This window comes from Acinetobacter sedimenti (assembly GCF_022601685.1).
GTDB lineage: Bacteria > Pseudomonadota > Gammaproteobacteria > Pseudomonadales > Moraxellaceae > Acinetobacter > Acinetobacter sedimenti.
In genome coordinates this window covers 1-57,671 of sequence record NZ_JAKUML010000006.1, presented here as the reverse complement: position 1 = coordinate 57,671, position 57,671 = coordinate 1, and the positions used below count along the sequence as shown (strand labels likewise).

The following is a 57,671-nucleotide window of genomic DNA, read 5'->3' as shown; positions in this document are numbered from 1 at the left end:
TTCAGCAGGATCAAGTGAGGTATCTTGGGCACGGTTAAATAATCGAAGTGCTTGAATGGCGGCGTGGGATTTGAGTTGTGGCATTTCATCACGGAGCAGGGCACCGTGAATGTCATCCAACGCTTCATCTAAAATTTCAAGCACTTGAGGATGTTTGATCTGTTCACGATGTGCGCCGAGCGCAGCAATATAGCTGAGCAAAGTATGATTTAAACTGAGCAATTTAAACGCCTGTTGTTTCTGATTTTGATCAATATCTGGTTCTGTGGCGAGCGTTGAAATGGTTGAGGCGAGATCGGCATCCATAATGTGCGCACGACGACGCACAATCCGATAATCCAAACCATGATTACGCCCTTCGTGATATTGCTTCACGACTTCGGTCAGGTAGTTGCACTGACTGTTGAAGGCTTTATTAATCACCAATGGTAAACGACGGAATTGCCAATCTGGCCAAATAAACATCACACCAAGCCATGCGATAAAACAGCCGACAAAGGTATAAATCGCACGAGGTATTGCAGCATTGAGTTCAGGATCGGCGAGGTGAAAGTTGATCAAAGCAAGCAGGGTGATAAACATGGTTGCTTGCGCATATTGCTGTGCTCGGAGTTGTAAAAAGAACACACCACTCAACACCATGATAAAGAGTTGTCCCTCAATCGACGGCACAAAATGAATGACAAATGTCCCGATGGTAATTCCCGCAAGTGTTCCGATAATTCGTAACCTCAGACGGCGCTTGGTGGCATTAAAGTTCGGTTGACTGACGAATAGCACAGTCAAAAGAATCCAATAGCCGTATTCAAAATCAAAAACTTGCACCAATATGTGGGAAATTAACAACAAAATGGATAAGCGAGTGGCATGACGAAACAAGCTCGATTCAGGACTTAGATTTTGTTTCATGCGTTGCCAAATATCTTGCCAACCACGTAGCCCATCATCTCGGAGTAAATTCTCTTTGCTTGCGTCGTCTTGTGATTTGCGATTCAGTGCTTGGTCGGATTCAAGGTTATGTAGTTGTGCATCGATTTCTTTGAGATTATCACTCAAACCACGTAAGGCATTGATCCATAGGTCAATATCTGCATCATTCGCCAAGAGATGATTTGTAGGTTTTTGTGCAAGCTCACCATTTTCCCCAGGTTTTGATTGATCTGCCAACTCATCTTGTAAATGTTGTATCGAACGCTCTAAATTTTTAAACGCATATGCAAAGCGTGGGTTATGCACATAAGGCTGACGGTTGGCAACTGCATTCGCCAAGTCCTGACATGCTTTGCCTTGTAGAGTTAAAATCCGTTGAAAACGAAACAGTACATCACGATGCGAAAAGACTTTCGCCAATTTTTGATAGTCGATATGTGCAGAATCGGCACGTTCATGAATGTCTTGAATGATAAAGTAATATTGCAGACTACGACGTGTATCTTTACGCCCACGATCGCCTTTGAGCCGTGTAACCAATGCCACACGTGTTTCATTAAATTTGCCGACGACTTTGGAGTTGGCAAGGGATAAATCAATCATCGACTGTTGATAGCTTTTTGGAGTCATATCAACGTCGAACAAATTCGATTTTACAAAGAGAAAATTTCCCACCAATTGATAGCATTGCACCAACTGATCTTGCACAAGACGCACAGGAAAAATCAAAAAACTGATCGAAGAAAGTAACCCATACCACACAGCACCTGTGACCAACAGGGCAGGTTGTTGCCACCATTCTGAGAAAATATCCACGCCGAGCATGGTATAGACTGAGATGACCAAACAACCATAACTAATCGTGGCATAACGCTTACCCAATGAACCCAGTAAAATCAAGCTAAAACAAGAAACAATGAGCGCAAAACCAAACAGTATAGGATGTGGGAAAAGTAGCTCTACTGCCGAAGCTGTGACAAAAAATCCAAAATAGGTAAAAAACAAATTACGCAGATGGATCGAAAAGCGATCGTCAATATCACTCAGTGCTGCAGCGATCACGCCTAAAGTCAGTGGAATGGTGAGTAACTGCTGACCAAGCAAATAGGGGATAAACGCTGTCCCTGCAAAAGCAATCAACATACGCACTGCATACATCAATGTGGTGTTATAACTGATTCGTTTGATGGAGTTAATCGTATTCACAGATTCTTCAGGATGAGGTTGATAAAGTTTAAATGTGCTTGATTGCTATGGCTTAATAATTATATGCCAAATTGATGTGGGGCATTGCAAAATACCGAAAATCTTGAAATATTTTAATAGTCTTAGATTAGCATTTGAATAGAAAATTAAAGCGCATTAGAAGTAGAAGGGTATGTCAAAAAAGTATTATTGGATGATCTTCATCGTGGTTGGTTATTTGCTATGGATTTGGGTATTTAAGCCCAATCCAAATTTGGCAGATATGCCGACCAGTTCTGCGGTGAGCTCAAGTGCTGAAGTGCAACAGGTCGATGGCTATACCATTACCGCTTTAGAGCACTTTGAGGGGGAGTTTCGTATTCTCAGTCGTGAAAATTATTTGCTCGGACGAGATGCGAAGTTTAGTCCAGTAGACTTTGCTGTGGGTTGGGGAAAAATGGCAGACCCTCAAATCTATAAGCAAATCGAGATTAGCCAAAGTGGTCGATGGTATCGTTGGCGTACACAATCCGCTCCGCCGATTCCAGTACGTGAAATCGAAACCAGTAGTAGTAATATTCATATCATTCCTGCCAATGCTTCGATTGGTCGGCAGTTAGATAAAGTCAAAGCGGATGATAAAGTATTTCTCAGCGGTGATTTGGTTGAGATCAAAGGCGATGATGGTTGGACGTGGAAAAGTTCATTGAGCCGTGAAGATACGGGCGATGGGGCATGTGAGCTGTTGCGATTAGATCACGTAATGATTTTGAATGAATAAAGCTTTGTTAAAACGAATGTCGTTAAAATTAGCTTCGACCAAATGATGGTGTATTCAACCGTTCTTCTTAGATATTAGGCGTATACTAATCACGGTTTTGAATCAGTGAGATGGTCTATGACAACGGCAACAGAAAACACAGTACAATATTCATTCAAATGGATTGCTTTACTGGGTTTGCTGACGGCACTGGGTCCTTTGTCGATCGACATGTATATGCCTGCTTTGCCTGAGATGGCGACAGAGTTTGGCACCACCACGATTCGTATTTCCAATTCCATTCCTGCGTATTTCTTTGGACTGGCGATCGGTCAGTTGATCTATGGCAGTCTAAGCGATCGGATTGGTCGCAAGAAGCCCTTATATATTGGCTTAATTATTTATTGCATCGGTTCGATTTTATGTGTTTTTGCCCATAGTGAGTGGGCGTTGATTTGTGCCCGAGTCTTACAAGCTTTGGGTGGCTGTGTCGGTGTGGTGATGGCACGTGCGGCGATTCGAGATAGCTTCGATGTGCGTACTTCTGCGCAGGCGCTTGCACATATGGCGATGATTTTAGGCATTGCACCTATCATTGCGCCCTTAGTGGGTTCTGTGCTGATTCAGTTTTTTAGTTGGCATTCGATTTTTATTCTATTGGCAATCGTTGGGCTCATTTCATTATGTTGTGTGCATTATTTTTTCCATGAAACTTTAGCAGTCGAACGCAGATTGAACCTCAGCTTTAAGCAAGTATTTATCTTGTATGGCAATATCCTCTCGGATCGAAGCTTTCGCACGCCTATGCTTGCGATGGCATTTTTTTCAGGCATGATGTTTTGTTATTTGACCTCTGCATCTGCGCTATTGATGGAAGATTTAGGTTTTAATCAACATCAGTTTGCACTGGCTTTTGGTTTGAATGCCTTTGGTATCATGCTGTTTTCGTTTACCAATAGCAAAGTTGTTAAAAAAGTGGGACCACTACCGTTACTTCATCTCGGTGGGACTTTGCAGTTGATCGGTGCGATTATTTTGCTGATAGATGCTTTTGCGGTGAATGTTGGGACGATGTGGATTTTAGTGGGTTTGTTTATGGTGGTGTCAGGTGTTGGTTTAACAGGACCTAATGCAACGGCACTTGCACTTTCAGAACAGCAAAATCGAGCAGGGACAGCAAGTGCATTGATGGGAAGTTTACAATTTGCGATCGGTTTGTTTGCAGGGGTTATATTAACCATTTTCACAGGTTCTGTATTACAAAACATGGCAGTGACCATGTTGATTTTTGCAGTGCTTGGATTGATTTGTGTTTATGTCCTGCGAATCCGTGCGAAAAAGACGAAGCTGGCTTAAAAGGGTAAATCCCATTTCCCATTTAACTTGTCATAAAAATTTGTGAAGCTGAATGAAACGAACGATACCAGATAAAATAGTGCGAGGGACAAAGGCTTTATTGGGCATAAAGGCTTTGGTTTCATCACAGACGATTTATCAAAAGACGTTACATGTGAAATCCAATCGGCAGTTTATTTTGGAGGTCGAATTTGAGTCTTATATGTCATACGATATGTTGTGTTTGCGAACGATATATCAGCAAGGCATGAGTAGAAAGTCTAAAGCTTACACATGGACGGTGGCAGATTTTAAACATCCACAAGAGTGGTTAGAGATTACCAGTAAAATTCTACAGGCAAGTCATCATTATTCTGCGACTCATTCTCAGAATTTATCAAGTTTGGAAGTCAGAGGCTGGTGGTCGCAAGCGTGGGATAAGTTATTGCAAGAGAAACATCTTCGTACATTACCAAATTTGGCACAACAAACTAAACCATTTCCACAACAGTTGTCCGCAGAGCTAAAGCAACGTAAATCAGGAGTGTGGGTAACGCTACGCTATCAACGCAGTAAAGGTCGTGCGACGCTATATCAAGAGATGCCGATTGAAGCAGTACAAGCTTTGCATGATCACTTATTGAAGTCTGCTATTGTCTAAGATAAACATAAAAGCAAACTAGAGAGGTGTCCACGACATACCTCTCTATTTTTTATGGATTCAAAATTAACCTAAGAAAACAGTAAACTCCTCGGCAGGAACACGAGGTGTAATAAACGTATTTACAATATGATCAGGATCGGCATAACCAAGTGCCACTGTACATACCAATTCCTCATCATCAGGCGCATTCAATACATCAAGTACAATTGGGTGGAAATGATTCCATGCTGCTTGTGGGCAAGTATCTAAACCACGTGCTTTTGCTGCCACCATGACATTTTGAATCATCATGGAAATGTCCATTTTTGAGCCAATGCCCATTGCTTTATTTACAGTGAAATATAAGGCAACAGGCGCATCAAAAAGTTGATAATTACGCAGTTGTTGCGTCGCCATCTTTTCTTTTTCACCTTTTTGAATCCCGAGCAAACCGTACAGCCCCCAGCCATTTTCACGACGACGGTCGATGTAAGGTGAAATCCACGTTTCAGGGTAATAGGCAAAGGTTTCGTGATATTGATTTGCCATCTCAGGGCTTTCATAAATCTCAAGTTGTGCTGCGACCACACGATCAATCATCTCTTGGCGTTTTGTACCAGTCACCACATAGACTTTCCATGGCTGTGTATTTGTCCCTGACGGTGCACGACAAGCAACTTGTAAGATGTCTTTAATGGTGGAGGCATCCACGGCTTGATCCAAAAATGCACGTACAGAGTGGCGAGAGGTGATGGCATGATCAACGATGGCAACATGTTCAGTATTCATAAAAGTCCCTGTTTTGGTTGTCAGTTCTACTCAGAATTGAAGTGTAAAGATGAATGATCTTAGTGATTCAAATTAACAGTAGTCAACCAGTTGTGATATGGCAGAACAGCCAAAAAATATCAAATAAAGCCCACAAGTTAGTAAAAAGAATTTTGTCTTTCGACCAAAGTCTAAAGAAGAGTTATTCAATCATGCAGTAAGGAAGAAAATTTTAAAAATGTAATATTTTGATTTTTATTAATATTTTATTTTTTGAAAAAATAAATAATTGAGCTACTGATTTAGACTTTTGGCTAACGCTACTCACATCGTTATGAACAAATTATTACAATGCAGATCTTGCCAGTAAAAATTTATTTCAACGCATAGGGATAGGCGAGATGCTTGAGCGAATCAGTATTGGTATTGCTGAGCACATCTAAGTTGATTAAGGAGTAAAGAATGAGTCCGAAAATGAGTTTAGGAAAAGCACTAAAATTAAGTAGTTTAACTTTGGCATTAGGCGCAATGTCCTCAATGAGCTTTGCTGCAGACAGCGATGAGATCGCACAACTTCGTGCAGAGATTCAAGAGCTTCGTAGTCTGGTTCAGCAGCAAGGTCAACAGCTCGCTGCACAGCGTTCCGCTCCGCCAGTTGCACCACCAGCTCATGTACAACATCATGCCCATTCTGCGCCACCGCCAGCAATAAAAGTGGATACTCAAGATTTAAAAATCACGACAAGTAAAGGTGCAGAAGTAGATTTATATGGTTTCATCCGTGGTGATGCGAACTACATCATCGAAGGTGCGGATGATGACTTCAATAGTACAGCAAGTAGCGATGGCGCAACAAAAGACAAGCTTCGTGCGACAGCTAAAGTGACTCGTTTCGGATTGGACTTTAGCTCACCGATTGCAGGGCAAAAAGTCGGTGGTAAAGTGGAAGTAGACTTTGCGAGTAGTGATGAAAATCTACGCATTCGCCATGCGTACTTAACATTCAATGAGTGGTTATTTGGTCAAACCACGTCGAACTTTTTAAGCAACCATGCACCAGAGATGATCGACTTTGATACCAACATCGGTGGCGGTACGGCACGTATTCCACAAGTGCGCTATAGCCATAACCTCGCGCCTGCAACACAAATCGTCTTGGCAGCCGAAGAGGGCAATAGCTCGGCAACAGATGCAACTGCAAAATATAAATTGCCTGTATTGACTGCAAAGTTGAATCAAGGTTTTGCAGAAGGCAAAGGTAAGGTCAGCGTTCGTGCTTTGGCTGAGCGTTACGAAGCAGAGGGCAATAATGATTCAGATGAAACCGCTTGGGGCGTTGCTGCGGGTGCAAGCTTTCAAGTGACTGATCCATTGAAATTAACCGCTGATGTTTCGCATGTGGAAGGCAACAGCAACTATCTGTACGGTTCAAACTCAGCTTTTGCAGTCAATGCTGATGGTGATTTGGCGCAAAATGAGTTTAATGCGTTCCAAGTTGGTGCAACCTATAAAATCTTGCCAAATCTACGCTCGACAATCGCTTATGGTGCGATATTTGCTGACGATGACAGTGAATACGCAATATTGAATCCTACTGGGAACAAAGAAGTTGAACAGGCTTGGATTAACTTTATCTATTCACCTGTGAAACCTGTTGATCTTGGTATTGAATATATCAATGGTAAACGTGAAACTTTCGAACCAAATGCAAATGGCGAAAAGACGTTTAAAGACAATCGTGTGGGTGTGATGGCTCGATACAACTTCTAATTGTGGTAGATGAATTCTAATTAAGTTTTCGAAACAAAGAAAAGCCCTTCAATCGAAGGGCTTCTTTAAGTCTTAGAAAAATATTAAAACAGCAATTATTCTAAAAATTTAACCGTAATGCCTTTTTTCACACGTTTCGCTAAATCTTGTGCATCCCAGTTGGTCAAACGAATACAGCCGTGAGATGCAGTTTTTGAGATGAGTGATGGGTTCGGCGTACCGTGAATACCAAATGATGGTTTAGATAAACCAATCCACATATTGCCCACTGGATTGTTTGGGCCTGGTGGCAATGACAGAGGCTTCATGTTGTTGCCTTGAACAAAGTTTTTCGGACTGTAGCCATACCATGGATTTGGTGCAATATTTTTTACGGTATGTGTACCTGTTGGTGATGGCGTATCACTACTACCAATCGTTGCAGGGAACGACGCAATCATCTTATTTTTGCTGTTAAAGAGATACAGTTGTTTTGCACCTTTATGCGCAATAATCAGATGAATATCTTCAGGTAAGTTGTTGCGAATATTTGCTACGATGATTTTCTCACCTGCTTTTTTGAAGCTTACGTCTGGATTGATTTGTTGTAAAAAGTTCTCATCCATATGAAAGCGTTCGCCAAGCATTTCCGTCACGCGCGTATAGTACAAACCTTTCATTTTGGCTTGTAGTGCATAGTTCGATGGAATGGATTTGGCATAAGGACCTTTCAAGTCATCTTCTGTGATGGTGTATTCCACAAATACAGGTTCAGATTGACCTGCATTTAAGCTATCCCAAGTCTGTTGATCCATCTTGCCTGTAGCATCGAGGTTGTTCATGGTTTGATAGGTTGAAATCGCCTTCAGGGTATTCATCCCTGTTGCACCATCAATCGCACCTGGAGAAGCATGCTTACGATTCAGTAAAACTTGGATTTTTGCAAAAACAGGTAGACGACCTTTCTCAATACCATCAACCCAACCAGTTTGATTTAGACCATCTAACGTCCATTTGGCATTTTTTACTGCTTCCGCTTCAGCTGTATCTGCAATTGGTGATGAGCCTGCTGTACTATTTTCAATTTCATCCTGTGTAGGATCGGCAAAACCACTGCCTGATGCCACAGTGTTATCACTATTTGATGACGCATCTTGCTCTGCAGGAACTGGGCTATTCGCTTGAGTAGTTGTTGGAACAGGTAAGCTTTGTTGCTGAATACCTTGTTGCTGGATGCCTTGTTGTGTGGTTCCTTGTGGAGCAGTCGCTTGTTGAGTCGCTGCTTTTTGTGCTGTATTCGCCGTATTTTGAACAGCGTTTAATTCGATTTGTGCACTTTCTGAGCGCTGACGAAGTTCAGTCGCACCTTGCGCTTTAGATAGACGATAAGATTGGATTGGCACTTCCGTTGCAGGTGTCGGCTTTAAGGTTTGACTTGCAGTATTCTCTGCATGGATGTTGGGGCTAAAAGCGCAGACAAGTCCAATACTCAAACTTAAACTGAGTTTATTGTAGGGTTTACTAGGTGCAAACATGCAATTGTCCTAAGAAAATGTTGTTATCTGCCTAATTATAAAAGAAAGTTTATGTTTTCACGTAATGGTTTTGTAGTCTAAGTTACAACTTTTAAGGAAATGTATGCACGAAGTTGCATGTTTTTATATTTTAAAAACATATATTTAAGAATGTTGTGGATGATGAAGTGGATGTATTCTCAGTATTTAAATTTGTCTAAATTGTGTGCGGACAGTTTGATTGCGTTAGCGCATTGCATTTTTAAAGAAGAAATCATGAATAGAGTGGACGAGTTTGCTATCATGAGCGACAAATTTTTTGCGAATGATGACAGCCCATGACCGCTTTAAAAAATGACCGATTTTTACGCGCACTCCTTCGTCAGCCTGTAGATACCACGCCAGTATGGATGATGCGTCAAGCAGGGCGCTATTTGCCAGAGTATCGTGCGACACGTGAGCAAGCGGGTGATTTTTTATCGTTATGCAAAAATGCTGAGCTCGCTTGTGAAGTGACTTTGCAACCACTGCGTCGTTATGAACTTGATGCCGCAATATTATTTTCAGATATTCTCACTATTCCTGATGCGCTCGGGTTGGGGCTATATTTTGAAACAGGTGAAGGACCTAAGTTTCAAAAAGTTGTGCGTACCGAGCAGGATATTGCACAGTTGCCAAAGCTCAATGCAAGCAGTGATTTGGATTATGTGATGCGAGCGGTTTCGACCATTCGCGCTGCACTTGGCGGTGCTGTGCCGTTGATTGGTTTTTCAGGCAGTCCGTGGACACTGGCAACCTATATGATCGAAGGTGGTTCAAGTCGAGATTTTCGATATAGTAAAGAGATGTTATTTGCAAAACCTGAGCTATTGCATGCCTTGCTTGATCATCTTGCAGATTCGGTGATTGATTATCTCAATGCACAAATTGAAGCAGGCGCACAAGCTGTTCAGATATTTGACAGTTGGGGTGGGGCATTAGCACATCAAGACTATGTGGATTTTTCTTTGCAATATATGCAAAAGATTATTAAAGGTTTAACCAAAGAAAAAGATGGACAACGTATTCCTGTGATTGTCTTTACCAAAGGTGGTGGCTTGTGGATTCCTGAAATGTTGGAAAGTGGTGCTGATGCGCTCGGTTTGGACTGGACAACGCCACTTGCGCAGGCGCGCCGTCAAGTCGCAGGGCGTGTTGCATTACAAGGAAATCTTGATCCTGCAACATTGTACGGTACACCAAAAGCGATCGAAGCTGCTGTACAGCGTATGATTGATCAAGCCTATGCCAATGGTGAAAAAACTGGTTATGTGGCAAATCTTGGGCATGGTATTACCCAGTGGGTTGATCCTGCGATGCCGAAAGTCTTTGTGGATACGGTACATGAATATAGTCAAAAATATTTGTAATTATCTGCACACTTTAATGCGCTACAATAAAGACTGACGAGTTGAAAATATACGTGGAAATCATTGTCAACGGTGCAAAGCTTGTCGCTGAATTTGTCGCAAAAGCAGTGTGGGCAGCGTTGTTTGGCATATTGTTGTTGCTCACTTTTGTGATTACAGCACCAATGGGACATGAGCCATTTTATGGCTTGTATCGTTATGATTATTTACTAATATTCGCAGTTTTGGTACAGATTTTCCTTTTGTATTTCAAACTGGAAAGCTGGTCTGAAGCCAAAGTCATTGCGCTATTTCATATCATGGCAATGGGTATGGAATTGTTCCTCACCCATCCTGCGATTGCTTCGTGGCAATATCCACAACCTGCTGTTTTTAAACTCTACACGGTGCCGTTATTTGCAGGCTTTATGTACTCTGCGGTGGGAAGTTTTTTTGCACGGAGTTTGCGTCTATTTCAGGTCAGTATGGTGAATCTGCCGAGTTTTGCCATCATGTTAGCGTTGGCAGTTGTGTCGTATATCAACTTTATGTCGAAATTTTTTATTCCAGATATTCGACTACTTTTATTTGTGATTTCAGTGCTGATTTTTTGGAAAACGACGGTGCACTTCCAAGTACAAAAGCACACTTTTAAATTGCCAATGTTGTTCATTTTACTGTGTTTAGCATTTCTGATTTGGATTGCTGAAAATATTAGTACCTTTTACCAAATTTGGCTCTATCCATCACAAGTTGATGCGTGGCATATGGTGGGTTGGGGTAAGCTTGGTTCATGGTATTTGTTATTATTGTTAAGTTTAGTGTTGGTATTAAAAATTTTAGGTGATCGCAAATTGGATCAACACCAACAATTGAATCAAAAGCAAAAATGGATTTGGCAACTAAAATAAGATTGGCAATTAAAGCAGATTTAGTGATTAATTTTTTCAAATTCTAGTGTGTTAATTTCCACAGCGTACTTGATTCCGCTCGTCTGCTTTGGCTTGATAGAGCGCTTTGTCTGCCCGCTTAAAGATATCTTCCGAATGCTGATCTGTTGTGGCAACTTCTGAGAACCCAATGCTGACGGTGTAATGAATTTTTTGTTGTTCATATTCCAGAGGGTGTTGTTCGATGTTGTGACGAACTCGCTCAAAGATTTCAAAAGCTTCATCTGTCACGCATGCGGGCAAAATAATAGCAAACTCTTCATCACCTATTCGTGCGATAAAATCTTGTTTTCGAATGGTTTTTCGAATAATTTTTGTGAGATGTTTCAGTACGTTGTCACCAGCAGTATGTCCATAGTGATCATTTAAATCTTTAAATAAATCAACATTTAAGATGCCAACAACATAAGGCGTATGCTGATGCAAAAAGCATTGCATATTTTCATTGCTTTCATGGGTAAAGCGTCTACGGTTGAAGGTGCCTGTGAGCTCATCTGTCGATGCCAGTAAATCCATCTCTTGGAGTTGCAAATGCAAGCGAATATTCAAGGCAATCCAATTTGCTAAACATTGTAGTTGGATGGCTTGTGCTTTGCTGTAGCAATGCTTCCGAGCATCTGCGACGTTCAGTGTCCCGATGGTAATGCCATTATGGATCATTGGTGCGTCCATACAACTACCTAGTCCACCAACGCTGAGTTTGATGCAGTCCAATTCATCAGATACCGTGGTATCGTCACAAATCATCAACTTGGACGTATGAAAAGTTCAACCAATAAAAGTCTGATCAATCGGTAAGGGGAAGTCCATAGGAATGGCTTGATTACCGTTGATGGTATAGAGTTTTAGTTGGTTGGTATCTTTTTGTAGGCTAATACTGGCACGATCAGTTTGAAAAATATGGCTGACCCACTTTACGACGATATCTAATACTGCTTGCAGTGAATCGGCAAAAGTGAGCTCGTGAATAAAAGCGACAGGTACATGAATGCAATGACTATCGTCAAAGCCATTAAGCTCATCAGGCGCAAAAATACGTTCGATACGCTGTGCTTGAGTCGTTGACATAGATTGTGTCACTTTTAATAGTTGGTGTAATCGCCTAAAAAGGCTTGCTCAAATAATTCCAGAATGGCGAATATGAGAATTTTGGAGTTATTTTCCACGATTATAATACATGGTGGTTTCATTTTTCGCACCATTGCAAAATATATATATTATACACGCATGTTTAATGTGTCAGATTTGCTTAAAAATGCAACTTTTTTCATAAAAAAATCATTGAATATGCTTTATTTCACTTGATGAAATTTAGATTTGATGAACAGACGATCAACGGTGGAAATATTGCACTGTATAGCGTTGCATTTATATAGTTGTGTAGCTATGATGATTCTAGGCATAGATTTTGCTATGCGTGTAATTTTTGGTTTTTCTCCTTTTATTCGATCGAGGCTTATTTTTTCCATTTCGTCTATTTTTGAATGGATTGAGCTGATCTGTCAGACACATAGGTGGATTTATTGCAATGAAGTTATCTGTAGGTTTAAAAGTAGCGAATTCACTGTCGCTTACGCCTCAACTTCAACAAGCCATCAAGCTATTACAACTATCATCTTTAGAATTAGAACAAGAAATCCAATCTCAACTTGATAGCAATCCACTGCTCGAAAAGATCGAAGAAGAATACGGGGAGGCCAAAAAAGAAGAAGTCGATCCTACCTTGCAAGATCAAATGCAACAAGACACCATTCCAGATGATCTACCAGTCGATACAGATTGGGATGATGTCTATACTCATCAATCTACAGCGATGGCAACTCCTGAGTTTGAGGAGCGTGAAGATAATCGCACGAGCACGGACAGTTTAGAGGAACATTTGCTTTGGCAAATCAATCTGCTACATCTGAGTGATGTAGAAAAAGTCGTCGCACATTGTATTGTTGATGCGTTAGATGAACGTGGCTATTTGGATTGCGAGCTAGAAGAGATACTTGCGTCTGCACAGCACATGTTGCAACAGGCTGATGTTGAAGAAGAGCTTGAGCTCGATGAAGTGGTCGTGGTGCTGAAATATATTCAACTGCTTGATCCATTAGGAACGGCGTGCCGTAATTTGGTTGAATGTCTAGCGATTCAACTTGAGCAATATCAGCAAAATACAACGCTAAAACAGCAAGCTAAAATGTTATTGCAAAATGCCGAATTATTGCTGACGAATGATATTAATAAGCTGATGCGCAAAACTCAGCTTGATCTCGATCAACTCAAACAAGCCATGGCTTTGCTCAAATCCTTTGATCCTGCACCGGGAGCAAGATTTCAAGAGCAGGGGCAAGACTATCAAACGCCTGATGTGATTTTGCAAAAGAAAAATGAGCGTTGGCATGTTTTCTTAAATCCTGATGTGTTGCCAAAACTTCGGGTCAATTCTTTCTATGCAGGGATGATTAAACGTGCGGATCAAAGTGCTGATAATCAATATCTCAAAACTCAAATGCTTGAAGCAAAAAACTTTATCAAAAGCATTGATGAACGCCATAAAACTTTATTAAAAGTTGCAACATGTATTGTCGAACATCAACGTGATTTTTTTGAAATTGGCGCAGAAGGCATGAAGCCTTTGGTACTTCGTGATGTGGCAGATGAAGTGGAATTACATGAATCAACCGTATCTCGGGTCACGACCAATAAATATATTTTGACCCCAAATGGTTTGTTCGAACTTAAATATTTCTTTTCCAGTCATGTGGGTACGGCAACTGGTGGGGAATGTTCTTCAACTGCGATTCGTGCCATGATCAAAAAGCTCATCGCAGCAGAAAATCAAAAGAAACCACTTTCGGACAATGCGATTGCGAAATTGTTACAAGATGAAGGTATCGACGTAGCAAGGCGTACAGTGGCGAAATACCGTGAATCCCTCAATATCCCATCTTCTTCAGATCGAAAAGTATTGCTTTAACTTGGTTTCTATGATTATTTAGAGTGATGCAGTTGATTGATTTTTTGATCACAGCATGAACAAATCAAACCGTATTAAATCAAAATGGGAGCCCGACATGATTCATTGATATTGCAAGATATGTAGATGATTTAAATGAAAATAGATGTCTTTTTGGTAGTTTAAAATTAGATTGATATGAAGTTTCTATAAAATAGTCATTTAAAAATCTTGTCCACTGATCATGTTTGACTTCAATTTCATGGGAGGTGGTACTATGCATATAGCAATTCGTGGACATCATTTGGCGATTACCCCAGCGATTGAAGAACAGATTACTGAGCAATTTTCCAAAATCACCCAACATTTAGACCAAGTGTGTAGCATGCAGGTCAAATTACAAAAAGATCATCGCTTAAACTCAAGAAGTCACAAAGGGCAGGATAACCATCATGCTGAAGTGATTCTTCGAGTACCGGGCAAAGAGTTGGTCGCCAAGGCAACCGCAGATGATATGTATCAAGCAATTCATAAAATTAGTGAAAAATTAAAGCGACAACTTGCACGGCAAAAGCTCACGCATAATCAGTTGGCGAATAAGCCGTTACACAAATTGGTTGCATAAACTGTTTGCATAATTGGATGAAAAATTCAGACACTTAAATGAAATTGATTTGGAGTATTGTTGATTTTTAGTGTTATGGATTTAGGTATTTTAGCCATCCACTTGAGTTGTTTTTAGATCAGGGCTTTTGCCCTGATTTTTTATTTGATTAATTTGTTTGAAAATTCCATAAAATTTGATAAATCTTTGCCTTTTCTATGCTTTGTTTTTGTAGTCTAGATCAAACTTATAGTAAACTACGCGGTTTAGTCTTGAACGAATTAGAGCCCAGTACCATGAATACTGAACAGCTTAAGAGCTTATTAGCGCAAGCATTTCCTGATGCGGATATTGCCGTAACTGGAGAAGCAGGAAAATTTGACCTACGTATCGTTGATACAGGTTTTGAAGGTAAAAGAACCGTCGCTCGCCAACAAGCTGTCTACGCCCCAATCAATGAGCAAATTGCCTCTGGCGCAGTGCATGCAGTGACGATTCGTGCGATGACCCCAGAAGAATGGCGCAAAGTCAGCATGTTTGGAGCATAAGGCTAAATGGATAAATTTCTCATTCGTGGCGGTAATGTTTTAAACGGCACAGTCAAAATTTCAGGTGCGAAAAATGCAGCGTTGCCACTGCTTGCGGCGATGATTTTGGCAGAAACACCGATTACGCTAACCAATGTCCCGAATCTTAAAGACGTCAATACTTTAGTAAAGTTGATCGGTGGCTTAGGCATTACCATGACCTATGAAGGGGATACGGTCGTTGCGGATACTAGTACGCTAGATAATTATTTTGCACCATATGAATTGGTAAAAACTATGCGTGCTTCGATCTTGGTGCTTGGTCCACTCCTTGCTCGCTATGGCGAAGCGAAAGTGTCTTTGCCGGGTGGCTGTGCAATTGGTTCACGTCCTGTCGATCAACATCTCAAAGCCCTCGAAGCATTGGGTGCACAGATTGAAGTTGAGGCAGGCTATGTGCTTGCCAAAGTCGATGGTCGCCTTAAAGGTGGCGAAGTGGTCTTTGATATGGTCACCGTTGGCGGCACAGAAAATATTCTAATGGCTGCTGTGCTTGCGGAAGGTACAACGACGATTCGTAATGCAGCACGTGAGCCTGAAATTACCGATCTTGCCAATCTACTCAATAAAATGGGTGCAAAAATCTCAGGCATTGATACCGATACATTGATCGTCGAAGGTGTAGAAAGTTTGCAAGGCTGTGAATATGCTGTAGTTGCCGATCGTATCGAAACAGGTTCATATCTTGCTGCTGCTGCGATCACGGGTGGTAAAATCAAAACCACGCATACCGATCCAAACTTGATGGAAGCAGTCCTTGAAAAATTTGAAGAAATGGGCGCAGAAGTGACGCGTGGCGAAGATTGGATTGAGCTCGATATGCAGGGTAAACGCCCAAAAGCGGTGAGCTTCCGCACCTTACCACATCCTGAGTTTCCTACTGATATGCAAGCGCAGATCATGGCGGTGAATGTACTTGGTCGTGGCTTTGCAACCATCTCAGAAACCATTTTTGAAAATCGCTTTATGCACGTGCCTGAGCTATGCCGTATGGGTGCAAATATCCAAGTCGAAGGTAATGATGCGACCGTCACTGGTGTGGAAAAACTACAAGGTGCGCCTGTGATGGCCACCGATTTGCGTGCGTCATTTTCTCTCGTGATTGCAGCGTTGGCGGCAGAAGGTGAAACCGTGGTCGATCGAATTTACCATATTGATCGTGGTTATGAAGAAGTTGAAGCAAAACTTCAATCACTAGGTGCGGATATTCAACGCATTCATTAACTTGCTGTAATTTCAGCGAATAACAATTTACGCAACGATTTAGATACGCAGTTTAGAAAAAGGTTAGGGTTAAATGTCACAGGAACAAGCGCACTCATCACAAAGCCTCTCAGATAAACGCATCTCAGACGCAGAACTCATGGGGAATTTTGATCATGGTTTGACTTTGGCACTAAGCAAAGGGCGTATTCTCAAAGAAACTTTGCCACTCCTTGCAGAAGCAGGCGTGGAGCTACTTGAAGATCCTGATAAATCACGCAAATTGATTTTCCCAACCACACATCCTCAGGTGCGCATTTTGATTTTGCGTGCTAGTGATGTGCCAACTTATGTGGAAAATGGTGCGGCAGATTTTGGCGTGGCGGGTAAAGATGTACTGATGGAATACGGTTCAGAAAATGTCTATGAGCCACTGGATTTGCAAATTGCCAAATGTAAACTGATGACCGCAGGCAAAGTTGGTATGCAAAAACCACAAGGTCGTCTGCGTATCGCCACCAAATATGTCAACCTCACACGTCAATTTTATGCCAGTCGTGGTGAACAAGTTGATGTGATTAAGCTGTATGGTTCGATGGAACTTGCGCCATTGGTTGGGCTTGGGCATTACATTGTCGATGTGGTGGATACAGGCAATACCTTGCGAGCCAATGGCTTAGAGCCTTTGGAGGAAATCTGCCAAGTGTCTTCTCGTTTGATCGTCAATAAAGCCAGTTTTAAGCGTAAACACGCATTATTAAATCCGATTTTGACGCAACTTGAACAGGCTGTGCAATCTAGAAATCCTTAATTCATTATCATCATAATCCATGAATTAAGTGGAATTTACGGTGCTTCATTCGCCACAAGGGTATAGAAAACAGGTAAAATAACTCTTTTTTATCAATCTGTGGAATGAATTTAATGCGCCGTTTGTCAACGCAAGATCAAAATTTCCAACAGCAATTCGCTGAACTTTTGGCTTTTGAAACCGTCAATGACCCTGAACTCCTGAAAACAGTTGATCAAATCATTGCGGATGTTCGTGCAAAAGGCGATGTGCATGTGTTGGCTTTGACACAGCAATTTGATCGACATCCAGCGACAACATTTTCACAATTAGAACTGACTCAAGCACAATTACAACATGCCTTTGATGGCTTAAATGGTGAGGTCCGACAAGCCCTCGAGCTTGCAGCAAATCGTATCCGTGAATTTCACCAAGCACAAAAGCAAGATGGCTGGACCTATGTGGATGCGCTAGGCAACACGCTTGGGCAAAAAGTTACACCACTCGATCGAGTGGGTATTTACGTGCCGGGTGGTTTGGCTTCTTATCCTTCATCGGTGCTTATGAATGCGATTCCTGCGCATGTGGCAGGTGTACCTGAGATTATCATGGTGGTACCTGCACCCAATGGTGAGTTGAATCCATTGGTCTTGGCTGCGGCGTATCTTGCAGGTGTTAGCCGAGTTTTTACTATTGGTGGGGCGCAGGCGGTTGCGGCACTTGCTTATGGTACAGAAACTATTCCGCAAGTGGATAAAATCACAGGGCCAGGTAATCGCTTTGTGGCAGCTGCGAAACGTGCGGTGTTTGGACAGGTCGGTATTGATATGATCGCAGGACCTTCGGAGATTTTGGTCTATGCCGAAGGTGAAAATAATGCAGAGTGGTTGGCGATGGATTTGTTGTCGCAAGCCGAGCATGATACCGTTGCACAAGCGATTTTTATCACGCCTGATCAGGATTTACTCGAAGCGGTTGCAGAGAAAATTGAAAGCCATTTAGCAGATTTGCCGAAAGCTGAGATTGCCAAAACCTCGATTGCTAATCGTGGTGCTTTGGTCTTGGTCAAAGATCGTGCTGAAGCGATTCAATTGATTAACCAAGTAGCACCTGAGCATTTGGAGCTGTGTTTGGACGAAGCTGAAGTGATGAGTGCAGAAATTCGCCATGCGGGTGCAATCTTTATGGGGCGTTATACCCCAGAAGCGATTGGTGACTATTGTGCAGGACCTAACCATGTGTTGCCAACTTCGGGTACGGCACGCTTTTCCTCACCGCTAGGCGTGTATGATTTTCAAAAGCGCTCAAGTTTGATCATGTGTTCTGAGCAAGGTGTAAAAACTTTGGCGAAAACGGCGGATATCTTGGCGCAACAAGAAAACTTGGATGCCCATGCACGCTCGGCACGTTATCGTTATCAATAAGATTTTATAGCAATCCCCATAACTCCCATCAGGAAAGGGGATTTGCTCTAACCCCTTTAATAAGGGGGAGAATTAATCCCCCTAACCCCCTTTAAGAAAGGGGGGGAAAAGCTGAGATTGAAAATGTCGATAGAAATTACTACACAGCAAAAGCGTTTTTGGAGTCCGCTGGTACGTGAGCTTGAGCCGTATGTGCCGGGCGAACAACCGAAAATCCAGAATTTATTAAAATTAAATACCAATGAAAACCCTTACCCGCCATCGCCAAAAGTGGTCGAAGCGGTACAAGCGGTTATCGCCAATCAAGCTGATGTACTTAAGTTGTATCCTGATCCTGATGCTAGCTTGCTCAAGCAAGCGATTGCCAAGCAACAGGGCGTAGCAGTGGAAAATGTCTTTGTCGGTAACGGCTCAGATGAAGTGCTTGCACATATTTTTAAGGCGTTTTTTGTACAGGATAAACCGCTACTTTATCCTGATATTAGCTATAGTTTTTATCCTGTGTATAGTCAGTTTTTTGGCTTAAATACGATTGAAATTCCTTTAACTGATTCTTTTGAAATTGCTGTTGAAGACTATCGTCAAGCTAACGGTGGTTTGAACGGTGGCATCATCATTACCAATCCAAATGCACCGACAGGACGAGCAATTGATATTGATCAAATCAAACAATTACTCAATGATCATCCCGATTCAGTGGTGGTAATTGATGAGGCGTATGTAGATTTCGGTGCGGAGTCGGCTGTCAGTTTAGTCGCTGAATTTGAAAATCTCGTGGTCTGTCAAACCACATCCAAATCTCGTTCTCTCGCAGGGCTTCGGGTTGGTTATGCGATTGCACAGCCACATTTGATCACGGCACTTGAATCGGTAAAAAATAGTTTTAACTCCTATCCGATCGATCGTTTTGCCTTAGCGTGTGCAGTGGCATCGTTTGAAGATCAGCCGTATTTTGAAGCGCAATGTGAAAAAGTCATTGCCAGTCGGGAGCAATTGATTGCTGAGATGCAGACGCTTGATTTTAAGGTGTTGCCGTCGAAAGCTAATTTTATTTTTGCCACACATGGTGCGGTTTCTGCGGCGCCGATTTCGCAAAAACTACGTGAGCAAGGTGTGATTGTACGTCATTTCAATCGTCCACGCATTGATAATTATCTGCGCATTACCGTCGGTACGGATGAGCAAAATCAACGGCTAATTGATAGCTTAAAAACCATTTTGTAAGACGCTAGTGCCTGCGTAAAGCTAAGATGAGGTGGCGGTAAATTGATTGAGAAAATCAAGTAGTGCCGACACTTTATCTAAGCATTCCTGATATTCTGCATCGACATTGGATGCAACCGTAATTCCACCACCAGCCCAAATACTCAGCGCATCGCCGTAGCGTTGTAAGCTGCGAATCAGAATATTAAACCGTCCTGTACCGTCATAATTAAAGTAACCTAGACTGCCACAATACGCACCACGTGCATTGCCTTCGAGTTCGTCAATAATTTGCATGGCACGGATTTTTGGTGCACCAGTAATTGAGCCACCGGGTAGCGCTTGTAACAGCATTTTTGATGGATTAATTTCAGGTTTTAATTTGGCTTGAATCTCACTCACTAGATGATGCACTTGGGCAAAACTTTCAACTTCAAAAAGTTTTGGGGTGTTCACCGAACCTGTTTCAGCAAATACACTCAGATCATTTCGTAGTAAATCGACAATCATCAAATTTTCCGCTTGATCTTTTTCAGAGGTAGCGAGTTGCAGACGATTCGCTTGATCTGTTTGGGCATCTTTATCCCGAGGAAGTGTGCCTTTAATTGGGCGGGTGCGAATCATGCGATCAGTTTGAAACTCAATGAATAACTCAGGTGAACAACTCAACAACTCAAAATCATCATGCGCAATATAGCCTGCAAAAGGCGCTTGGCTTAATTCTAATAACTCGGGTAAAAGTTGGAGTAATCGTCCTTGAGAAATTTTACTTTGAAATTCTTGAGTGAGATTGATTTGATAGCAGTCGCCAGCATATAAATAATCTTGTACTTTTTGAAATGCAGATACATAGTCAGCTTTAGACCAGCGAGCTTGTAGAGATTCTTGCAACTGAAAAGAGTTATCGCTCTGCGTGACAGCAGGATTTTGTAAGTCGTGAATAAGTTTGAGTAAAGTAGTTTGATCACTCAATGTCGAGTCAAAAAAAAGCGTCCATTGATTGTTTTTTTGTTGAATAAAAATATCATATTCACCAATGATGGCTGTAGGGGAGAGGTGAGGTTGGCTATTTTGTGAATTGGAAATGTATGTAGAACTGACAAAATCATATGAATAAAAGCAAACGTAGCCACCCGTAAATTGAATCTCAGATGAAGAAAGTGATTGACGATCTGAAGATATCGGTAAGATAAATTCTAATTTTTCATTAAAGTTGGCGTAGTCATAGGAAAAATCTGTACGGCGCAAAAAATGGCCATGTGTGCCAAAAATATTTAACGATTTTGGAAGAACTGCAAAAAATGGCTGATTATTATCATTAAGAAAACAATATCCAAAATATTTACTTAAATATTGATTAAGACTAATTAAGTCAAAAGATGAGTGGCACGTCACAGAATGTAAATGCACAGTATTCGCCAAGCAAAGAGTAAACCGAGCGTAGTTTAGCCTGATTTTGTCGATTTGCAAAAAATACCGTTTATCGGTAAATCGATCTACATCGGTGACTATTACTTGATAAAAGTGTTGCTCTATTGTAATTTTATGGTTGCGTAAATGGCAGTCTGTCACAAAACGTAAGTGCTCAAAACAACAATTAAGGCGTTTACACGAAGTAAATGTCAGGATTTAAATCTCTAGGAGAGGAAAAGCATGAAGCTATTTTCTAAAATCGCTCTAGTTTCAGCAATGGCTATTAGTGCAAATGCAATGGCATTGGAATCAATGGATGATGAGGCGCTAAGTGCGGCGACAGGTCAAGATGGTATTACTTTAACAGTTGTAACTTCTGGTATTACTATTGATAAACTTTTAATTCATGATAATGATGGTTTGGACTCTACGGTAACTACACAAGGTGGTGCAAGCTTGGGTGGTACAGGTACGGCTGGTGACTACACAACAGGTGCTGCTGGTGCGATTGTTGTAAATGATGTAACTGTTGGTGTGAATAATACACTTGCTCCCGCTGCATTTGGTGGTGCTTTGGCACGAGTGACTATTGATACGGATAGTGGTGCAGGTTCTGCGGGTACAGCAAGTAATCCATTTCTTAATATTAATATGAAAAACAATGCACTAGATATCGGTATTGGTGATATCTCGGTTGCTGCATCTAATGATGTGTCGGGAATGGTTGGCGCACGTCGTGGTGCTGGTGCAGAAACAGTAATTATTAGTGATCTTGATATCACCGTTGGTGCTTCTGAGTTGAATATTCAACTTGGTGCTCAACCTCAAGGTGCAATGATCGTTGCTAATGGTACGATTCAAGGTGGTGTAACCATCAATAGCTTGAACCTAGTTGACACTGCAACAACTGGTGAAATCGCTATCGGTGATCTAAAAATCACTTCTGCAAACAATGCAAACCTTGTTGTTGATACAGAAATTTCTGTACTTCCTGGTACTCATGCTACAGGTGGTGGTTTGGCAATTTCATCTTCTGGTGCAAAAGATATCTATATCGGTTCTCTAGCATTGGGTAACGCAAATTCAATCGGTTCTATCGAAATCCAAGGTTTGGATATGGGTACAAACCAGTTGATCGTTTCTGGTCACTAATTCTTAGTTCGATTGGTGTTGATTGTGAAATTGACACCAATTATTCCATAAAAGGCTGATTCGGAGTAATCAAGCTGAATTATCTAAGTAACAAAGGAAGAATTATTATGAAAAAATTTACACAGTTGACGCTTGTATCAGCAATGGCGATCTCTGGTCATGCAATGGCGATGCAATCTTTGGATGATGAAGCGCTGAGTGCTGCGACAGGTCAGGATGGTATTACAATTGTTATTGCTGGTGATATTCATGCAGATGTTGTAGTGCATGATAAAGATGGTTATCAATCTTTAGCGGCTGGTGGTCCTGCAGGTCCTGCGGCAACACCTACACGTACAGCACTTGGTTTTACTGCAACTGCGGAAACTGATATTTCGGGTGCAATCGTTCTAGATGGTTTTAGTATTGAAGATACAAGTGCTGTACGTACAGGTATTCGTGTGCATGTGGATGCTGATGGTAATGCAGGTGATCCAGTACTCAACGTAAATATCGGTTTGCCTGATGAGTTGACGATCAATACCGGTGATATCTATGTAGCATCTTCTGATCGTTCTACTTCTGATGCTACGGCATATACGGATATGGGTGCTTATGCGAACCAAGTGAAAATCCTTGATAATATCGAGGTGGTACTTGGTGATGCAACGATGAACTTGCAACTGGGTAATGCAACACAAGGTGCAATGATCAAGTTGAGCGGTACGATTGCAGGTGGTTTGCAGTTGTCTAATATTAGTTTGTATCAACCATTAGGTGTTGCAGGTATCACATATGGTCCGACTGCTTTGGGCTCACTAGAAGTAAATACTGATGCAAGCGGTAATGCGTTGGCAGGTATTCACTTGGGGGGTGTTCAATTGTTAACAACTGGTACATCTGACTTAACCATGGATACAGAAATTAATGCTGTAAATGGCGGTTTGAAAATTGACATGAATGGCTCTCATGATATCAATCTACGTGACGTGAAGTTGGGTCATAAGTTGGCTGCTGCTTCTCTAGGTGATATTGCATTAACGAATGTAACTTTGCCTTCGTTAGTGATTACTGGTCACTAATCGAGAGTGATGAAATTAAATAAAGCGGTAATTTACCGCTTTATTTTTCAGCAATAGTTTTGCTGGATAAGCGAGTTCTGCGCAAATTGAGTCAGCATTTCTCAGGAAGAGGACTAAATGTTGAATAGAATAGATACAATAAAAAAAATTTCATCAGCTGTTGGGCTGTATTTCGTGTTTCAATCTGCATCTGCGTTGGAGCCATTAGATAATGTTGCCTTAAGTAAGGCGACAGCCCAAGATGGCTTAACAATTACACTTCAAAATATTGCTCCGAATGCACGCTTAATTTGGATTGATAATACTGGTGTAAATGCATCTGATGGTATTATTAATCCTGTTGATTATGGATTTATCAATCCGTCATCTGCTGGTGCTGTGATGTTTGGTGATGGAACTCGTGCGGGTAATTTTAGGATCAGTGAAGGCACGACGGTTCTGAAATTGGATACTGATGCTGGTAATGGAGCACCTTTTTTAAATATTAATATTGATCTACCAGATGATTTAAATATCCAAACAGGTGATATTTTTGTTGCTACAAGAGAAACTGATGGTTCATATACGAATCAAACGAAAATAATGAAAGACATGCGTATTGATATAGGCGGGCTTGAATTGAATGTTCAGTTGGGTAATTCAGCTCAAGGGCATATGTTGCTTGCGTATGGTACTGTGAATGATGGTATAAAAATTTCTAATTTTGGCCTTATAGGTGCTCAAAGTGCTGGGGAAGAATATGGCATAGGAGCTTCTGAAATAAAAATTAAAGATGCAGGCTCATCACAAGACTTAACGATTAATGGTGCCTCAGTGAATGTAACGCAAGAAGGTTTGGTTTTAAAACCATCGGCTGGTAAGGTGGTGGATATTTTGATGCAAGACTTTAAACTTGGAAATTTGGCATCTATGGATAATAGTATCGGGGATGTGGCTTTAAAGGGTCTTCAGATTGGTAATCATACCATTACGATTACGGGACATTAAGTAACATGGCTGATTGTTGAATGGCAGGGTTATAAAGTGAAAGGAAGTACTATGAATAAATTACAAAAATGCGGTTTATTAACATTGTGTATTTCTTCTGCAATGCCTGTTAATGCGATGCAGGCTTTAGAAGAGTCTGATTTATCAAGGGCTACTGCGCAAGATGGTGTGAATATCGGTTTGTATTTTCCAAATGGAAATATTGCATATGATACGATTGCGCTAATTGATAAGGATGGTATTTCAGGTTCGACGACTCATTCAAATCCTGCCTCTATAGTTATTGCTAGTGATTTAACAGCGTCAGAGCGTGGTGTTAGTTTGAAAAAAGCTGATGGTAGTGCATCGGTAGGTGGTATTCACGTAGCTATTGATTCAGATGGTAATAGTGGTGAGCCAGTTGCGAATATTAATATTTCTATGCCTGTGGATGCTCCTTTGATCCATATCAATCCAATGTCAGTTTACCTTTCTCCAGGGGCGGATGCACTATATCAAAGTGGTGTGGTTAAAAGTACTGCAACTAAGATTTTATCAATTGGTAATAAAGGTTTAGATATATTATTTAAGTCAAATGATACATTAGGCATGAATGTTCAATTCGGTAATTCAACCCAAGATCATATGTTTAAGGTATCAAGTGGCAGTTTGATGTGTATCGCGAATAATGCTATGTGTGTTACTGGTTCTGCTGATGATGGCAGTGATCCAATCCGTATTTATGATAAAAGTGGCTCTAATATTCAGTTGGGCTTTAAACTTTCAGCATCGAATAGTACTACTGGGATCCGTTTGTATGATCATGATGGGGTTGGTGGTTTTAGTGGGGTGTATGGGGATATTGTGAATAGTGGTGTTGTGTTTGGGGCGGATGGGACAATGGATAAGTTTGATCTGGCGCTAACGAATATTACTATTGGTGAAGTAGGAACTCAGGATGTGGGTTCTTTTGATAATCTGAAAAATGGCTCGCTCGGTAATATTGGGATGAGTGGAGTTGCTATTTCTGACTTTAAGGCGATAGTAAAAGGGTTGTAAGTCACATAGGCTTATTTTAAGTAAAAGTTATAGTTTTTTGAAAAAAGTAGTGAATTTGTATTCAAAACAAGGTATCTTGTAATCAATTAGGGATTTTGCGTCAATGAATGATGCATAAAAAACACAGGGCTTGGTGACAGTAGTTGCCTAAAACAAAAAAAGAGTTTCCATGTTTCTTATAACCATAGGGTCAGCATTGATATATCACTTTGCGACTGAATCATTTGAGCTGGAAGATCAACCGGCTGGTACGGTGTACTACACAGAAGTGAGTGACAGCCGAGTCAATAGTTTTAGTAAAAATCATCGGGAAGCTGTTCAGATTAAACCTGCTGTTGTGGATCAATTCCGAGGTATTGTTCGTCAGGCTTATGACTATAGTTGTGGTTCAGCTGCACTGACAACAATGATGAATGGTTATGCTGGTTTGAATCTTACTGAAAAGCAAACAATGGATGGCTTGATGCGCTATGGCGAATATAATCGCATCGTTGAACGTCGCAGTTTTTCATTGCTAGATATGAAGCGCTTTGTGACAGCCTTGGGGTATTCTAGTGGTGGTTATCGGGGTGAGTTAAAGGATTTAATATCTTTAGATAAACCTGCAATCGTACCTATTGCTTATGCTGGATTTAAGCATTTTGTAGTCTATAAAGGGTATAAGGATGGTCGCGTTTATGTGGCTGACCCTGCACTTGGAAATATTAGTTTTAATGTAGATCGGTTTGCTGAAATTTGGGATAACAATACTTTGTTTATTGTTGAGTTGGCTGATTATCAGAAATCTGAAAATCTACTCACTTTAACAGAGAATGATATGCGCCATGTTGAGGATGCGACTGTCAATCAATATGCATTTGTTGATTTACAATATCCGATACATCGTCAAGATCAGTTGGCAAACCAAGCTTCCACGATGCGTAGAGTTTTGGATGCTGATCCAAAGTCTGACAATTATGGAAAGCCAATCGATACATATATGCGTATGTATTACAAACGCAAGTAATCGTAACAAAATTAAAAAATGTCGTAATAGGGTAGTGGACAGATGATCGAGATTAAATGGATGAATCGGAGCGTTTTGGCATTAAGCATAGGACTTGCTTTGTCTGGACAAATTTATGCACAAGATCAAGAAACTGAAATTGTCGAAAGTCAGCCAGCTATTGTTGATGAAAATGCAGTAGCTATTGATCCTAATTCAGAAGCTGAGCAGTCTGCATATATAGAAACTGAACAGGTGGAAATTGCTGATGATACTGTGAATGCGGAAGCCTCTGCTGAAGTTGAAGCTGTACAGACGTCCTCGGATGCCACAGCGGTACAGGAAGAAACTAGTTCTTCGGACGTGGTTTCTGCTCCAGAAAATGCCTCACAAGCGTTGCAACAACAAGAAGGTGATGCGACGCAACAGGATAACCTTGAAGAAGTATTTACTGCGTCAGAACAGCAATACTCATTGGTGAAGAAAGGTTCGTATTCAGCTACATATGATTTTGAATACTCTTACTATAGAGATACGCAGTTAGATTTGGCATTGGATGATGGTAGCTCTAATTTGACTCGGTTACGTATCGAAGATAATGCAAATCATAATATAACCAATACTTTTACCGTACAGTATGGTTTATTAAATAATCTGACGTTAACAGCTTCGTTACCATTGGTGGCAAAGTCTGATGTTATCAAAGATGCGACTACAGCTGGCTTAGGTGATATTTCTTTTGGTGCTCGTTGGGAGCCATTTCCGCTTAAACAAGGTCGTCTGCCTTTAATCTTATTTGGTAATCTATCAACAAAAACTGGTGATAGCCCATATGAAGTGAATGCAAATAATGAACTTTCGACAGGTAAGGGGTATTACTCAGTTGGAGCTGGTGCAAGTACACGTAAGTATATTGACCCAGTGGTTTTATTTGCTTCAGTTTCTGCGAATTATGGTTTTGAAGAGTCAGACATTAATCAATTACGTGGTCAACGTATTCTGGACTCTTTTGATCCAGGTATCAGTGGTGGTTTTGCTTTTGGTTATGCATATTCATTTAATTATGATGTGTCTATGACGATGTCATATCAGCAAAGCTTTAATACTGCTTCAGAATATCGCTTTACAAGTGGTGAAACGTCAGAACCTGCTGATCAAAGTAGTGCAAGTTTAAGTATTTCTCTAGGTGTTCGAGTTTCTCCTGAAACAATCGTGAATGGTTCGGTTGGTATTGGTTTAACTGAAGATGCGCCGGATATTAGCTTGGGTCTTTCTTTCCCATTGGATTTCTTGGGCTTTGGTAAACAAGTTCGCTAAGGGGTGCAATGATGAAAACACTTCGTTATGCGCCACTTGTAACGGCCATTTTACTGATTGGTTTAGCTAATACTAGTCATGCGCGATTAGGTCAAAACTTATCAATTGATATTAAAACATTAAGTTTGGGTAATGCGGTTACAGCAGATCCGCCAGGCGTCAACTCTATTCACTTTAACCCAGCTGGTTTATCTCGGATTGATGGGTTGCAAACTGATTTGCAAGGCATTATTGCTCACTTTGATGTTGGGCGTGAGTGGTCAGCGCCGGAAGGGTATGGTGTATTTGGTTATTCTGATGATCCTTTAGTATGTAATGATGACCCTTCAAACCCATCTAGTTTGTGTACAGATTACAAAGGTGTTGTGGAGGGTGATGTTGAATATCCTACCTTATATGTACCTGTCCTGAAAAAAATGGTTGATTTGGGTAAAGGGATGCCTGTGGCAGCACCAACCTTTGGTGTAGCTTATCGTCCTCCTGGCTCAAAAGTAACTTATGCGACAGCGATGTATGCACCCATGATTGCCGGATTCGGTGCAGAGGATGGCAACCCTGGTAATTTTATGGGGCAACAAGTAGCAATAGAACGGATCACCTACTTATCACCATCTGCGGCTTATAAAATTAATGACGAATTATCGGTTGGTGCATCTATTGGTATGTCATATCAAGCAATGGGCTTGAAAACAGATATGCGGGCACCTAATGATTTGGTCGGTGTATTGCGTTTAATTGATGAGGACGTCTGTGCGCCGTTTAAAGAAAACGGCAATATTGTTACCGACTTACTTCTTTTTGGTATGTGTAATGCTGAGGAGTCTTTAGGGCCTTTTGACAATTTAGCCACCCTAGAAATTGCTTTAGAGCAATCATTGGCACCAAGCTATAACTTAGGTTTGCTATGGGAGCCTACGGATGACTTTGGCTTTGGAATAGTGTATCAAAGCGAAAGTAAGATGCAAATGAAGGGTAAATATCATATTGCAAATGGTAAGGGTGCTCAAGAGCTAACGAATGCATTAAATACTTCCGTGACAGGGCAAATCCTTGCTGCTATTTTGGGTTTCCCATCATATGTGCCACCAACTGAAAGTGGCTTGGTTTCAATGGATCTGACATATCCACAACATTTTCAAACTGGGATTAAATATAAAGTTTTCCCAGACTTGCAGGTTAACTTTGACGTAAGCTGGACTGATTTTAAGGCTTGGGAAAAGTTCAAAATGGAATTTGATCGATCTTTGGCTGTATTGAAAGTTGCAAAATTACTTTCTAATAATATTACTGAGTCATCTGTATCATTCCCTTTAGAGTTCGTTTCTTCTTGGCGTTGGGGCGTGGGAGTTCAATATGATGCAACTGATCGTTTACAGCTACGGTTAGGCTACGAGCCACGTTCATCTGCAATTCCAGATAATAAGCGTAATACTCTAGTTCCACTGAATAATGCACAACTGTTTGGTATGGGGTTAACCTACAAGTTTGATCCAGATACGGAGATCGATTTGACCTATGCGCATCTGCGTAGTCGAGATCAGATTCCTGCAAATACCAGTGATCTTGCAAATGAAACGGGTGTAGGCAATATTATGTATAACCCATATGCAGGTTTAAATATTAGCACAAATACGAAAGTGAATTTGGCTGGTATTGTTTATCGTACGAAGTGGTGATTGGTAAAATTGAAATGCAGCAATTTTTCTTTGAAAAATATTTACAGCAACGGAATAAAATTTTCCTTGCTGTATTTTGTTTTGGTGCGATAACTAATTATAGTTATGCTGATACAAATGAGCTAATAACAATTATCGGGCCAGACGGTTTACCGATGGTAGTTCCTGTCCCTGAAGCGAAGCCAAAAGCGAATAAATCAGGACGAAATATAAATAATGATACTAGTGGAAATTTGCATGAAGCCTCAGCAAAACAAAAAATAAACGATCAAATAAATGATAAATCTTGGTTTAAATTATTTTCAAAAACTAAAGATACTTCGAAAAATATAGATGTACATCCTAATTTAGTGAATGAAGTTGGTGGGGCGGAATCAGTTGCGCAAGAAATGTATTTACCTGTCCAATCTCAAAAAACAAAACATGATATTCAATCACATATTTCATCACCCTCGGAAACTTCTAAAAGTACTGATTTATCTAATGAACCGCAAAGTGATAACAAGCAACCAATGGTAGAACAAGCGCCGTATAAAGTGATTGACGGTGAAAAATATTATCAAGCTGAATATTTGGAGTCGAAAGAGTTTAATATCGAAGATAAAAAAAGATTTTATCAAATTCCAACAGGGGTTGACGGAATTAGTTCAGGTGCTGCGAGCTGGGAAGTAGTAGAACGTCAAAAAGGTGTTGATATGACTGTTTTTCGTGGTGTTGATACGAGTTCTAAAAACGATGTCGTTACACTTGGGAAAAATTATCGCGTCATTCCTAAATCTGAGCTAACTCAAGTGATTCCGTTACAGTGTGTTGATGATAAAGCGATTCGCAAAAGTAAGGGATTTGGTCGTAATGATTCAGTGTCATTCTTCCCTAGAGCGCCTTTTAATGATGAGTTTGATTTTGAATTGCTTGATTTTGATCAGAAAGTTCAAAATTTAAAAATTACTTCATATGCGAGTAGTGATAAGTCACCAACGTATTATTGGCCAATCGTGATATTTCTTGATCAGAAAGGGTGTATTATCGAGGGGGCTAGTGCTTTCCATACCTATTCGAATCCAGCAACAATGTTACAATCTGCATCAATTGAGGGTGTGATTTATATTCCTAAGAATAGCCATTATTTATTAATGAGTGCTCTAGAATTTGGTGCAGATGTATCAGAATTAAAATTAAGTAATGAAGGACAAATTAAGCTCACGCTGTTGCGATAAATGCGGTTTGCAAATATACAGCTAGAGATATATTTAAGGATGATAGTAATGAATAAGTTTTTCTTGCCTTTCTCTGTATCAACACTATGTATGATGATGGTTGCATGTGGTGGTGGTAGCAATAATATTCATGAAAATCCAACGGTAAAACCTACAGAAACAACAGCTGTTGGTTGTACCGTTGCGTCTAGTGATGCATGCTTTGAGTTTCTTATGGAGTATCCGGTAGCGGGTCTACAGTATACTTGTGCCAAAGATAAAATTAATATTTTTTCGACAAAACTGAATGGAAATGCCGTTACAGGTGGCTGTGATAAGGATGATACGGCAACATTTTTCTTGAATGCTAATGATGACAACAGAGTGGAGTTGGGTAGTGTAAAGCTGTCTGATCTCGGTGTGCTCAGTGCTGATTCTGTACCTGTCCACTTAACCTTATTAGATATGGCGAAAGGTATCACTGGGCAAGCAGCGCAGTCCATGTCTACAAGTGATGAGACTGTTCAAGTGGCTATGAACTTGGTAAAAATATTTCAAGCAATTGGTAGCCAAAAGAGTCAAACGAATGTTGTGGGTGATATCCAACTTGTAGAGATAGATGATATTACTCTAGAAGGACTGGAAGATATTACTGCATCGGTCACAGATGAAGATTTACAAACTGGGCGATATGAAGAAATCTTAACGCCTTGGATCGATACGGCGGCTATTAGTGATGATCAAGCTTTTAGGGTATTAAAAGATGCATCTAATATGAGCCTAAGTGCCATTTATCAAGCAGATATTCCTGTAATTTCAAGTGCTTATCAAGGGCTTTTGGGTTATGCAGGCACAGGGGATAATCGACGAACTTTGATGGGCGTATTTTACCTCATGAGTGATCGGGCGGGCTTTACGCATGGCTATGGATTTCAATGGAGAGGCACGCCGAGTATTACGAATGCATCACCTGCGACGGCTGCAGTTTTATTACAAAAAGAAGTAAATCCATTGTTTATGCATGCAGATTCACAATCTGCTTTTGTGGATCCTGCGACAAAACGTCTTGGAACATCTGAAAAGTTTAAGTTAATTACTGCGCAAAATGACACTTTAGCCATTAATCAGGGCAAATTGTTTAATGATTATGCTGTTGCAGGCTCTTCTGAGTTTTCCAAATATTTAACTGGTGAAGATACCTCGGATTCAACGATTCTCGCGAAGTGGGATCAAAGTACTTCTGATGGCCAATACAGTGGCGGGGTTGATTTTCTTAAGGCATATCCAATTGCCTACCTAGATAATCGTGTTTTTAAATCCATCAAAAATATGAAATCTGGTGAAGATTATTACTTCCCACTCTATGCTACATTGACATTTGAGCATGATGATAACACGGTTCAGGATATTAAACTGGGTATTGTGATCGATGAAAATGGTGATGTTCGAAGTGATATAAAGACTGGTGCAACAGCAACAGATATGTCTGGTATGTGCGGTATAACGGACTCTAGTCAGGCTACTCCAGTAGATAATTATGGAGTCAAACAATACCGTCTAGGAACCATAGCAGCTTCGAACTATCAACCCCAACAAGGTGATCGTAGTTTAAGTTTTAGATTGGTGATTTCAGATCCAAGTTTTGGTTATCTACGAGGCGTAGTGACTGGGTTGTCAACGATTGTGAATTTAGAAAACACAAATACGAATTTAGCAGTAAAGGTCAATATTCATGATTTGCTCAATACATCAGTGCAGAATATTAATGCTGGAGCATCATTACCAAACATTAATATTAGTGATTCGGCAGGTGCAGCAGCAAATTGGGTAAACTTCTACAATGTTAATAAGTCAGTTTATCTCAAAGCAAATGCCACAACATATACACCAACTACAGAAGAGGCAGATCAGCAAAAGCGTTTGAAAGGCACACTCTCAATTGACCTTGCAGACTGTTACGAAGTGAAAAAAAAGTCTTAAATCACTTTAACTAAATCGGCGATACATCGCCGATTTTTTTACGCCAATATTTAGATTAATTGCGAATAGTTAGTCTTTTAAATACAAAAAAGCCTAGATGATTTCATCTAGGCTTTTTCATTGTAGAGCATTTCGCTCAAATCTTGGCTCTCCCACCTGGGCTCGAACCAGGGACCTGCGGATTAACAGTCCGTCGCTCTACCGACTGAGCTATGGGAGAATGTTAGGCGCATTTTATGTGTTGAATGGGAAGAGGTCAAGCGACGGATTCTCTCGATTTCATCAATTGTGGATTTAATAATCAATACTAGAAAGTATGTTGTTGGGAGGTAGAGCAGATAAATAGGTATCTAGATATTAGTGCTAATAAATGCAAATAAATTGTGATAAAATTAAAAATATACAAATAATGTGCATTTTGTTTACATGAGTTTAAGCGGATAAAGGTTATTGATGAGTGATCAATTAGACGAGTTCGATCATAAGATACTGCAACAACTACAGATGAATGGTCGTTTAAGCAATCAAGAGCTTGCTGAGATTGTGGGTTTATCAATGTCACAATGTTCACGTCGTCGTGTGGCACTTGAGCAAAAGGGCATGATTGTTGGGTATTTTGCGCAATTGCATCCTGAAGCTGAGCGACATCCGATTGTAGGTATGCTTGAGATTAAGTTGACGCAATATAGTCAAGCTGTACTGGATCAGTTTTTAGCGTTTATCGAACATGAGCCGATGATTCGTGATGTGTATAAGCTTACTGGAAGCTACGATTATCTGCTGAAAGTGACTGCTGAAGATTTGGCGCAAATGAGTGTGTTGATCAATAAAATCACCGCACTCGATTTGGGTATCGGTAATTTCCATACCTCGATCGTGCTTGAACGGATTAAAGAGAATCACCAAATGATGAGCCACATTGTGAGAGGAGTTGAGCTTGACTAATATTGCTATAGATACTGTAGAGCAATCTTTGACGATGCAAGATGAAGCTCAGAGCAAGCCTAAACATTCGCATTTGGAAGATGCAATGGCGATGGTCATTGGTACTTTTCTTATTTCATTTGCCATGCTTTTGATGCAACAAGCGCATACTTTGACAGGTGGTACAGCGGGTTTTGCACTGTTGGTGCATTATGCGACTGGGATTAAGTTTGGTGTGATTTTCTTTTTGATCAATATTCCTTTTTATTATCTTGCATATAAACGTCTAGGTATGCAGATGGTAATTAAGACGATTATTGCTGTTGGTTTATTATCTGTCTTGACTGAGCTCCATCCGCACTTTATTCATCTTGATGGTATTACGCCAGTTTATGGTACGGTACTCGCCAATCTCTTGATTGGAATTGGATTTTTGATATTATTTCGCCATCGCTCAAGCCTCGGCGGCTTTAATCTATTGGCGCTATATCTACAAGAGCGTTATGGTATCTCGGCGGGTAAGGTGCAAATGGGTTTAGATATCAGTGTATTGTTGGCATCGACCATGTTTATTAGTGTGCCATTACTTGTGATTTCGATCTTGGGTGCGGTGGTATTGAATTTGATTTTGATGATTAATCATCGTCCAGATCGCTACGTGGTTTAGTGCTTAGAATAGTCAATTTGCAAATAAGCATTGTAATAATGAGTTGTTTAAGGAATAGATATGTTTGAACAAGTTCCTGCCTATGCAGGCGATCCGATTCTGTCATTGATGGAAGATTTCAAAGTCGATCCACGTACGCATAAAGTCAACCTGAGCATTGGTTTGTATTACGATGAGCAAAGCGTTGTGCCACAGCTACAAGCGGTTCGTGAAGCGCAAAAGCAATATGCAACGCATAATGATGAAGCAAAGTTGTACCTTCCTATGGAAGGCATGTCAGGCTATCGCCAAGCGATTCAAGCTTTATTGTTTGGTGCAGATAGTCAAGTGATTCAAGCAAAGCGTATTGCAACCATTCAAACTTTAGGCGGCTCTGGTGCATTGAAAGTCGGTGCGGATTTCCTTAAAAATTATTTTCCACAGTCTGAAGTTTGGGTGAGTAATCCAACTTGGGATAACCACGTTGCGATTTTCTCAGGTGCAGGCTTTAAGACAAATACCTATCGTTATTTTGATAATGACACTCGCCAAGTGAACTTCGATGCGATGTGTGAAGATTTAAATACTCTGTCACCACAAAGCATCGTTTTACTTCATCCATGTTGTCACAATCCAACTGGTGCGGATTTAAGCGCTGAACAGTGGGATCAAGTGATTGAGATTCTTAAAGCGAAACAACTGATTCCTTTCTTGGATATTGCCTATCAAGGCTTTGGTCAGGGTGTAGAGCAAGATGCTTATCTCATCCGTGCGTTGGCAAATACCGATGTGAAATATGTGGTGAGTAATTCATTCTCAAAAATCTTCTCATTGTATGGTGAGCGTGTCGGTGGATTGTCTTTTGTCTGTCAAGATGCAGAAGAAGCTGCGCGTGTGTTAGGTCAACTTAAAGCGACTGTGCGTCGTAACTACTCAAGTCCGCCAACGACTGGTGCTGGCTTAGTTAACATTATCTTGAATGATGAAAACTTAAAGCAAATGTGGTTGGATGAGTTAGAACAAATGCGTATTCGTATTTTTGCGGTACGTGATCAGTTGCGTCGTCGTTTACTTGAACTTGTACCAAATGGCAACTTTGACTATCTCACAGCACAGCAGGGCATGTTTAGCTATACAGGGTTGTCTGCTGAGCAAGTGGATCGTTTAAAAGAAGAATTTGGCGTGTATTTGGTGCGTTCAGGGCGTATCTGTGTGTCAGGTCTGAATCAGCGTAATATTAATTATGTAGCTGAGTCGATCGCCAAAGTTTTATAAATTTTTTAGTAAATAGAATCAGGAAATAGCATCTTAAATAGGTGCTATTTTTTTGCTTGATCTTGATGTAGTTATCGAAAATAAAAAAAGCCTAGATCAATGATCTAGGCTCTTTCGTATTTTGGCTCTCCCACCTGGGCTCGAACCAGGGACCTGCGGATTAACAGTCCGTCGCTCTACCGACTGAGCTATGGGAGAATGTGCAAGCGATTATAGACAGATTTTATCAATGGTCAAGTCTATTTGCACTGAATTACAACTCGGCGAGCTAATTTTCAATCAATTCATGCAAAGATCCGATAAAGCGACGCAATGAATAGGCGAATGAACTTTAAATACACCTAAAGTAAATTTTGTACTTTTAAATTGAGTGCTTTTAGATATAAGCACTCAATCTTTCGGAACTACGGACAGGAAAGAGTGCCCTTAAACTGGACAAGGGATTTGTTCTGATTCGGCAATATCGGCTTTGGCACTCATCAGCGCAGTAAGCTTGCTTGATGGAATCTGTTTTTTATTCAGCGCATCAATCGAGTGCAAAATATGCACTATCTGATCTGCACTGAGCGGAATATTCTCTGACTGGAAAAAATGTGCAATGACATCCACATCAATGCCTGCATCATGCAGTTGTTTGATGTGTTTAAGGTTGTTTAAGCAGTGTAGGTTTTCTTGAATTTTCATATCGAACTCCTTCGAACGCTTGTTGATGTAATCTTCTATAGTCATGTTACGGTTTTAGCCGCACATTCATTTATTAGTAAAGCAGTTTTAATGCCAATTCTAAATCTGATTAAAATGAAGTCATGTATGGATTGGATCAAGATGTGTATCGCCATGTAATTTTTATCGGATATTGTCCAACAAAAAGCCCTGAAACGAGGTCAGGGCTTAAGTACAGCTTATAAGTCTTAATGTTCATTTAAATCATATTAAGCATCGCTAATTATGAATTTTTCTCAGCTTCGATTGAAGCTATCGCTTCATCTACACCGCTGATCGAATCGGCAGCTGCTTTGATACGAGAGAGTGCATCTACAAGCACTTCATCTGCTGTTGCATATGAAATACGCATAAAGCCACCTAGACCAAACGCATCGCCAGGAACGACAGCAACGCCAGTTTCTTCAAGTAACCATTCAGAGAATTCTGTGCAAGACTTCAAACCTTTAGCACGGATCAATGGGCGGATATTGGCATAGGCATAAAATGCACCATCTGCAGGCAAGCAAGAGATACCTTTGATCGCATTGAGTCCATTGACCACCAAATCATGACGGCGTTTGAAAGCTTCAACCATCGGTTGCAATACATCTTGTGGACCATTCAAAGCGGCTTCCGCAGCGACTTGAGAGATCGAAGTTGGATTTGACGTAGACTGAGATTGAATGTTTTTCATCGCACCAATGATCTTTGCAGGACCTGCTGCATAGCCAATACGCCAACCAGTCATGGCATAGGCTTTCGACACACCATTGAGTACAAAAGTACGATCGTACAAATCAGGTGCAACGGTTGCAATATTGTAGAAGTCACCAGACCAACGAATCGGCTCGTACATGTCATCAGAAGCGATATAGACCTGTGGATGTTTGCGCAATACTTCTGCCAATGCTTCCAATTCTTCTTTGGTGTAGATCATACCTGTTGGGTTTGATGGGCTGTTTAACACCAATAGACGCGTATTTGGTGTGATCGCCGCTTCCAATTGTTCAGGCGTGATTTTAAAGCGTTGATCTTCGCCACATTTCACGATGACAGGCGTACCTTCTGCGATGATCACCATATCTGGGTAGCTTACCCAAAATGGTGCAGGAATGATCACCTCATCGCCCTTGTTAAGTAATGCTAAAGCAAGGTTGAAAAAGGATTGTTTCCCACCACAAGACACCAAAATTTGGTTGGCTTGATAGTCAAGGTTATTGTCACGTTTGAATTTCGCAATAATGGCTTTCTTCAGAGCAGGCGTACCATCTACAGCTGTGTATTTGGTAAATCCGTCGTTAATGGCTTTTATTGCTGCCTCTTTGATGTGTTGAGGGGTATCAAAATCAGGCTCACCTGCACCCAAACCAATCACGTTCTTACCAGCTGCTTTAAGCTCAGCTGCTTTGTTCGTTACGGCAAGTGTAGGGGATGGTTTGATGGCATTCACACGATCTGATAGACGTACGTCCACGGCAGCATTCCTTCTATGTTTAGGGATGAAAATTGAATGAAAAATTCAGATACAATACATGTTATAAAAACGCTTGCTATTTTAGCGCAAAATTGCCTTAGACAGATATTAATAATCACGCAAAGACAAAAAAAGTTTTCATAAATCTTACGTTAGCGGTTTGTTGAAAAAACCTTAATCGGAAAAATATTGAAAAGAAGAAAAATGTGTTGAAAATAACATTTTTCAGCAATTCTTCCATCGAAGATTCGCAGTAAATCCAGTAGCATGCGTTCTGCATATTTCCGAAGCTATTTCTATGACATCAGTTTTTCACGATCACTTCAATCATGCTTAAAGCCATTTCCAAGTTCAGTCTACTTTTTTTGATTCCGAGTCTGTGTTTGCATGCTGCACATGCTCAAAAAGCGAGTGCACAAAAAGAAAGTGCACAAAGTCCGAGTGCACAGACATTGCCGTGTCAGTGGAAAGCGGTGAGCTCAGAACATCAAAAGCCAAAGCCTAAAGTTGCCTTAGTGCTCGGAAGTGGCGGGGCACGTGGCTATGCGCACATTGGCGTGATTGATGTGCTTGAGCAGAATGGTATTCGTCCCGATATGATCGTTGGCACCAGTGCGGGCAGTATCGTTGGTGCGATCTATGCTAGCGGTAAAACGCCTGAGCAGATGAAAAACATTGCCATGGATCTCAAAAGTGACGACGTGCGAGATTTTACTTTGAGTAAGCAAGGCTTTTTTAATGGGCAGAAAATCGCAAACTATGTCAATGCACAAGTGGATAATACCTTACTTGAAAATATGAAGATTCCATTCTATGTGGTGGCCACGGAATTAAAATCTGGACAAGATGTGGTTTTTCGACAAGGTGATACAGGTAAGGCGGTGATGGCTTCGACCAGTATTCCGAGTATGTTTGTGCCAACCAAGATCGGCGAGCAAGAATATGTTGACGGTGGGTTAGTGCATCCAGTGCCTGTGTCTATCGCCAAGCAACTTGGGGCAGATATGATCATTGCTGTGGATATTTTGGCACGTCCAGAACATACCGAAACCTCGAATGTGTGGGGATTGTTTAACCAAAACATTAACATCATGCAAAATCGCCTCGCCGACTACGAAGTCAAGCAAGCGGACATCGTGATTCGCCCTGATATTCGAGAAAAAGCCCATGTATTCTCGGTTGGCTCACGCACGCAGACTATACAAGCAGGGGAAGTGGCAGCACAAAACCAAATCGATCAATTGCAAAAAGCTTTAATAGCTAAGAAAAATCAGTTGCAAGCTGAGCACGATGATTTACAAGTTTGTCAGCACTGATATTTTGAAATCTTAGCATCATCAGCATTTGAAAATGACGGATTGAGCACGGCACAATTTGACGGCATGTGTTTGGCATTTTCCGATTAGTCATTGCAACTAAAACGCAAGGCTCTATAATTTGCTTTTTAAAAATCGAACTGCAAAGTTTTTCATTGTATTGATTGAGAATGCAATAACACATGTTGCTGTCAATTTAATTTTTAGGTGTTTGAATGTCTGTGGGTAGCCTGCTGAACGAGAAACAACAAGAAGCCATGCGCTATACGCAAGGACCGCTATTGGTATTGGCGGGTGCAGGTTCAGGCAAAACCTCAGTCATTACGCAAAAGATTGCCTATCTTGTGCAAGAATGTCGTATTCCTGCACATCGTATCACCGCAGTGACCTTTACCAATAAAGCCGCTCGTGAGATGAAAGAGCGTGTCACTCGCCATCTATCCAAAGAGCAATCTAAAGGTCTGAGTGTGTCGACCTTCCATACTTTTGGTTTGAATTTGCTACGTATCGAACTAAAACATACGCCACTGAAAAATAATTTTTCTATTCTAGATGCCGATGACTGCAAACGAATTCTGATGGATTTGATGCATCGGGACAATCTGGCAAATGCAGATAGCAAAGAACTGATCGCCAAAGCCATGAAGAAAATCTCGGATTGGAAAAATGATCTGATCTTGCCTGAGCAAGCGCATGTCACCTGTGAAACTGAAGAAGATGTACAATTGGCGCATCTTTATCAACTCTATGAGCGCAATCTGCGTGCTTATAATGCGGTGGATTTTGATGACTTGATCGTGCTCCCGACACGACTTTTACAAGACAATGCCGAAGTGCGTGACAAGTGGCAAAATCGTGTGCGCTATTTACTCGTCGATGAGTATCAAGATACCAATACCGCACAATATATGATGGTGAAATTACTGGTCGGCGTGATGGGACAGTTCACTGCTGTAGGTGATGATGACCAGTCGATCTACGCATGGCGTGGTGCAAAGCCTGAAAATATGGCACTGCTCAAAGATGATTTCCCACGTTTAAAGGTGGTGAAGTTGGAGCAGAATTATCGCTCGACCAATGTCATTTTGAATGCTGCCAATGCGGTGATTGGCAACAATCCGCATATTTTTGAAAAAGCCTTGTGGAGTGATAAAGGTCGTGGCGAAGCGATTCGAGTAATTACCTGTCGCAATGACGATGATGAAGCGGAACGTGTGGTCAAAGATTTGATTACGCACAAGCTGATGAATGGTAAAAATTGGAAAGATTATGCGGTGCTGTATCGTGGTAATTTCCAATCACGAGTGATCGAAACACAGCTACGTCAGATGCAGATTCCTTACAAGCTTTCGGGTGGTCAATCGTTCTTTGCTCGGGCAGAGATTAAAGACATCATGAGCTATCTGCGCTTGATCATTAATCCTGAAGATGACAGTGCATTTCTACGCATTATCAACACGCCAAAACGTGCGATTGGTCCTGTGACCTTAGAAAAGCTCGGCTTATTTGCGCAGGAAAATCATTTGTCTTTGCTTGGTGCATCTGCGGATCAACGCCTTGCGATGGTCTTGCCGAAAAAAGCCATGAGCCAGTTACATGAGTTTGCCGAGTTTATTCAACGCTTTACCGAAGAATTACATGATCATGATGATCCTGTACCGTTGGTGCGTCAGTTCATTAATGAAGCGGGTTATGTCGATTATATTCGTGAAAATGCTGCCACACCTGCGCAAGAAAAGTCGAAATTCGACAATATCGAAAGCCTATATAGCAGTATCCAAAATCTGATCAATAAAGCCGAAGATGTTGATGATCGCAATATTGAAAGTGCGATTCGTAAATTGGTGTTGATCGACATGCTGGAACAACAGCAAGAAGAGCAGGATCAAGATAAGGTCAATCTACTGACTTTGCATGCGGCGAAAGGCTTGGAATTTCCTTATGTCTATATGATGGGCTTAGAAGAGGAGTTGTTACCACATCGCAACTCGATCGCCAGTGAAACCATTGAAGAAGAACGCCGTCTGATGTATGTGGGCATTACTCGGGCGAAGCAAGGCTTGACCATGACTTTGGCAGAGCAACGTAAAAATGGTGGACAAATGAAACAAATGACGCCAAGTCGCTTCTTAGATGAATTGCCACAGAATGATATTGAATGGCTTGGTCGGAAAAAGCCTGCGGGTGCGACGGATGTCGATCCTAAAGAGCAAGCTCGCCGTGCCATTGAAAATTTGAAAGCCTTGATGAAAAGATAATTGTAGTCATTAAAAACGCTATCATTGATCAAATTTAGTCAGAAATTAAAGGAAATAGCATGAAAGTCCAAGTCAAAGTATTAGATCAACGTCTCGGCACACAGTGGGATATGCCAACCTATGCAACCGTTGGCTCGGCAGGACTTGATCTACGTGCCTGTTTAGATGAGGCGATTACCATTGCTGTCGGTCAGACGGTTTTGGTGAAAACAGGTTTGTCGATCTATATCGAAGATCCGCATTTTGCAGGTTTGATTTTGCCACGTTCAGGGCTGGGTCATAAGCACGGAATTGTACTTGGTAACTTGGTTGGTTTAATTGATTCAGACTATCAAGGCGAGCTGATGGTATCGGTGTGGAATCGTGGGCAGGCGGATTTTGTCCTTGAACCGGGCGAGCGTTTGGCACAATATGTGGTTGTCCCAGTGCAACAAGTGCAGTTTGATATTGTTGAAGAATTTGAACAATCAGAGCGTGGTGCAGGTGGCTTTGGACATACTGGTACAAAATAATATTTATAGTGGTTATTAATGAGTTAAACGCTAAGCGATGAGTGAGCAATTCCAATCCACGAAAGTGGCATCTGTACCTCGACAAATTTTCCGAGCATATGATATTCGGGGAAAAGTTGCTCAGTTGTCAGATGGATTGGTCGCTCAAATTGGTAAAGCACTCGCCACACAGTTTATCCGCGCCAATCAACAGCAAGTCGTTATTGGCTATGATGCACGGTTAAGCAGTTGCGAATTCTCAGAAATCATCACAGCACAATTGACCGCATCTGGGCTGGATGTTGTTCAAATCGGTTGTGTCAGTTCGCCATTACTGTATTTCACTGCCAAGCGTTTTGGTGGTAATGGCATCATGATCACCGCAAGCCACAACCCTGCGTCAGATAATGGCTTTAAATGGTTGTGTCAGCATCTTCCGCCAACGGTAGAACAGATTCAACAGGTCGCTGATTTGATCGAATCACAAGATTTTCAAAGCTTCTCTCATCGTGGCAAAGTCACCACCATTGATGCAAAAGCAGACTATTTTTCATACTTAAAGCAAGATATAAAATTACAAAACAATCATCATATTTGCGTTGATGGTTTGCACGGTTCGGCAGGTGAAATTGCGCAAATCGCCTTAGAAAATCTTGGCTGTAAAGTGACCGCTTTAAACTGCTATGCAGATGGCAACTTTCCACATGGTGCACCTGACCCAAGTGATTTTAAACGCTTAACAACATTACAAAAAGCAGTGATTGAGTCAAAATCTGTGATGGGTATTGCCTTAGATGGTGATGGCGATCGTGTGGTGATCATTGATGAACTCGGTCAATTGATTAGTCCGGATCGGTTGATGTGTGCTTTTGCCAAAATTTGTTTAACTGATCAAAAAGTAAAGCCGTCTGCTGAGATCGTCTTTGATGTGAAGTGTTCGACGATGATTGCACAAACTGTTGCTCATTATCATGGTCGTAGTCATATGCTTCGTACAGGCAGTAGTTTTTTAAGACATTATATTGCTAAGCAGTCTGCGGTATTTGGTGGGGAATACGCAGGACATTATGTATTTAACGATGGTCGTGGTCTAGGCTATGATGATGGCTTGTATGCGGCACTGCGTTTACTGGAATATCTTGAATCAACCCAACAAAGTCTAAGTGAATTATTGGCAGAATTTCCTGAACGTACCTCAAGTCCTGATATCTATATTGATGCGAACGGTATAGATCGTGAGCAACTTTTTGCGCATATACAGGATTATATTCACAATAATTTAAGTCAGGTCGATGCACAGTCGATGACATTAAGTTGTGTCGATGGCATTCGACTGGATTTTCCATATGGTTTTGGCATTATCCGTGCGTCCAATACAGGTGAATATTTTACCGTACGTTTCGATGCCGATGATGCGCTCTATTTGGCGAAGATTAAAGCATTTTTTGTCGAGATGGTGCATAATATCTCACCGCATTTTGCCCAAGCCTTACAAGAAATTGCGGCTTAAAAGTTCAGGAGTATTTCGTGTCAATCAATCAACTTGGTGTTGATAAAGCCAAAGTGCTTATCGAAGCCTTACCTTATATCCAACGCTTTTCAGGGAAAACCGTTGTGGTGAAATATGGTGGCAATGCCATGACTGATCCTGAACTGGAAAGCTCATTTGCACGAGATATTGTGCTGTTAAAAACCGTCGGTATCAATCCGGTGGTGGTGCATGGTGGTGGTCCGCAAGTGGACAATCTACTCAAACAACTTGGTCGTGTATCTGATCGTATTGATGGTATGCGAGTGACTGATGCACCGACTATGGAAGTCGTAGAAATGGTGCTTGGCGGTAGCGTCAATAAATCTATCGTTAATCTGATCAATAAACATGGTGGACGTGCTATCGGTCTGACAGGTAAAGATGGTAATTTACTTCGTGCCAAAAAACTGTTGATTGATAAAGTCACCGACAAAGGTACTGAACAGATTGATCTTGGCTTAGTTGGTGAAGTTGCAGGCGTGAAAACTGATGTCATCGACATGTTCTTGCACAGTGACTTTATTCCTGTGATCGCACCGCTTGGTGTCGATGAAGAGGGTAATACCTACAACATCAACGCCGATTTGGTTGCAGGAAAAGTTGCAGAAGCTTTAAGTGCTGAAAAGCTGATTTTGCTCACTAATATTACAGGTGTTCTTGGTGCAAACAAAGAATTGCTCACAGGTCTAAATACCCATGATGTAGATGAGTTGATCGCTACAGGTGTGATCTACGGCGGAATGATTCCAAAAGTGACTTGTGCGCTTGATGCAGTCAAAGGTGGCGTAGTGAGTGCGCATATCGTTGATGGTCGTGTGCCACATGCTAGTTTATTAGAAATTTTCACCGATCATGGCGTAGGTACGCTGATTTCTAACCGTTTAAATAAACATTAATTTCAAGCTGATTTTAAGTGTTTTGAAAAGGTCGCTAAGTGCGGCTTTTTCTGTTTTTTGAGTTGAAGACTTTTATTTGACTGTTTTTTGAATTGTCATTAATCGCTCATGATTTAGTCATCTATTTGTCATCTGTCGCTTCTATCGTAAGCAAAACGAGGAGTGAACAATATGTTAGAAAAACTCAATCAATTTCGCCCAATGCTACCATCACCAAAACAATTCCCTTTTGCCAAAAATCTTCCCCTGCCTAAAGGCAACCCTTTATCGAATTTTCCATTAGCCAATAAACTGCCACTGAATAAAAATAAAAACCAACAAACCCAATTTCGATTTGAATGGGTCGATGATTTAAAACAACTCCGTGAAGTCCAACAATTCCGTGCAGCACAATTTTCTGATCAATTTGGCATCTCTTTCGAGCAAGAGATTGATCAAGATATTTATGATTTTGGCTGTGAACATGCGGTGCTTCGTGAAAAATGGTCAGGTGAAATCGTTGCTTATACACGGTTAAAATTATTCCAAGGGCATGAAGTTGGGCATAGTTATAGCGCCCAAGAGTTTAATGTGATTCCACATCTTGCACATTGTTCGAACATTGTCGAAGTCGGTCGTACGTGTGTGCATCCACGATTCCGTTCTGGTAAGGCATTGTCAATGTTATGGCTCAATCTTGCACCAAAAGTGTTATGGAGTATGCGAGCTAAATATCTTATGGGCTGTGTCAGTATTCGCTTGGAAGGTAATCTAGCGCGTGCTTACCACACGCATCAGCTATTACAAAATCTAAGTCCTGAGCAAAGCATTGATATTCAGGCATTAAATGCATTCACACCACAAATGCCAAGTTTCAGCTTGCCACATGAGGAGCGTATACCGAAGCTATTCGATGTGTATTTGAATATGCAAGCGAAACTTTCTAAGCAAGCTTTTTATGATGAAGTTTTCAACTGCTTAGATTATTTCGTCTACCTTGAAATGAATGAAGCAGCAAAAAGCTTTGTCATGAATAAAATGATTCAGCGTTAAGACGGGATCACTTTTATATCAACGCTGGATATGTATATTCAAAAAAAGACTTGAGCAGACACAACAATATTTCATATATTGGATGAAAGACAGCTAAGCTAGAAGTATTGACTTTAAGCTTCTGTAAGACCAACCTCCCAAAATAGTGAAAGCTTATGTGTCAATTGCTCGGAATGAATTGCGCCACACCTACCGACATCGATTTTTCGTTTCGAGGATTTTCGCAGCGTGCGGGTGTCACATCGGATCACTCTGATGGTTTTGGTATTGCTTTTTTTGAAGAAAAAGCCTGTCGATTGTTTGTTGACAATCATTCTGCTTTAGAGTCACCGATTGCAAATCTCATTCGTAATTATCCGATCAAATCACGCAATGTGATTGCGCACATTCGAAAGGCAACTCAAGGCAAAATTAACTTAGAAAACTCTCATCCATTCGTGCGAGAGCTGTGGGGTAGACAGTGGATTTTTGCCCATAATGGTGACCTTTTAAATTTTAATCCCGAGCTCACAGGTCGATTTCAGTCTGTAGGGGATACAGATAGTGAGTTGGCATTTTGCTATGTGCTAGACCAGTTGGCGCTGAAATTTGGCAATGAACATCCAAGCCTTGAAGATATTTTTGAATATTTACAACAGATTTGTCCTAAGGTTGCAGAGCACGGCACGTTTAATTTTTTCTTATCTAATGGACAGGCTTTATTTAGTTATGCCACCACCAAGCTTCATTGGCTCATCCGTGAATATCCGTTCCAGCATGCGAAGCTGATTGACTTAGATGTTGATATTGACTTTAGCACAGTGACGACATTAGAGGATCGTGTGGCAGTGATTACCACAGAGCCATTAACAGATAATGAGATGTGGCAGGCTTATCAGCCCGGTGAGATGATTTTATTTAAAGATGGCAAAATTGAGCTGCAAGCAATAACACTGGTTGAGCGTTTGGAACGTGAAAAGCATGATCCGAGTTTGGTGAGAAAGACGCGTGCGGATCTGTATTAATGTTTAGATATTTGATTGCTTTAAAATCGATTTAAAAAAAGACCACAGAGAGTAATTATCACTGTGGTCATTGATATTATCGTGAAGTTAAATAATACGGTTTATGGTAAAAGTTCCTTCACTTGCAGGACTAAACTGAAATTCATTACCTTGAATACTAAACGGTAACGTTTGCCCTTGCTGGTTATCAGATAGACCAGCGCAGTCATTGGTATCAATACTTACATCATGAATAATAAGATTTGAGCCGGTAATGGTATATTTTCCGGATTCAATTCCTGCACCACCACAAGGTGAATCGCCAATTTCTACTTGATCATCACCTATTGGATCAAGCATAAAGTAAGTCCCATTTTCTAGGAAGCTAAAGACTTGTCCCTTACTGTACTGCCATGAACCAATGATTTGGTTGTCTTGATTTTTAACTTTTGTAAAGATATAAGTTTGTTGAATATCGGGCTCAGTTAAAATCAGATCTGTGCCGTCAAAGTTTAAGTGATGCAAGCCGACAGGATTAGATAATCCCCACTCATCATTTGTATCAATATTGATAGATGGTGTTAAGCTCGTAGTTACAGCATTCCAGTTGATATCACCCGCTTCAAGTCCAGGCTGACCTGCTTGGTCTTGTGCGGAAAATTCACCGAGTAGATACTGTCCATCTTCATCTATATATATCAAGACATTAATGGGCGTACCGCTTTGCTGATTAGAGTATTGCCACACACCAGAGATGTCTTTATAAAATGCGTTCTGGAAGTTTGCCATTGCTTGACTAGGGGAAACGACTGTTTCTAATCCAGCTTGAGCCATTGTGTCCACAAATGTAGCATCGCTAATGAAATCTTCAGGTGACTGTTCAAAGTCGATGCTTTGATTTGCTAAAGCTGTACTCACTGTGGTTGAAATACTAATGCCATTATCATGCTTACCATCGCTATCTAATGACTGTAAAAATACCAAAAGATTAGTTCTAGAATTCTCTGATTCAGCTAAATCTAATGGTGTGATACGAGCAACTGCATCGATGGTTTCGCCGAGTTGCACATCACCGATTTTGAAAGTAACTTGATCTCCATCTGCATAGCTAAATTCACCATTTTCATTGGTAGTGCCTGTAAGACCACTACTGGTCGTATAGCTTACTCCTGCAATATCCCCATCTGTAAGTACTCCAGTATTTGTATTGCCTTCGGTTTCACCCTCTGATTCATTATTTGAAGAACTAGAATTGCCCCCACCACAGGCAATGAGGCTCATCGTGAGCATAGAAATTAAAAGCGTCTTTTTCATCGTGATCATCCTTTTTTTAAATCGTCATTACATACTAATAAAATATATTTTTTATAAATATCCTTAAATGGGGATGTTATTTGTATTTAAATCATCTATTTATCTTAATTTTATTATAAGATTATGAAATGTAAGGTGAATTAAATGCAGTTACAAAAGTTAAAACTAGAAAAAATTGCAAAAAATTTGTATAACTGAGTCTTAGATTATTTATAAGTATATTAATTGGGGAGAGTAGCCATGTCTGATTTTGAGCGAGAAAACGAACTCATTGGAACGATCTATGACGCCTCTATGAATTCAGCGCTATGGTCGAACGTACTTGAGGAAATTGTAGATTATACCGAGAGTAAAACAGCGATTTTTACCGTATGCGATCAACTCAACCCCAAATTTGATTTTGTTTACTCGTTTAATATTCCAGAAGAAGGCTTGTTAGCTTATGCAGATGAACAAGTCAAAGTCATTGATATGAAATTACATACGCCACATTGGCAAAGTGTTGGCTTAGGTGGCGCTGTAAAACAAGATTTCACTTCTTACGCAACTATGCTCGGAACTGATGAGTATATCTTTTATGAAAAGTGTTTAAAACCGACTGGGATCAGCCACGTCTGTGCGGTTTTACTTGAACAGGCAAAGTACCAATGGGCAGTGTTAGCAACGCATCGTGCAGCAACTGCAAAGCCTTTTGAGAAAACTCAACTAGATATTTTAACTCGGTTGGGTGTACACCTTAGAAGGGCTCTACAGATTCATCGACAGCTCAGCACAGTAAAACAAGAAAATCAAAATTTATCGAGTTTGTTGGATTATATTCGAGTAGGCGTAATTATTTTAGATCAAGATAGTCGTTTAGTTTACGCAAATAAGAAAGCACAGAGCGTATTTGAACATTCAACATATATATCCATAGATCGTTTTAATCGTTTAAAAGTGAACGTGAGGGATCAGGCGACCCTTGATCAATATATTTTAAGTGCATTATTTCAAAGAAATATTACCAATTTCAATGATAGTGAGGTTGGTGGTGTAATGTCGCTGAACGATGAAAGTGATCAAGATTCCATATTAATTTCTGTAGTGCCATTTTCGAATTTACAGAATCATGTCGGGCTAAATTCAGGATACAGTGAAAACTTGCAGACTCAATCACCGCAGGTTGCCATTTTTTTAACAACTCCAAATCATCAAGTGTACTTGGCGAAACAATATTTAATGACGCATTATCAACTTTCTAATCGAGAAACAGAGATTTGCGAATATTTTGCTCAAGGTTTAGATTTAACGCAGATCGCCACGCAGTGCGGCATTACATTGAGCTCGGTGAGAACCTATTTAAAGCATATTTTTATTAAAGTAGGTTGCAAAAGTCAGGCAGAATTAATGCGTAAATTGCTGAATTACTCAACCAGTTTTCAGCATATTCATTGAGCCATTCTATTCATTCGGTCAGTAATGAAAGCGCGATAAATATGCTGATTTGTTTCATTAAGAAAGAGCAGGATTGCGAAAGCGCCATTTAGGTAGGGCTTTGCCCAAAAACGCATCCATACACCACGCAGGACCAACGAGAAGGAATTGTAAATCTTTAAAGAAAGATGGCTTTTTACCTTCTACTTTGTGTCCATAAAATTGACCAATCCAAGCAATCAGAAACATTGCAAAGTAAAAACTCTTACCGACAGGCAGAATGATTACCAATGTCGTCATCATCGCAAGCAAGGCCGCCATAGCGATTGCCAGTACCAAATCCAATCGAGCATAAAATACGAGGCTTAAAACCAATAATAAAGCGGTAAGCAGGGCGCTAAAGTGCATCAGAATACCAATAATGGTAAAAAGGATCGCAGGAACACAAACCCAGTGAATTACCTTATTTGTCGCATTCTGGTGGCTCTCGTTATATTCAGATAGCCAATCTTGAATTGTTTTCATCACGCTCCCTCGCATTGCAGTCAACTCTATCTTTAATGTATCGTCTTGCGTAAGAAACTGCAATATCAAAACAGGTCAAATACTACGAGTGAGTTAGGTTTTATGTGTAGCAATTCATTTGAGAATATAAGGCGTATAAAAAAAGCCACTTAAAAAGTGGCTTTTGGAACATTTTAAAAATCATAATTAAGAATTCGGACCTTCAACACGTTCGATAGATACTTTACCTAAACCTGCACCAGTAATACCGATCGCTTTGGCAGCACCGTAAGATAAGTCAACAACACGATTGCCATGGAATGGACCACGGTCGTTAACTTTAACAATTACGCTCTTACCGTTACTCTTATTCGTTACACGGATATAGCAGTTCAACGGTAGGGTACGGTGTGCAGCAGTCATGGCGTTCATGTCGAAACGCTCACCGCTTGCAGTTTTACGGCCATGAAACTGGCGACCATACCAAGATGCCACACCACTTTGCGTGAATTTTTTCACAGTGTTTGAGGCAACAGTATTCAATTTTTCAATGATGCTGGGCTCTTCAGGCACTTCGACTTTGGCAGCGACCACTTGTTTGTTAATCACACGGTTGTTTGCTGACTCAGTAATGCTTAAACCAGTCAAAGCATCACCATTTCCTTTAAATAAGCTATCACTTAAAGCTTGGAAATCTTTATCGAGGACTTTAGATGCCAAATTGGTTTTGTCTGTTGTATTGGCTAAATTGGTAGTTGGTAATAATTCAGCTTGGCTTTGAGATGTAAAACCAGCTGCAACGATCAATAAAAGTGTACTTAAAGACTTTTGCACGCGACGACTCCTAATATACGACCAATATGTGACTGAAATTGCTTAAATAAAAACCTAATTCTTTATTTAAGATTGCTTCCAGTGCATTGATCGCATAAACAATATGCATGATGCGATCTTCAGAATTGAGTGGATAGTAATGGTTCGCTTTTGTATTTGTCTATGTCTAAACTGTATAAATTTGCAAAAAGTAACTTTTTCTCGCAATTTGTGGCTAAATAATAATCAAAAGTGTAACAAAATATTTAAAATAGTCTAAAACTCAAACTGCGTCGCAAAATATTGTTTGACTTTTTGAAAAGTGTCAAAAAATTAGAGCTTCTGACACTTTTTGTTGACCCGCAAAACTTAACGATTTGCGACTTCTTCACCGAGTTGCCATACTGCAGAAACATACATACGACTTGGGTTATAACCAATGATGCTAATGAAGTTTGGGTAGGTGATCCAATACTGCGGTCCTGAAACTTCATCAAGGCGAATCACGTGTACCATATCCATCGAGTCGAGTTTGACTGTTGGGTTAATCGGGCGAACACCAAGTTTGCTAAGCTCACCAACCAGATATGGTTTTGCTGTACGCAAATCAGGTGCAATCACTTGAGTATCATCGATACCTGTATAGATCGCACGAATAGCTACAGGTTGACCTGTTTGCCAACCATGCTTAGAGATGAAGTTGGCGATTGAACCGATCGCATCTACAGCCGAGTTTTCAAGATCAATATGACCATTGCCATCAAAGTCGACACCAAGTTTGGTAATATTGCTTGGCATGAACTGCGGAAAGCCAATTGCACCTGCATAAGAACCTTTCACGCTTGATGTGACTCGCCCATCTTGATATGTCCATGCAATGAGGGCAGCAAGCTCGTCTTGGAAATAATCAGCTCGACGTGGATAACCAAAGGCGAGGGTCGCTAGCGCATCACGTGTGATGAATGAACCTTTATTGGCACCGTAGCCTGTTTCTACACCTAAAATGCCTAAAATGATTGACTGAGGAACACCATAAGTTTGTTCTGCACGACGTAGCGCACTGGCATATTGATTTTTAAAACGCACACCACGTTGAATCGTGCCTTCAACCAAGAAGTTTTCACGATACTCATACCACGGCTTACTTTCGCCAGGTTTTGCCATAATGCTTAAGATGCGATCAATATTTTGTGCACCTGACATGGCATTATCAATTTGCGCAGAAGTTAAGCCATGTTGTTGCATTGCTTTGGCTTTGAATGAGAGATAGTTTGGATGGGTAATAAAGTCGTTTGCAAAGCTTGCTGTGATCGAAAATGCGCCTAATCCCAATGTGAGCATGGCTTTTTTATAAAAATTCAACATTTAACTTATTCTCCATTATAAATTAAAAAAGATTGTGGCAACTTGCGAGCATTTGATGAGATCGCTAGCGATGCGTATGGATCGACATGATCACACCAAAAGAGGCCATCAAGGTAATAATTGCCGTACCGCCATAGCTCATAAAAGGTAGAGGCACACCAACTACGGGTAAGATACCACTAACCATCCCGGCATTCACAAATACATAGACAAAAAACGATAATCCTAACGCACCTGCAACAAGGCGTCCATAATTGTGAAAGCTATGTAAACTGATTTGGAAGATGCGAATAATCATTGCAAAGTAGATCGCCAATAATATCAGCAAGCCGATGTAGCCAAATTCTTCAGAAAATGCGGCAATAATAAAGTCGGTATGACCTTCGGGTAAGAAGTGCAAATGTGCTTGCGTGCCTTCTAAGTAGCCTTTACCTGAGAATCCACCAGAACCAATCGCCGTCTTGGACTGAATAATATTCCACCCAGAACCGAGCGCATCTGCTTCAGGGTCTAATAAGGTCAACACTCGGCGGCGCTGATAGTCATGTAATAGAAACTGCCAAGCAATCGGAATAATCACCGCAACCGCACCGACAGCAGCCAAGATCAAACGCCAAGACAAGCCACTTAAAAACAGTACAAACATACCGCTTGCGAGCACCAGTAGCGAAGTCCCTAAATCAGGTTGCTCAGCAATGAGTAAAAAAGGTACACCAATAATAATGAGGCTAATGAATACACGTTTGAAACTTGGTGGTAAAGGATACTGTGACAGATACCATGCCACCATCATCGGCATACCGATTTTTAAAAATTCACTGGGCTGAACACTGCCAAAACCCGGAATATCAATCCAACGCTGTGCGCCCATACGCACTTCACCAAACAAAATCACAGCGATCAGTGATAACACACCAATCCCATAAAAGTAGGGCGAGAAGCCTTGATACATCTTTGGTGGGATTTGCGCCATAAATAGCATCACCACAAAACCAATACCAAAGCTCATGGCTTGTTTGAGTACCAAGCCACTATTTTCAGCAGATGCACTATATAGTACCGTCAACCCAAGTACCGCATTAAATGCCAATAAGCCAAGCAGCCACGGATCGAGGTGGATGCGTTCCCATAGTGAAAGGGGGTAGCGAGAGCTTGTGCCATCTCGAGGTGCATGACGTAAGAAGCGATTGTGATGAATGCGATAAGACATGGCGTTCAAGATAATTGGTAGCGGAAAACGAATGCAAAAAATGAAGTATTGTTTTGAGATAAAACAAGTCGTATATGCTAACACAGCTAAAAAAATTGATTAAGAAATCTCATCGAGAAAAGTAAAATATTATGTTTAGGAATTTAGACGCTTAGAAAGAATAGATGTTGAAACTAAGAAAATTAAAATTTAAAAAATGAAAAGCCTAAGCAAACAATAGATCACTTAGGCTTTTGCGACTTGATTTATATCAGTATATTTTTATCAATATACCTATAAAGTTAGTTGGTTTGATGAATCAACTGACTATGGTGATGTGCCAAAATCTTTAGCTCTTCGTCAGTTAGTGCAGGGATTAACTTATTAATCGCAATATGCACCGCTTTGCTGACAACACCTGCACCGACATCGGCAGCTTTACGTTTGATCATGCCAAGATCAAGTGTCTTGTTAAAATCAACCATAAAATGTTTAACCATCAAATCTGCAAACTGCTTATATTGTTCAGTCAATGCAGGTTTGATTTTGCTCTGATCTTCACCTGCGAGAATCGCAGCAAAGTTGCCTTGCATTTGTGCAACAAGCGCACTGTTCAATGGCGAGCCAACACGAAGCTGTGCTTGGGCATCATGGAAAATACTGCCTTCGATAAAATCAAGCGAAGCGACAATTTTTTCATTCGGAGTTTTGCTGAGTAGTTGTCCCAACAATGCACGGACAGTACTTTTGACATAACCGACTAATTTCTCAGCAGTATCTTTACGGTCACTTGGTGGAAACTCTTTTAGACCATCGCTCAAGACACGATCTAACAACTCATCGTTGAGTGCCAATGCGATTTTATCTCGGAGTGGATACATCGGTTCAGATGCATTACGACTGCGCTGAGCTTGTTGAATATCACCGAGTAGTGAAGGGGATGGGATAAATCCAAAAAAACTTGGCATTGTTCTTCCTCAATCAATTTCCATTAGGGTCTGTTGTTCTTGCTTATTGTCGCGCTAATCTAAGCGGACTTGGCATCCATGACAAATCTGATACACGGCACGGATTGATATCCAACCCACCTCGACGTGTATACGCGGCGTACACCATGAGTTTTTCAGGTTGCAATTGTGTCCAAATATCCGCAAATATTTGTTCAACACATTGCTCATGAAAACCATTGTGTTCACGGTAAGAGATAATATAGGCGAATAAATTGGCTTCAGAAAGCTTTTTTCCACGATAACGGATCAATAAAGTGCCCCAATCAGGCTGATTGGTGACAGGGCAATTACTGCGTAATAAATGTGAGTAATAGCTTTGTTCGATGATTTCATTGTTGGGTTGTACTTCACTGTCTAAAGTCAGCAATGACGCATCGGGATGATAAACGATGGTGCTTGGCTTGTATTGATCAAGGCAAATCCCATGAGGTCGATCTACGGTGAGCGCATCAACATCGAATAATTCAAGTTTGATCTCTGCATGGGCAGCTTTGGATAAGTCAGTTTCAACCGTATCAATAAAATCTTGTCGTGCATAACGCTCAAAATTAAAACTATTAAAGTACAGTTTTAAGGATTTTGATTCGATCAGGTGACTTGATGTTGCAGGAATATGTAAACGACCAATCGCAACTTGCGGAATGCCATCTAAGTCTAACCATGAGATTTCAAAGACATGCCACCAGTCGATGCCTTGTGCAATGCCTGTGACATCCTTATACGCTAGGCGTGCATCACCACGTGCGATTGGAAATAAAAGCTCAGGGGCATATTTCGTTGGGTATTGAGTGTCTTGACCCAAAAGCGACGCATCAACTGACATTATTCACGCATTCCTGTACCACGGCTTAATAAATGATATGCAATAGCGTACATCATAAAACAGCCCGCACTAATCACCATCAAAGAAACCCAAACATTGACATCACTGTGCCCCAAGATGCCATAACGAAACGCATTGACCATATACACGATCGGATTGAGTAAAGACACATTTTGCCAAAATGGACTGAGATTACTAATCGCATAGAATACACCACCGAGATAGGTCAGCGGTGTCAATACAAAGGTCGGAATGATCGAGATATCATCAAATGATTTGGCATAGACTGCATTAATAAATCCACCTAATGAGAACATCATTGACGTGATGAGCACGGTATACACCGTCACAAAAATATTAAAAATGTTCAGATGCGTAAATAATAAACTCACGATCGTGACGATAAAGCCAACGCAGATCCCTCGTGCTACGCCACCAACGACAAAACCAAGTAAGATCACATGATTTGGCACGGGACTGGTAACCAGCTCCTCGACACTACGTTGAAACTTCGCACTAAAGAAACTTGATGACACATTCGAATAGCTATTGGTAATCACTGACATCATGATCAAACCTGGCACGATGAATTGGATATAGCTAAAACCGCCCATATCACCAATGCGAGAGCCGACTAAATTTCCAAAAATCACAAAATATAAGCTCATGGTGATCGCAGGCGGTAGAAGCGTCTGAGGCCAAATCCGCATAAAACGGCGAATTTCTTTACGGACGATAGTCAGGAATGCGACGCTGAGTTGTTGACGGTTCATGCGTTCGCTCCTGTCAGATTTTTTTCTACCATATTTACAAAGAGCTCTTCGAGTCGGTTGGCTTTGTTCCGCATACTGCTAATGATGATGCCGTTGGCTTCAAAGATCGCAAACAAATCATTAATCGAATGGGCTTTATCCATCGTGACTTGCAAGGTGCTCGAATCAATTAAATCGAATTGGAAACCAATAATATTTAAATCAAAGTTTTCGATTGGTGCTGCCAAATCAAAGATGAAGGTTTCCACAGAAAGCTGATTTAAAAAGCTTTTCATACTGGTATCTTCTTTGATCTCGCCACGGTCGATGATGGCGATACGGCGACAGAGCATTTCTGCCTCTTCAAGATAATGCGTGGTGAGAATTATTGAGGTGCCATTTTGATTGAGCTCAGTCAAAAAATCCCACATCGAACGACGTAGTTCAATATCAACACCTGCAGTCGGTTCATCCAAAATCATCAGCTGTGGTTCGTGCATCATGGCACGAGCGATCATCAAGCGACGTTTCATACCGCCTGAGAGCAGGCGAGATTGGGTATTACGCTTTTCCCAAAGTCCGAGCTTTTCGAGATAATGTTCAGCACGTTGCTCAGCAAGTTTTTTCTCAATGCCGTAGTAGCCTGCCTGTGTGACTAAGATGTCAAATGTCTTTTCAAACTGACCGAAGTTAAACTCTTGCGGGACGACGCCAAGATGTTGTTTGGCTTTAGAAGAAAACTGATCAAGGTCATAACCAAAAATATTGACGCTACCTGAGGTCTTTTTGGTCAAAGAGCTAATGATGCCGATGGTGGTCGATTTACCTGCACCATTTGGACCAAGTAGCGCATAGAATTCGCCTTCTGGAACGGTGAGGTCAATTCCTTTGAGTGCTTGAAAACCATTTTTATAGGTTTTATGCAAATCTTGTAAGACTAAGGCATCGGTCATTCTATGCACCCTTTTTTAACAGTGGATTCAATAAATAGCGGTCAATTCAAGAACGGATGTGCAATCCGACAAGGATATGAGTCAAACCATTTAAAGCGCACTATTGTGCGCCAAAATTGATCATAAACCAAGAGCTTGCCACACAACATAACAAAGCAGAATTCACAATATGATTTGGTTTAAATGCTATGACTTAAGCTCGATGACTTATGCTCTATGGTAAGGATGATTATGATTAATACTCATCGCTCGATACAGTTGTTCAATCAGAATAATGCGTACCATTGGGTGCGGTAAGGTCAATTTGGATAGTGACCAATGCCACGTTGCTGCTTTACGTACTGCATCAGATAACCCATCTGGACCGCCAATCGCAAGGACAATATCAGCACCATCAAGTGCCCATTGTTGCATGGTTTGTGCGAGTTTTTCTGTTGAAAGCTCCCGACCGCCAACTTCGAGGGCGATCAGCATTTCACCTTGTTTGATATTGGATAAAATCGCTTCACCCTCGATCTGACAATATTTCAAAATATCTGCATCGGAATCATTTTTACCACGCTTTGCCATGGGTAACTCGATCAATTGCGTCGTGACAAAAGGCTGAATGCGCTTGAAATAATCTTCAAAAGCAGTATAGACCCAAGCAGGCATTTTTTGACCAATGGTTAAGATGCGGATTTTCATAAAAATAATCATTAAATAATCATTTTGAATTATAGCATTTAGTTTTGTTGATGTTGTTGTTGCAAAATCAAATAGGTCAATTACTTTTTGTCTAGTCCTGAAATAAGTTGACACTTATTTTCAACTATAAAACGCCTGATGAACCTCATTGGGCGTTTTGTATTTTAAGGCAAGGTGAGGTCGCTTTGTATTGTAAATGTCTACAGACTCAGCAACCATTTTGATTGCTTCTTTAATATCAGTAGGTTTGTGTAATAAATATTCATTTTTTAAAATACCATTGATCCGTTCAGCTAGAGCATTTTGGTATGAGAAACACTGTTTCACAAGGTATCCATCTGTCATGGAACATTCAACGCCATGCTGTTTATGAAACGACTGATATTTCTCAGAACAATATTAAATCCCCCTATGAATAGCCACCAAAATTCTAGACACACATAACCATCTTTTGATGGGCCTTTTCATAATCTAATGGAGAACGTTGACCATTGGAACCATGTCTACGTTTTGAATTGTAGAACATCTCAATATA

Annotated in this window: 51 protein-coding genes, 2 tRNA genes and 1 pseudogene (1 of these 54 running past the window's edge); 33 read left to right on the top strand and 21 right to left on the bottom strand. The window is 40.8% G+C overall.

The features are described from left to right. On the bottom strand, window positions 1-2,136 hold the 5' portion of the coding sequence (gene yccS, locus MKI79_RS04990; RefSeq protein WP_274619065.1) for a YccS family putative transporter. The gene continues 117 nt to the left of window position 1, outside the view; the window shows 2,136 of its 2,253 coding nt (coding positions 1-2,136); the start codon lies at window positions 2,134-2,136; its stop codon lies off the left edge, out of view. 172 nt (window positions 2,137-2,308) lie between these two features. Here yccS and MKI79_RS04985 point away from each other — a divergent pair, with 172 nt between their 5' ends. The 3 genes from MKI79_RS04985 to MKI79_RS04975 all read left to right on the top strand — a co-directional run bounded on the left by MKI79_RS04985 (window position 2,309) and on the right by MKI79_RS04975 (window position 4,871). Beyond that, a complete protein-coding gene (locus MKI79_RS04985; RefSeq protein ID WP_241570954.1) occupies window positions 2,309-2,896 on the top strand; it encodes a hypothetical protein in 588 nt (195 codons plus the stop codon). A gap of 117 nt (window positions 2,897-3,013) precedes the next feature. Further along, entirely contained in the window at window positions 3,014-4,231 is a 1,218-nt protein-coding gene (locus MKI79_RS04980; RefSeq protein ID WP_241570953.1) for a multidrug effflux MFS transporter, read from the top strand. A gap of 52 nt (window positions 4,232-4,283) precedes the next feature. Beyond that, entirely contained in the window at window positions 4,284-4,871 is a 588-nt protein-coding gene (locus MKI79_RS04975; RefSeq protein WP_241570952.1) for a hypothetical protein, read from the top strand. A gap of 66 nt (window positions 4,872-4,937) precedes the next feature. Here MKI79_RS04975 and MKI79_RS04970 read toward each other — a convergent pair whose 3' ends face one another. Then, window positions 4,938-5,642 carry a nitroreductase gene (locus MKI79_RS04970; protein ID WP_241570951.1) on the bottom strand — a complete coding sequence of 235 codons (705 nt, stop codon included), beginning with the start codon at window positions 5,640-5,642 and terminating at the stop codon, window positions 4,938-4,940. A 441-nt stretch (window positions 5,643-6,083) separates the two neighbouring features. Between MKI79_RS04970 and MKI79_RS04965 the strand changes: the two genes are divergently transcribed. After that, complete coding sequence (locus MKI79_RS04965; protein ID WP_241570950.1) at window positions 6,084-7,391, top strand: DcaP family trimeric outer membrane transporter; 1,308 nt, start codon at window positions 6,084-6,086, stop codon at window positions 7,389-7,391. 95 nt (window positions 7,392-7,486) lie between these two features. Here MKI79_RS04965 and MKI79_RS04960 read toward each other — a convergent pair whose 3' ends face one another. Beyond that, the gene (locus tag MKI79_RS04960) at window positions 7,487-8,905 is read right to left on the bottom strand and encodes a L,D-transpeptidase family protein (protein WP_241570949.1); all 1,419 of its coding nucleotides are present in this window, start codon (window positions 8,903-8,905) and stop codon (window positions 7,487-7,489) included. A 317-nt stretch (window positions 8,906-9,222) separates the two neighbouring features. On the opposite strand from MKI79_RS04960, the gene hemE reads away from it, so the two are divergent. Together hemE and MKI79_RS04950 are read left to right on the top strand one after the other, a co-directional pair. Further along, entirely contained in the window at window positions 9,223-10,293 is a 1,071-nt protein-coding gene (gene hemE / locus MKI79_RS04955) for a uroporphyrinogen decarboxylase (RefSeq protein ID WP_241570948.1), read from the top strand. A 53-nt stretch (window positions 10,294-10,346) separates the two neighbouring features. Next, a complete protein-coding gene (locus tag MKI79_RS04950; protein ID WP_407651558.1) occupies window positions 10,347-11,183 on the top strand; it encodes a DUF817 domain-containing protein in 837 nt (278 codons plus the stop codon). A 51-nt stretch (window positions 11,184-11,234) separates the two neighbouring features. Here MKI79_RS04950 and MKI79_RS04945 read toward each other — a convergent pair whose 3' ends face one another. Continuing rightward, window positions 11,235-11,969 carry a sensor domain-containing diguanylate cyclase gene (locus tag MKI79_RS04945; RefSeq protein WP_241570947.1) on the bottom strand — a complete coding sequence of 245 codons (735 nt, stop codon included), beginning with the start codon at window positions 11,967-11,969 and terminating at the stop codon, window positions 11,235-11,237. A gap of 21 nt (window positions 11,970-11,990) precedes the next feature. Next, on the bottom strand, window positions 11,991-12,290 hold the full coding sequence (locus MKI79_RS04940) for a hypothetical protein (protein ID WP_241570946.1): 300 nt from the start codon (window positions 12,288-12,290) through the stop codon (window positions 11,991-11,993). Between the two features lie 460 nt (window positions 12,291-12,750). Between MKI79_RS04940 and MKI79_RS04935 the strand changes: the two genes are divergently transcribed. From MKI79_RS04935 to hisC, 7 genes are all read left to right on the top strand, one after another. Continuing rightward, window positions 12,751-14,187, top strand: coding sequence for an RNA polymerase factor sigma-54 (locus MKI79_RS04935; RefSeq protein ID WP_241570945.1), 1,437 nt, complete (start codon window positions 12,751-12,753; stop codon window positions 14,185-14,187). 256 nt (window positions 14,188-14,443) lie between these two features. Further along, window positions 14,444-14,791: a ribosome hibernation-promoting factor, HPF/YfiA family gene (hpf, locus tag MKI79_RS04930; RefSeq protein ID WP_241570944.1), complete on the top strand. Its 348-nt coding sequence runs from the start codon at window positions 14,444-14,446 to the stop codon at window positions 14,789-14,791. Between the two features lie 275 nt (window positions 14,792-15,066). Further along, the gene (gene ibaG / locus MKI79_RS04925) at window positions 15,067-15,318 is read left to right on the top strand and encodes a BolA family iron metabolism protein IbaG (RefSeq protein ID WP_241570943.1); all 252 of its coding nucleotides are present in this window, start codon (window positions 15,067-15,069) and stop codon (window positions 15,316-15,318) included. A gap of 6 nt (window positions 15,319-15,324) precedes the next feature. After that, entirely contained in the window at window positions 15,325-16,581 is a 1,257-nt protein-coding gene (murA, locus tag MKI79_RS04920; RefSeq protein ID WP_241570942.1) for a UDP-N-acetylglucosamine 1-carboxyvinyltransferase, read from the top strand. A 139-nt stretch (window positions 16,582-16,720) separates the two neighbouring features. Next, window positions 16,721-17,371 (top strand): ATP phosphoribosyltransferase, encoded by a 651-nt coding sequence (gene hisG, locus MKI79_RS04915; protein ID WP_407651562.1) that lies wholly within the window; start codon window positions 16,721-16,723, stop codon window positions 17,369-17,371. A gap of 104 nt (window positions 17,372-17,475) precedes the next feature. Next, window positions 17,476-18,774 (top strand): histidinol dehydrogenase, encoded by a 1,299-nt coding sequence (gene hisD, locus MKI79_RS04910; protein ID WP_241570940.1) that lies wholly within the window; start codon window positions 17,476-17,478, stop codon window positions 18,772-18,774. A gap of 123 nt (window positions 18,775-18,897) precedes the next feature. Then, on the top strand, window positions 18,898-19,998 hold the full coding sequence (gene hisC / locus MKI79_RS04905) for a histidinol-phosphate transaminase (protein ID WP_407651557.1): 1,101 nt from the start codon (window positions 18,898-18,900) through the stop codon (window positions 19,996-19,998). A gap of 21 nt (window positions 19,999-20,019) precedes the next feature. Here the strand turns inward: hisC and MKI79_RS04900 are convergent, their stop codons facing one another. Continuing rightward, on the bottom strand, window positions 20,020-21,225 hold the full coding sequence (locus MKI79_RS04900; RefSeq protein WP_241570939.1) for an anthranilate synthase component I family protein: 1,206 nt from the start codon (window positions 21,223-21,225) through the stop codon (window positions 20,020-20,022). Window positions 21,226-21,630: 405 nt separating this feature from the next. Here MKI79_RS04900 and filA (MKI79_RS04895) point away from each other — a divergent pair, with 405 nt between their 5' ends. From filA (MKI79_RS04895) to filF, 9 genes are all read left to right on the top strand, one after another. After that, entirely contained in the window at window positions 21,631-22,542 is a 912-nt protein-coding gene (gene filA, locus MKI79_RS04895) for a putative pilus system protein FilA (RefSeq protein ID WP_241570938.1), read from the top strand. 107 nt (window positions 22,543-22,649) lie between these two features. Next, window positions 22,650-23,603, top strand: a complete 954-nt coding sequence (gene filA, locus MKI79_RS04890; RefSeq protein ID WP_241570937.1) for a putative pilus system protein FilA — start codon at window positions 22,650-22,652, stop codon at window positions 23,601-23,603. Between the two features lie 117 nt (window positions 23,604-23,720). Continuing rightward, complete coding sequence (filA, locus tag MKI79_RS04885) at window positions 23,721-24,590, top strand: putative pilus system protein FilA (RefSeq protein ID WP_241570936.1); 870 nt, start codon at window positions 23,721-23,723, stop codon at window positions 24,588-24,590. 51 nt (window positions 24,591-24,641) lie between these two features. Beyond that, a complete protein-coding gene (locus MKI79_RS04880) occupies window positions 24,642-25,628 on the top strand; it encodes a hypothetical protein (protein ID WP_241570935.1) in 987 nt (328 codons plus the stop codon). A gap of 169 nt (window positions 25,629-25,797) precedes the next feature. Continuing rightward, window positions 25,798-26,634, top strand: a complete 837-nt coding sequence (filB, locus tag MKI79_RS04875) for a putative pilus system C39 family peptidase FilB (protein ID WP_241570934.1) — start codon at window positions 25,798-25,800, stop codon at window positions 26,632-26,634. A 42-nt stretch (window positions 26,635-26,676) separates the two neighbouring features. Beyond that, window positions 26,677-27,930: a putative pilus system protein FilC gene (gene filC / locus MKI79_RS04870; RefSeq protein WP_407651555.1), complete on the top strand. Its 1,254-nt coding sequence runs from the start codon at window positions 26,677-26,679 to the stop codon at window positions 27,928-27,930. An 11-nt stretch (window positions 27,931-27,941) separates the two neighbouring features. Continuing rightward, on the top strand, window positions 27,942-29,606 hold the full coding sequence (filD, locus tag MKI79_RS04865) for a putative pilus system OmpP1/FadL family transporter FilD (protein ID WP_241570933.1): 1,665 nt from the start codon (window positions 27,942-27,944) through the stop codon (window positions 29,604-29,606). A 14-nt stretch (window positions 29,607-29,620) separates the two neighbouring features. Then, a complete protein-coding gene (gene filE / locus MKI79_RS04860; RefSeq protein WP_241570932.1) occupies window positions 29,621-30,823 on the top strand; it encodes a putative pilus assembly protein FilE in 1,203 nt (400 codons plus the stop codon). Between the two features lie 48 nt (window positions 30,824-30,871). Then, window positions 30,872-32,782: a putative pilus system protein FilF gene (gene filF / locus MKI79_RS04855; protein ID WP_241570931.1), complete on the top strand. Its 1,911-nt coding sequence runs from the start codon at window positions 30,872-30,874 to the stop codon at window positions 32,780-32,782. A 144-nt stretch (window positions 32,783-32,926) separates the two neighbouring features. Here the strand turns inward: filF and MKI79_RS04850 are convergent. Next, window positions 32,927-33,002, bottom strand: a tRNA-Asn gene (locus MKI79_RS04850). 233 nt (window positions 33,003-33,235) lie between these two features. Here MKI79_RS04850 and MKI79_RS04845 point away from each other — a divergent pair. Genes MKI79_RS04845 through MKI79_RS04835 form a run of 3 tightly spaced genes read left to right on the top strand, consistent with a single transcriptional unit; the run spans window position 33,236 to window position 35,627 of the window. Then, complete coding sequence (locus MKI79_RS04845; protein WP_241570930.1) at window positions 33,236-33,727, top strand: Lrp/AsnC family transcriptional regulator; 492 nt, start codon at window positions 33,236-33,238, stop codon at window positions 33,725-33,727. Window positions 33,728-33,761: 34 nt separating this feature from the next. Beyond that, entirely contained in the window at window positions 33,762-34,373 is a 612-nt protein-coding gene (locus MKI79_RS04840; RefSeq protein WP_241571030.1) for a YitT family protein, read from the top strand. Between the two features lie 60 nt (window positions 34,374-34,433). Next, window positions 34,434-35,627, top strand: coding sequence for an amino acid aminotransferase (locus MKI79_RS04835; protein ID WP_241570929.1), 1,194 nt, complete (start codon window positions 34,434-34,436; stop codon window positions 35,625-35,627). Between the two features lie 122 nt (window positions 35,628-35,749). Here MKI79_RS04835 and MKI79_RS04830 read toward each other — a convergent pair. From MKI79_RS04830 to MKI79_RS04820, 3 genes are all read right to left on the bottom strand, one after another. Continuing rightward, a tRNA-Asn gene (locus MKI79_RS04830) sits at window positions 35,750-35,825 on the bottom strand. 228 nt (window positions 35,826-36,053) lie between these two features. Next, window positions 36,054-36,311 (bottom strand): hypothetical protein, encoded by a 258-nt coding sequence (locus MKI79_RS04825; protein WP_241570928.1) that lies wholly within the window; start codon window positions 36,309-36,311, stop codon window positions 36,054-36,056. Between the two features lie 262 nt (window positions 36,312-36,573). Further along, window positions 36,574-37,806: a pyridoxal phosphate-dependent aminotransferase gene (locus MKI79_RS04820; RefSeq protein ID WP_241570927.1), complete on the bottom strand. Its 1,233-nt coding sequence runs from the start codon at window positions 37,804-37,806 to the stop codon at window positions 36,574-36,576. A 329-nt stretch (window positions 37,807-38,135) separates the two neighbouring features. Between MKI79_RS04820 and MKI79_RS04815 the strand changes: the two genes are divergently transcribed. From MKI79_RS04815 to MKI79_RS04785, 7 genes are all read left to right on the top strand, one after another. Then, window positions 38,136-39,122, top strand: coding sequence for a patatin-like phospholipase family protein (locus tag MKI79_RS04815; protein ID WP_241570926.1), 987 nt, complete (start codon window positions 38,136-38,138; stop codon window positions 39,120-39,122). A 215-nt stretch (window positions 39,123-39,337) separates the two neighbouring features. Then, window positions 39,338-41,380: a UvrD-helicase domain-containing protein gene (locus tag MKI79_RS04810; RefSeq protein WP_241570925.1), complete on the top strand. Its 2,043-nt coding sequence runs from the start codon at window positions 39,338-39,340 to the stop codon at window positions 41,378-41,380. Window positions 41,381-41,439: 59 nt separating this feature from the next. Then, on the top strand, window positions 41,440-41,892 hold the full coding sequence (gene dut, locus MKI79_RS04805; RefSeq protein ID WP_241570924.1) for a dUTP diphosphatase: 453 nt from the start codon (window positions 41,440-41,442) through the stop codon (window positions 41,890-41,892). 37 nt (window positions 41,893-41,929) lie between these two features. After that, on the top strand, window positions 41,930-43,381 hold the full coding sequence (locus tag MKI79_RS04800) for a phosphomannomutase/phosphoglucomutase (protein WP_241570923.1): 1,452 nt from the start codon (window positions 41,930-41,932) through the stop codon (window positions 43,379-43,381). 17 nt (window positions 43,382-43,398) lie between these two features. Continuing rightward, a complete protein-coding gene (gene argB, locus MKI79_RS04795) occupies window positions 43,399-44,298 on the top strand; it encodes an acetylglutamate kinase (protein WP_241570922.1) in 900 nt (299 codons plus the stop codon). Window positions 44,299-44,469: 171 nt separating this feature from the next. Further along, window positions 44,470-45,330 (top strand): GNAT family N-acetyltransferase, encoded by an 861-nt coding sequence (locus MKI79_RS04790; RefSeq protein ID WP_241570921.1) that lies wholly within the window; start codon window positions 44,470-44,472, stop codon window positions 45,328-45,330. Between the two features lie 155 nt (window positions 45,331-45,485). Next, the gene (locus MKI79_RS04785; RefSeq protein ID WP_241570920.1) at window positions 45,486-46,334 is read left to right on the top strand and encodes a class II glutamine amidotransferase; all 849 of its coding nucleotides are present in this window, start codon (window positions 45,486-45,488) and stop codon (window positions 46,332-46,334) included. Between the two features lie 87 nt (window positions 46,335-46,421). Here the strand turns inward: MKI79_RS04785 and MKI79_RS04780 are convergent, their stop codons facing one another. Then, the gene (locus tag MKI79_RS04780; protein ID WP_241570919.1) at window positions 46,422-47,627 is read right to left on the bottom strand and encodes a hypothetical protein; all 1,206 of its coding nucleotides are present in this window, start codon (window positions 47,625-47,627) and stop codon (window positions 46,422-46,424) included. 240 nt (window positions 47,628-47,867) lie between these two features. On the opposite strand from MKI79_RS04780, the gene MKI79_RS04775 reads away from it, so the two are divergent. After that, complete coding sequence (locus MKI79_RS04775; protein WP_241570918.1) at window positions 47,868-49,061, top strand: helix-turn-helix transcriptional regulator; 1,194 nt, start codon at window positions 47,868-47,870, stop codon at window positions 49,059-49,061. A gap of 57 nt (window positions 49,062-49,118) precedes the next feature. Here MKI79_RS04775 and MKI79_RS04770 read toward each other — a convergent pair whose 3' ends face one another. From MKI79_RS04770 to MKI79_RS04725, 10 genes and pseudogenes are all read right to left on the bottom strand, one after another. Further along, the gene (locus tag MKI79_RS04770) at window positions 49,119-49,565 is read right to left on the bottom strand and encodes an Mpo1 family 2-hydroxy fatty acid dioxygenase (RefSeq protein WP_241570917.1); all 447 of its coding nucleotides are present in this window, start codon (window positions 49,563-49,565) and stop codon (window positions 49,119-49,121) included. A gap of 186 nt (window positions 49,566-49,751) precedes the next feature. Further along, the gene (locus MKI79_RS04765) at window positions 49,752-50,378 is read right to left on the bottom strand and encodes a septal ring lytic transglycosylase RlpA family protein (protein WP_407651553.1); all 627 of its coding nucleotides are present in this window, start codon (window positions 50,376-50,378) and stop codon (window positions 49,752-49,754) included. Window positions 50,379-50,726: 348 nt separating this feature from the next. Next, a complete protein-coding gene (gene mltB, locus MKI79_RS04760; RefSeq protein ID WP_407651552.1) occupies window positions 50,727-51,722 on the bottom strand; it encodes a lytic murein transglycosylase B in 996 nt (331 codons plus the stop codon). A gap of 64 nt (window positions 51,723-51,786) precedes the next feature. Further along, window positions 51,787-52,932, bottom strand: a complete 1,146-nt coding sequence (gene rodA / locus MKI79_RS04755; protein ID WP_241570916.1) for a rod shape-determining protein RodA — start codon at window positions 52,930-52,932, stop codon at window positions 51,787-51,789. Window positions 52,933-53,213: 281 nt separating this feature from the next. After that, a complete protein-coding gene (locus MKI79_RS04750; protein WP_241570915.1) occupies window positions 53,214-53,879 on the bottom strand; it encodes a hypothetical protein in 666 nt (221 codons plus the stop codon). 43 nt (window positions 53,880-53,922) lie between these two features. Beyond that, a complete protein-coding gene (queF, locus tag MKI79_RS04745; protein ID WP_241570914.1) occupies window positions 53,923-54,744 on the bottom strand; it encodes an NADPH-dependent 7-cyano-7-deazaguanine reductase QueF in 822 nt (273 codons plus the stop codon). Next, the gene (locus MKI79_RS04740) at window positions 54,744-55,517 is read right to left on the bottom strand and encodes an ABC transporter permease (RefSeq protein ID WP_241570913.1); all 774 of its coding nucleotides are present in this window, start codon (window positions 55,515-55,517) and stop codon (window positions 54,744-54,746) included. Before MKI79_RS04740 ends, queF begins: the two co-directional genes overlap by 1 nt. After that, the gene (locus MKI79_RS04735; protein ID WP_241570912.1) at window positions 55,514-56,449 is read right to left on the bottom strand and encodes an ABC transporter ATP-binding protein; all 936 of its coding nucleotides are present in this window, start codon (window positions 56,447-56,449) and stop codon (window positions 55,514-55,516) included. The genes MKI79_RS04740 and MKI79_RS04735 overlap by 4 nt, the downstream gene beginning before the upstream one ends. 207 nt (window positions 56,450-56,656) lie before the next feature. Then, window positions 56,657-57,136, bottom strand: coding sequence for a 23S rRNA (pseudouridine(1915)-N(3))-methyltransferase RlmH (gene rlmH / locus MKI79_RS04730; protein WP_241570911.1), 480 nt, complete (start codon window positions 57,134-57,136; stop codon window positions 56,657-56,659). A gap of 120 nt (window positions 57,137-57,256) precedes the next feature. Continuing rightward, window positions 57,257-57,535: pseudogene (locus MKI79_RS04725) on the bottom strand (integrase core domain-containing protein); the annotation flags it as partial. Between the last annotated feature and the right edge of the window lie 136 nt (window positions 57,536-57,671).

Coding starts and splice junctions, on each gene's coding strand:
- MKI79_RS04985 (WP_241570954.1), top strand. CDS start 2,309: ATGTCAAAAAAGTATTATTGGATGATCTTCATCGTGGTTGGTTATTTG.
- MKI79_RS04980 (WP_241570953.1), top strand. CDS start 3,014: ATGACAACGGCAACAGAAAACACAGTACAATATTCATTCAAATGGATT.
- MKI79_RS04975 (WP_241570952.1), top strand. CDS start 4,284: ATGAAACGAACGATACCAGATAAAATAGTGCGAGGGACAAAGGCTTTA.
- MKI79_RS04970 (WP_241570951.1), bottom strand. CDS start 5,642: ATGAATACTGAACATGTTGCCATCGTTGATCATGCCATCACCTCTCGC.
- MKI79_RS04965 (WP_241570950.1), top strand. CDS start 6,084: ATGAGTCCGAAAATGAGTTTAGGAAAAGCACTAAAATTAAGTAGTTTA.
- MKI79_RS04960 (WP_241570949.1), bottom strand. CDS start 8,905: ATGTTTGCACCTAGTAAACCCTACAATAAACTCAGTTTAAGTTTGAGT.
- hemE (WP_241570948.1), top strand. CDS start 9,223: ATGACCGCTTTAAAAAATGACCGATTTTTACGCGCACTCCTTCGTCAG.
- MKI79_RS04945 (WP_241570947.1), bottom strand. CDS start 11,969: ATGATTTGTGACGATACCACGGTATCTGATGAATTGGACTGCATCAAA.
- MKI79_RS04940 (WP_241570946.1), bottom strand. CDS start 12,290: ATGTCAACGACTCAAGCACAGCGTATCGAACGTATTTTTGCGCCTGAT.
- MKI79_RS04935 (WP_241570945.1), top strand. CDS start 12,751: ATGAAGTTATCTGTAGGTTTAAAAGTAGCGAATTCACTGTCGCTTACG.
- hpf (WP_241570944.1), top strand. CDS start 14,444: ATGCATATAGCAATTCGTGGACATCATTTGGCGATTACCCCAGCGATT.
- ibaG (WP_241570943.1), top strand. CDS start 15,067: ATGAATACTGAACAGCTTAAGAGCTTATTAGCGCAAGCATTTCCTGAT.
- murA (WP_241570942.1), top strand. CDS start 15,325: ATGGATAAATTTCTCATTCGTGGCGGTAATGTTTTAAACGGCACAGTC.
- hisG (WP_407651562.1), top strand. CDS start 16,721: ATGGGGAATTTTGATCATGGTTTGACTTTGGCACTAAGCAAAGGGCGT.
- hisD (WP_241570940.1), top strand. CDS start 17,476: ATGAATTTAATGCGCCGTTTGTCAACGCAAGATCAAAATTTCCAACAG.
- hisC (WP_407651557.1), top strand. CDS start 18,898: ATGTCGATAGAAATTACTACACAGCAAAAGCGTTTTTGGAGTCCGCTG.
- filA (WP_241570938.1), top strand. CDS start 21,631: ATGAAGCTATTTTCTAAAATCGCTCTAGTTTCAGCAATGGCTATTAGT.
- filA (WP_241570937.1), top strand. CDS start 22,650: ATGAAAAAATTTACACAGTTGACGCTTGTATCAGCAATGGCGATCTCT.
- filA (WP_241570936.1), top strand. CDS start 23,721: ATGTTGAATAGAATAGATACAATAAAAAAAATTTCATCAGCTGTTGGG.
- MKI79_RS04880 (WP_241570935.1), top strand. CDS start 24,642: ATGAATAAATTACAAAAATGCGGTTTATTAACATTGTGTATTTCTTCT.
- filB (WP_241570934.1), top strand. CDS start 25,798: ATGTTTCTTATAACCATAGGGTCAGCATTGATATATCACTTTGCGACT.
- filC (WP_407651555.1), top strand. CDS start 26,677: ATGATCGAGATTAAATGGATGAATCGGAGCGTTTTGGCATTAAGCATA.
- filD (WP_241570933.1), top strand. CDS start 27,942: ATGAAAACACTTCGTTATGCGCCACTTGTAACGGCCATTTTACTGATT.
- filE (WP_241570932.1), top strand. CDS start 29,621: ATGCAGCAATTTTTCTTTGAAAAATATTTACAGCAACGGAATAAAATT.
- filF (WP_241570931.1), top strand. CDS start 30,872: ATGAATAAGTTTTTCTTGCCTTTCTCTGTATCAACACTATGTATGATG.
- MKI79_RS04845 (WP_241570930.1), top strand. CDS start 33,236: ATGAGTGATCAATTAGACGAGTTCGATCATAAGATACTGCAACAACTA.
- MKI79_RS04840 (WP_241571030.1), top strand. CDS start 33,762: ATGCAAGATGAAGCTCAGAGCAAGCCTAAACATTCGCATTTGGAAGAT.
- MKI79_RS04835 (WP_241570929.1), top strand. CDS start 34,434: ATGTTTGAACAAGTTCCTGCCTATGCAGGCGATCCGATTCTGTCATTG.
- MKI79_RS04825 (WP_241570928.1), bottom strand. CDS start 36,311: ATGAAAATTCAAGAAAACCTACACTGCTTAAACAACCTTAAACACATC.
- MKI79_RS04815 (WP_241570926.1), top strand. CDS start 38,136: ATGCTTAAAGCCATTTCCAAGTTCAGTCTACTTTTTTTGATTCCGAGT.
- MKI79_RS04810 (WP_241570925.1), top strand. CDS start 39,338: ATGTCTGTGGGTAGCCTGCTGAACGAGAAACAACAAGAAGCCATGCGC.
- dut (WP_241570924.1), top strand. CDS start 41,440: ATGAAAGTCCAAGTCAAAGTATTAGATCAACGTCTCGGCACACAGTGG.
- MKI79_RS04800 (WP_241570923.1), top strand. CDS start 41,930: ATGAGTGAGCAATTCCAATCCACGAAAGTGGCATCTGTACCTCGACAA.
- MKI79_RS04790 (WP_241570921.1), top strand. CDS start 44,470: ATGTTAGAAAAACTCAATCAATTTCGCCCAATGCTACCATCACCAAAA.
- MKI79_RS04785 (WP_241570920.1), top strand. CDS start 45,486: ATGTGTCAATTGCTCGGAATGAATTGCGCCACACCTACCGACATCGAT.
- MKI79_RS04780 (WP_241570919.1), bottom strand. CDS start 47,627: ATGAAAAAGACGCTTTTAATTTCTATGCTCACGATGAGCCTCATTGCC.
- MKI79_RS04775 (WP_241570918.1), top strand. CDS start 47,868: ATGTCTGATTTTGAGCGAGAAAACGAACTCATTGGAACGATCTATGAC.
- MKI79_RS04770 (WP_241570917.1), bottom strand. CDS start 49,565: ATGAAAACAATTCAAGATTGGCTATCTGAATATAACGAGAGCCACCAG.
- mltB (WP_407651552.1), bottom strand. CDS start 51,722: ATGTTGAATTTTTATAAAAAAGCCATGCTCACATTGGGATTAGGCGCA.
- rodA (WP_241570916.1), bottom strand. CDS start 52,932: ATGTCTTATCGCATTCATCACAATCGCTTCTTACGTCATGCACCTCGA.
- MKI79_RS04750 (WP_241570915.1), bottom strand. CDS start 53,879: ATGCCAAGTTTTTTTGGATTTATCCCATCCCCTTCACTACTCGGTGAT.
- queF (WP_241570914.1), bottom strand. CDS start 54,744: ATGTCAGTTGATGCGTCGCTTTTGGGTCAAGACACTCAATACCCAACG.
- MKI79_RS04740 (WP_241570913.1), bottom strand. CDS start 55,517: ATGAACCGTCAACAACTCAGCGTCGCATTCCTGACTATCGTCCGTAAA.
- MKI79_RS04735 (WP_241570912.1), bottom strand. CDS start 56,449: ATGACCGATGCCTTAGTCTTACAAGATTTGCATAAAACCTATAAAAAT.
- rlmH (WP_241570911.1), bottom strand. CDS start 57,136: ATGAAAATCCGCATCTTAACCATTGGTCAAAAAATGCCTGCTTGGGTC.